Source organism: Verrucosispora sp. NA02020 (assembly GCF_013364215.1).
Taxonomy (GTDB): domain Bacteria; phylum Actinomycetota; class Actinomycetes; order Mycobacteriales; family Micromonosporaceae; genus Micromonospora.
In genome coordinates, this window is sequence record NZ_CP054923.1 from 6,584,744 (window position 1) to 6,641,356 (window position 56,613).

General features: G+C 71.8%; 56 protein-coding genes, 1 rRNA gene and 1 pseudogene (2 of these 58 only partly in view). 29 read left to right on the forward strand and 29 right to left on the reverse strand.

The window, feature by feature from the left end; genetic code table 11:
* Together HUT12_RS29415 and HUT12_RS29420 are read right to left on the reverse strand one after the other, a co-directional pair.
* Positions 1–347, reverse strand: a 16S ribosomal RNA gene (locus HUT12_RS29415); it reaches 1,169 nt to the left of the window's first position.
* Positions 348–509: 162 nt separating this feature from the next.
* Positions 510–1,871 carry an IS4 family transposase gene (locus tag HUT12_RS29420; protein WP_176092250.1) on the reverse strand — a complete coding sequence of 454 codons (1,362 nt, stop codon included), beginning with the start codon at positions 1,869–1,871 and terminating at the stop codon, positions 510–512.
* Positions 1,872–2,082: 211 nt separating this feature from the next.
* Here HUT12_RS29420 and HUT12_RS29425 point away from each other — a divergent pair, with 211 nt between their 5' ends.
* The 3 genes from HUT12_RS29425 to HUT12_RS29435 are packed head-to-tail and all read left to right on the forward strand — an operon-like array spanning position 2,083 to position 4,115.
* Positions 2,083–2,370 (forward strand): hypothetical protein, encoded by a 288-nt coding sequence (locus HUT12_RS29425; protein ID WP_254876989.1) that lies wholly within the window; start codon positions 2,083–2,085, stop codon positions 2,368–2,370.
* Between the two features lie 2 nt (positions 2,371–2,372).
* Positions 2,373–3,539 carry a glutathionylspermidine synthase family protein gene (locus tag HUT12_RS29430; RefSeq protein WP_131054777.1) on the forward strand — a complete coding sequence of 389 codons (1,167 nt, stop codon included), beginning with the start codon at positions 2,373–2,375 and terminating at the stop codon, positions 3,537–3,539.
* Positions 3,540–3,557: 18 nt separating this feature from the next.
* Positions 3,558–4,115 (forward strand): CGNR zinc finger domain-containing protein, encoded by a 558-nt coding sequence (locus HUT12_RS29435; protein ID WP_131054778.1) that lies wholly within the window; start codon positions 3,558–3,560, stop codon positions 4,113–4,115.
* A gap of 87 nt (positions 4,116–4,202) precedes the next feature.
* On the opposite strand, the gene HUT12_RS29440 is transcribed toward HUT12_RS29435, so the two are convergent.
* Positions 4,203–5,012, reverse strand: coding sequence for a sugar phosphate isomerase/epimerase (locus HUT12_RS29440; protein ID WP_176095328.1), 810 nt, complete (start codon positions 5,010–5,012; stop codon positions 4,203–4,205).
* A gap of 98 nt (positions 5,013–5,110) precedes the next feature.
* A complete protein-coding gene (locus HUT12_RS29445) occupies positions 5,111–6,055 on the reverse strand; it encodes a Ppx/GppA phosphatase family protein (protein ID WP_176095329.1) in 945 nt (314 codons plus the stop codon).
* Positions 6,056–6,126: 71 nt separating this feature from the next.
* Here HUT12_RS29445 and HUT12_RS29450 point away from each other — a divergent pair, with 71 nt between their 5' ends.
* Positions 6,127–6,936 carry a hypothetical protein gene (locus tag HUT12_RS29450; RefSeq protein ID WP_131054813.1) on the forward strand — a complete coding sequence of 270 codons (810 nt, stop codon included), beginning with the start codon at positions 6,127–6,129 and terminating at the stop codon, positions 6,934–6,936.
* Between the two features lie 22 nt (positions 6,937–6,958).
* Here the strand turns inward: HUT12_RS29450 and HUT12_RS29455 are convergent, their stop codons facing one another.
* A complete protein-coding gene (locus tag HUT12_RS29455; RefSeq protein ID WP_131054814.1) occupies positions 6,959–7,642 on the reverse strand; it encodes a response regulator transcription factor in 684 nt (227 codons plus the stop codon).
* Positions 7,643–7,701: 59 nt separating this feature from the next.
* Complete coding sequence (locus HUT12_RS29460) at positions 7,702–8,991, reverse strand: ATP-binding protein (RefSeq protein ID WP_254876990.1); 1,290 nt, start codon at positions 8,989–8,991, stop codon at positions 7,702–7,704.
* Between the two features lie 200 nt (positions 8,992–9,191).
* Between HUT12_RS29460 and phoU the strand changes: the two genes are divergently transcribed.
* The gene (phoU, locus tag HUT12_RS29465) at positions 9,192–9,842 is read left to right on the forward strand and encodes a phosphate signaling complex protein PhoU (protein WP_131054815.1); all 651 of its coding nucleotides are present in this window, start codon (positions 9,192–9,194) and stop codon (positions 9,840–9,842) included.
* An 86-nt stretch (positions 9,843–9,928) separates the two neighbouring features.
* Here phoU and HUT12_RS29470 read toward each other — a convergent pair whose 3' ends face one another.
* The gene (locus HUT12_RS29470) at positions 9,929–10,696 is read right to left on the reverse strand and encodes a phosphoglyceromutase (protein WP_131054816.1); all 768 of its coding nucleotides are present in this window, start codon (positions 10,694–10,696) and stop codon (positions 9,929–9,931) included.
* A 153-nt stretch (positions 10,697–10,849) separates the two neighbouring features.
* Here HUT12_RS29470 and HUT12_RS29475 point away from each other — a divergent pair, with 153 nt between their 5' ends.
* Both HUT12_RS29475 and HUT12_RS29480 read left to right on the forward strand, forming a co-directional pair.
* Complete coding sequence (locus HUT12_RS29475) at positions 10,850–12,157, forward strand: MFS transporter (protein ID WP_176095330.1); 1,308 nt, start codon at positions 10,850–10,852, stop codon at positions 12,155–12,157.
* Positions 12,158–12,232: 75 nt separating this feature from the next.
* On the forward strand, positions 12,233–13,555 hold the full coding sequence (locus HUT12_RS29480) for an MFS transporter (RefSeq protein ID WP_176095331.1): 1,323 nt from the start codon (positions 12,233–12,235) through the stop codon (positions 13,553–13,555).
* Between the two features lie 388 nt (positions 13,556–13,943).
* Here the strand turns inward: HUT12_RS29480 and HUT12_RS33405 are convergent, their stop codons facing one another.
* From HUT12_RS33405 to mshA, 4 genes and pseudogenes are all read right to left on the reverse strand, one after another.
* Positions 13,944–15,041: a hypothetical protein gene (locus HUT12_RS33405; protein WP_176096029.1), complete on the reverse strand. Its 1,098-nt coding sequence runs from the start codon at positions 15,039–15,041 to the stop codon at positions 13,944–13,946.
* 24 nt (positions 15,042–15,065) lie between these two features.
* Positions 15,066–15,335: pseudogene (locus HUT12_RS33040) on the reverse strand (hypothetical protein); the annotation flags it as partial.
* Between the two features lie 79 nt (positions 15,336–15,414).
* Complete coding sequence (locus HUT12_RS29490) at positions 15,415–16,041, reverse strand: YbjN domain-containing protein (RefSeq protein WP_254876991.1); 627 nt, start codon at positions 16,039–16,041, stop codon at positions 15,415–15,417.
* A gap of 163 nt (positions 16,042–16,204) precedes the next feature.
* Positions 16,205–17,557, reverse strand: coding sequence for a D-inositol-3-phosphate glycosyltransferase (mshA, locus tag HUT12_RS29495; RefSeq protein ID WP_176095332.1), 1,353 nt, complete (start codon positions 17,555–17,557; stop codon positions 16,205–16,207).
* 327 nt (positions 17,558–17,884) lie between these two features.
* Here mshA and HUT12_RS29500 point away from each other — a divergent pair, with 327 nt between their 5' ends.
* A complete protein-coding gene (locus HUT12_RS29500) occupies positions 17,885–18,700 on the forward strand; it encodes a class I SAM-dependent methyltransferase (RefSeq protein ID WP_176095333.1) in 816 nt (271 codons plus the stop codon).
* A gap of 113 nt (positions 18,701–18,813) precedes the next feature.
* On the opposite strand, the gene HUT12_RS29505 is transcribed toward HUT12_RS29500, so the two are convergent.
* Positions 18,814–19,896 carry a UDP-N-acetylmuramate dehydrogenase gene (locus HUT12_RS29505; RefSeq protein ID WP_303393506.1) on the reverse strand — a complete coding sequence of 361 codons (1,083 nt, stop codon included), beginning with the start codon at positions 19,894–19,896 and terminating at the stop codon, positions 18,814–18,816.
* 70 nt (positions 19,897–19,966) lie between these two features.
* Here HUT12_RS29505 and HUT12_RS29510 point away from each other — a divergent pair, with 70 nt between their 5' ends.
* The 10 genes from HUT12_RS29510 to HUT12_RS29555 all read left to right on the forward strand — a co-directional run bounded on the left by HUT12_RS29510 (position 19,967) and on the right by HUT12_RS29555 (position 30,797).
* Positions 19,967–20,728 carry a maleylpyruvate isomerase family mycothiol-dependent enzyme gene (locus HUT12_RS29510; RefSeq protein ID WP_131051543.1) on the forward strand — a complete coding sequence of 254 codons (762 nt, stop codon included), beginning with the start codon at positions 19,967–19,969 and terminating at the stop codon, positions 20,726–20,728.
* A 181-nt stretch (positions 20,729–20,909) separates the two neighbouring features.
* A complete protein-coding gene (locus HUT12_RS29515) occupies positions 20,910–22,214 on the forward strand; it encodes an ABC transporter substrate-binding protein (protein ID WP_131051542.1) in 1,305 nt (434 codons plus the stop codon).
* A 114-nt stretch (positions 22,215–22,328) separates the two neighbouring features.
* A complete protein-coding gene (locus tag HUT12_RS29520) occupies positions 22,329–23,336 on the forward strand; it encodes a carbohydrate ABC transporter permease (protein ID WP_131051541.1) in 1,008 nt (335 codons plus the stop codon).
* 156 nt (positions 23,337–23,492) lie between these two features.
* The gene (locus HUT12_RS29525; RefSeq protein WP_131051540.1) at positions 23,493–24,326 is read left to right on the forward strand and encodes a carbohydrate ABC transporter permease; all 834 of its coding nucleotides are present in this window, start codon (positions 23,493–23,495) and stop codon (positions 24,324–24,326) included.
* 221 nt (positions 24,327–24,547) lie between these two features.
* Positions 24,548–25,918, forward strand: coding sequence for a GH1 family beta-glucosidase (locus HUT12_RS29530; RefSeq protein WP_131051539.1), 1,371 nt, complete (start codon positions 24,548–24,550; stop codon positions 25,916–25,918).
* 19 nt (positions 25,919–25,937) lie between these two features.
* Positions 25,938–26,945 (forward strand): LacI family DNA-binding transcriptional regulator, encoded by a 1,008-nt coding sequence (locus HUT12_RS29535; RefSeq protein WP_131051538.1) that lies wholly within the window; start codon positions 25,938–25,940, stop codon positions 26,943–26,945.
* 128 nt (positions 26,946–27,073) lie between these two features.
* On the forward strand, positions 27,074–27,481 hold the full coding sequence (locus tag HUT12_RS29540; RefSeq protein WP_176095334.1) for a RidA family protein: 408 nt from the start codon (positions 27,074–27,076) through the stop codon (positions 27,479–27,481).
* 231 nt (positions 27,482–27,712) lie between these two features.
* Entirely contained in the window at positions 27,713–28,660 is a 948-nt protein-coding gene (locus HUT12_RS29545) for an endonuclease domain-containing protein (RefSeq protein ID WP_176096031.1), read from the forward strand.
* 284 nt (positions 28,661–28,944) lie between these two features.
* Positions 28,945–29,850, forward strand: a complete 906-nt coding sequence (locus HUT12_RS29550; protein ID WP_176095335.1) for a GNAT family N-acetyltransferase — start codon at positions 28,945–28,947, stop codon at positions 29,848–29,850.
* A gap of 200 nt (positions 29,851–30,050) precedes the next feature.
* Positions 30,051–30,797 (forward strand): cyclopropane-fatty-acyl-phospholipid synthase family protein, encoded by a 747-nt coding sequence (locus tag HUT12_RS29555; protein WP_176095336.1) that lies wholly within the window; start codon positions 30,051–30,053, stop codon positions 30,795–30,797.
* A gap of 64 nt (positions 30,798–30,861) precedes the next feature.
* Here HUT12_RS29555 and HUT12_RS29560 read toward each other — a convergent pair whose 3' ends face one another.
* Together HUT12_RS29560 and HUT12_RS29565 are read right to left on the reverse strand one after the other, a co-directional pair.
* Complete coding sequence (locus tag HUT12_RS29560) at positions 30,862–31,377, reverse strand: O-acetyl-ADP-ribose deacetylase (protein ID WP_131051546.1); 516 nt, start codon at positions 31,375–31,377, stop codon at positions 30,862–30,864.
* Positions 31,378–31,379: 2 nt separating this feature from the next.
* Complete coding sequence (locus HUT12_RS29565) at positions 31,380–32,171, reverse strand: EI24 domain-containing protein (protein ID WP_176095337.1); 792 nt, start codon at positions 32,169–32,171, stop codon at positions 31,380–31,382.
* 153 nt (positions 32,172–32,324) lie between these two features.
* Between HUT12_RS29565 and HUT12_RS29570 the strand changes: the two genes are divergently transcribed.
* The 5 genes from HUT12_RS29570 to HUT12_RS29590 are packed head-to-tail and all read left to right on the forward strand — an operon-like array spanning position 32,325 to position 36,907.
* Positions 32,325–33,233, forward strand: coding sequence for an ABC transporter ATP-binding protein (locus tag HUT12_RS29570; protein ID WP_176095338.1), 909 nt, complete (start codon positions 32,325–32,327; stop codon positions 33,231–33,233).
* A 10-nt stretch (positions 33,234–33,243) separates the two neighbouring features.
* Positions 33,244–33,978, forward strand: a complete 735-nt coding sequence (locus tag HUT12_RS29575; RefSeq protein ID WP_176095339.1) for an ABC transporter permease — start codon at positions 33,244–33,246, stop codon at positions 33,976–33,978.
* Between the two features lie 11 nt (positions 33,979–33,989).
* A complete protein-coding gene (locus HUT12_RS29580) occupies positions 33,990–35,246 on the forward strand; it encodes a sensor histidine kinase (protein WP_176095340.1) in 1,257 nt (418 codons plus the stop codon).
* Positions 35,243–35,893 (forward strand): response regulator transcription factor, encoded by a 651-nt coding sequence (locus HUT12_RS29585; RefSeq protein ID WP_176095341.1) that lies wholly within the window; start codon positions 35,243–35,245, stop codon positions 35,891–35,893. Before HUT12_RS29580 ends, HUT12_RS29585 begins: the two co-directional genes overlap by 4 nt.
* Before the next feature lie 3 nt (positions 35,894–35,896).
* Positions 35,897–36,907, forward strand: coding sequence for a YafY family protein (locus tag HUT12_RS29590; protein ID WP_176095342.1), 1,011 nt, complete (start codon positions 35,897–35,899; stop codon positions 36,905–36,907).
* Between the two features lie 39 nt (positions 36,908–36,946).
* Here the strand turns inward: HUT12_RS29590 and HUT12_RS29595 are convergent, their stop codons facing one another.
* From HUT12_RS29595 to HUT12_RS29630, 7 genes are all read right to left on the reverse strand, one after another.
* Positions 36,947–37,861, reverse strand: coding sequence for an SDR family oxidoreductase (locus HUT12_RS29595; RefSeq protein WP_176095343.1), 915 nt, complete (start codon positions 37,859–37,861; stop codon positions 36,947–36,949).
* Positions 37,862–37,974: 113 nt separating this feature from the next.
* On the reverse strand, positions 37,975–39,555 hold the full coding sequence (locus HUT12_RS29600) for a DEAD/DEAH box helicase (protein ID WP_176095344.1): 1,581 nt from the start codon (positions 39,553–39,555) through the stop codon (positions 37,975–37,977).
* Positions 39,556–39,708: 153 nt separating this feature from the next.
* Positions 39,709–39,927, reverse strand: coding sequence for a hypothetical protein (locus tag HUT12_RS29605; RefSeq protein WP_117229133.1), 219 nt, complete (start codon positions 39,925–39,927; stop codon positions 39,709–39,711).
* A 226-nt stretch (positions 39,928–40,153) separates the two neighbouring features.
* Complete coding sequence (locus HUT12_RS29615; protein ID WP_131051526.1) at positions 40,154–41,041, reverse strand: alpha/beta fold hydrolase; 888 nt, start codon at positions 41,039–41,041, stop codon at positions 40,154–40,156.
* Entirely contained in the window at positions 41,038–41,352 is a 315-nt protein-coding gene (locus HUT12_RS29620) for a DUF2516 family protein (protein ID WP_176095345.1), read from the reverse strand. The genes HUT12_RS29615 and HUT12_RS29620 overlap by 4 nt, the downstream gene beginning before the upstream one ends.
* An 82-nt stretch (positions 41,353–41,434) precedes the next feature.
* The gene (locus HUT12_RS29625; protein ID WP_176095346.1) at positions 41,435–42,196 is read right to left on the reverse strand and encodes a hypothetical protein; all 762 of its coding nucleotides are present in this window, start codon (positions 42,194–42,196) and stop codon (positions 41,435–41,437) included.
* Positions 42,193–42,828 (reverse strand): helix-turn-helix domain-containing protein, encoded by a 636-nt coding sequence (locus HUT12_RS29630; RefSeq protein ID WP_176095347.1) that lies wholly within the window; start codon positions 42,826–42,828, stop codon positions 42,193–42,195. Before HUT12_RS29630 ends, HUT12_RS29625 begins: the two co-directional genes overlap by 4 nt.
* Positions 42,829–42,974: 146 nt before the next feature.
* Here HUT12_RS29630 and HUT12_RS29635 point away from each other — a divergent pair, with 146 nt between their 5' ends.
* The gene (locus HUT12_RS29635) at positions 42,975–43,778 is read left to right on the forward strand and encodes an alpha/beta fold hydrolase (protein WP_176095348.1); all 804 of its coding nucleotides are present in this window, start codon (positions 42,975–42,977) and stop codon (positions 43,776–43,778) included.
* 130 nt (positions 43,779–43,908) lie between these two features.
* Here the strand turns inward: HUT12_RS29635 and HUT12_RS29640 are convergent, their stop codons facing one another.
* The 4 genes from HUT12_RS29640 to HUT12_RS29655 form a co-directional block, all read right to left on the reverse strand.
* On the reverse strand, positions 43,909–44,889 hold the full coding sequence (locus HUT12_RS29640; RefSeq protein ID WP_176096032.1) for an asparaginase: 981 nt from the start codon (positions 44,887–44,889) through the stop codon (positions 43,909–43,911).
* A 73-nt stretch (positions 44,890–44,962) separates the two neighbouring features.
* A complete protein-coding gene (locus HUT12_RS29645) occupies positions 44,963–45,790 on the reverse strand; it encodes a 3-keto-5-aminohexanoate cleavage protein (protein ID WP_131051520.1) in 828 nt (275 codons plus the stop codon).
* A gap of 162 nt (positions 45,791–45,952) precedes the next feature.
* A complete protein-coding gene (locus HUT12_RS29650) occupies positions 45,953–47,065 on the reverse strand; it encodes a folate-binding protein YgfZ (RefSeq protein WP_131051519.1) in 1,113 nt (370 codons plus the stop codon).
* Positions 47,062–47,496, reverse strand: coding sequence for a Fur family transcriptional regulator (locus HUT12_RS29655; protein WP_131051518.1), 435 nt, complete (start codon positions 47,494–47,496; stop codon positions 47,062–47,064). The genes HUT12_RS29650 and HUT12_RS29655 overlap by 4 nt, the downstream gene beginning before the upstream one ends.
* A gap of 65 nt (positions 47,497–47,561) precedes the next feature.
* Here HUT12_RS29655 and HUT12_RS29660 point away from each other — a divergent pair, with 65 nt between their 5' ends.
* Complete coding sequence (locus tag HUT12_RS29660; RefSeq protein ID WP_176095349.1) at positions 47,562–48,410, forward strand: aminotransferase class IV; 849 nt, start codon at positions 47,562–47,564, stop codon at positions 48,408–48,410.
* 54 nt (positions 48,411–48,464) lie between these two features.
* Here HUT12_RS29660 and HUT12_RS29665 read toward each other — a convergent pair whose 3' ends face one another.
* Positions 48,465–49,064 (reverse strand): FABP family protein, encoded by a 600-nt coding sequence (locus HUT12_RS29665; RefSeq protein WP_131051516.1) that lies wholly within the window; start codon positions 49,062–49,064, stop codon positions 48,465–48,467.
* The gene (mtfM, locus tag HUT12_RS33290) at positions 49,065–49,166 is read right to left on the reverse strand and encodes a small membrane protein MtfM (RefSeq protein ID WP_303393507.1); all 102 of its coding nucleotides are present in this window, start codon (positions 49,164–49,166) and stop codon (positions 49,065–49,067) included.
* 12 nt (positions 49,167–49,178) lie between these two features.
* Between mtfM and HUT12_RS29670 the strand changes: the two genes are divergently transcribed.
* From HUT12_RS29670 to HUT12_RS29680, 3 genes are all read left to right on the forward strand, one after another.
* Positions 49,179–49,553 carry a DsrE family protein gene (locus HUT12_RS29670; protein WP_131051515.1) on the forward strand — a complete coding sequence of 125 codons (375 nt, stop codon included), beginning with the start codon at positions 49,179–49,181 and terminating at the stop codon, positions 49,551–49,553.
* Between the two features lie 61 nt (positions 49,554–49,614).
* Complete coding sequence (locus HUT12_RS29675) at positions 49,615–49,995, forward strand: SCP2 sterol-binding domain-containing protein (RefSeq protein WP_131051514.1); 381 nt, start codon at positions 49,615–49,617, stop codon at positions 49,993–49,995.
* Complete coding sequence (locus HUT12_RS29680) at positions 49,992–52,049, forward strand: amylo-alpha-1,6-glucosidase (RefSeq protein WP_176095350.1); 2,058 nt, start codon at positions 49,992–49,994, stop codon at positions 52,047–52,049. Before HUT12_RS29675 ends, HUT12_RS29680 begins: the two co-directional genes overlap by 4 nt.
* Positions 52,050–52,053: 4 nt before the next feature.
* On the opposite strand, the gene HUT12_RS29685 is transcribed toward HUT12_RS29680, so the two are convergent.
* Together HUT12_RS29685 and HUT12_RS29690 are read right to left on the reverse strand one after the other, a co-directional pair.
* Positions 52,054–52,914: a hypothetical protein gene (locus HUT12_RS29685; protein ID WP_176095351.1), complete on the reverse strand. Its 861-nt coding sequence runs from the start codon at positions 52,912–52,914 to the stop codon at positions 52,054–52,056.
* Positions 52,915–52,926: 12 nt separating this feature from the next.
* Positions 52,927–53,454, reverse strand: a complete 528-nt coding sequence (locus tag HUT12_RS29690) for a winged helix-turn-helix domain-containing protein (RefSeq protein WP_131052725.1) — start codon at positions 53,452–53,454, stop codon at positions 52,927–52,929.
* A gap of 296 nt (positions 53,455–53,750) precedes the next feature.
* Here HUT12_RS29690 and HUT12_RS29695 point away from each other — a divergent pair, with 296 nt between their 5' ends.
* A protein-coding gene (locus HUT12_RS29695; RefSeq protein WP_176095352.1) for a S8 family serine peptidase crosses the window boundary here: on the forward strand, positions 53,751–56,613 show its 5' portion. 1,511 nt of this gene lie beyond the right edge of the window; the window shows 2,863 of its 4,374 coding nt (coding positions 1–2,863); its start codon is at positions 53,751–53,753; its stop codon lies off the right edge, out of view.

Sequence of the window (56,613 nt, forward strand, 5' to 3'; positions counted from 1 at the left end):
GCTGCCTCCCGTAGGAGTCTGGGCCGTGTCTCAGTCCCAGTGTGGCCGGTCGCCCTCTCAGGCCGGCTACCCGTCGTCGCCTTGGTAGGCCATTACCCCACCAACAAGCTGATAGGCCGCGAGCCCATCCCAAGCCGAAAAACTTTCCACCCACAAACATGCGCCCATGAGTGAATATTCGGTATTAGCCCCCGTTTCCGAGGGTTATCCCAAAGCCTAGGGCAGGTTGCTCACGTGTTACTCACCCGTTCGCCGCTCGAGTACCCCGAAGGGCCTTTCCGCTCGACTTGCATGTGTTAAGCACGCCGCCAGCGTTCGTCCTGAGCCAGGATCAAACTCTCCAACAAAAACCTATTGGAAAAGCAAACCCCAGCAACAAAATGTTGTTGCCAAAGGAATCCCCACCAACCCGAAAGTTGGCACGGGGCATCATAAAACAATTTGGCACTGGCTTATCAAGCACCCTGTTGAGTTCTCAAAGAACAACCACACACCACAATGCCGCTCAGTTAGGGCGGTGGGCGGGTTGTCAATGCTGCTGTTTCGAGGATGTTGATGTTGATGGTGGCGTGGTAGTTGGTGCGGTCGATGGTGCCTTTGGCGCGGTGTTTGGAGATCGCGCGTTTGACCACGCGGGGGCTGATTCGGGTGCGGCGTGGGGGTAGCAGGTCGGCCAGGATTGCGCGGCCGATGGTGCCGACGAGGTCGATGACGGTGCCGGCGATGACACCAGCGGCTTGGGTGATCTGGTCTCGGGCGGCGTGGACGGCGATGGTGAAGCTGGCCCGGTCGGGGTTGGTCGTGGGCCGGCTGGCGGTGGCGTCAGCCATTGCCAGCCGGACCGCTTGGTAGGTGGTGAGCAGGGCGTGGACCTCTTGACTGATCCCGTTCGGGGTTCGGGCTCGTAGGACCCGTCCGCCCCGCAGGGTGGACTTCAACTCCAGATATGTCGTCTCGATCTCCCAGCGGTGGTGGTAGAGGGTGACCAGGTCCATGGCCGGGAAGCGGCGCTGGTCGGTGAGGGTGGTGATCAGCCGGTACCGGCCGACGTGGCGTTTACCGTTCATGCTCACGACGATCTCGGCGTCAACGACCCGGACCGTCATCGTGCCGATGACAGACAGCCAGGACCCGTCGCGATGGCGGCGGATGACGGGCAGCCGCCGGTCGTCCTTGTCGCGGATGAGCAGGTCAGCGCCGGTGCTGGCGAACTGTTCGATCATCTGACGGGCGGCGAACCCACGGTCGGCCAGCAGCAGCATGCCTGGGCGCAGGCAGCCCAACAGACGCCCCGCACACGTGAGTTCGCCAGTGCTGATGGGGGTGAACACCGCGTCGATGACAGCGCGGGTGCCGCACGCCACGACGGCGACCAGCCGCAGCATCGGATACCCCGACCCACCGTGGCTGCCCGCCTGACGCGGATAGACCGTCAGGTTAGCCGCCGTATCGGGCACGAACATGCTGGTGCCGTCGATCGCGCACACCAGCAGACCCCGCCACCGGGCGGCCCCCGCCGGCGGACCCGACAGCAACCGGAACAACGCCACCAGCGGCTTGTCCCCGACCCGACGGCGAGCCTGCGACAACGCCGAAGACGTCGGCAGCGCCACCGTCAACCCGTCCAGCCCAGCGACCAACCGAGCCCACACCTGCCGGTAACCGACCTCAGCGAACAGCCCCGCCGCGAGCAGCAGATACACCACCACCCGCGACGGCAGATCCCGCACCCGCGACTGCACACCACCGGCCTCAGCCAGAACGGCATCGACCATCTCGAACGGCACCTGCTGCGTCAACTCACCCAGATGGCCCGGCGCGAACCGCCCCGCAGCCACCCTGATCGTGGACGTGATGGCAGACTGTTCCAACGGCGGGGCTCCCGGTCCAGAGGCTGTCTTGGAGTGACAAACCTCTATACCGAGACCCCGCCGTCCACGTCTACACCCCGCTTGACATCCACCACACCGCCCTAACTGAGCGGCATTGGCGTTAACAGGGGACCCTTCCTTACACAAATCCGTACTACGGACTGCGTACCAGTACCCCGGGCGGCGGGCGTGGCGTGCATCGGTTACAACGATGGACGTGGAAAACCGCCCCCGCCGCCGGCTCCGGTCGGCCTCCGTGCAGCTCGGCGCGCTAACCGCCCTCGCGCTCGCCCTCTCCGGCTGCAACATGTCTTCCGACGACGACGATGACGACTGCGCCATGGGCCCGACCGGGGGCGGTGAGACAGTCGCCCTGGCCCTGCACACCCCGGCACCGTCGGTCGGCACGGCTGTCACGCGGGGCGCCCCGGAGCCGGTCGGCGCGTCCGTGCCGGACCGTGGCGGCTTCGGCACCCATCTCGCCTCCTGCGGCGGCTGAGCGTGCGTCGGGAGCAGGTCACCCCGCGACCCGACTGGGACGCGACGATCCGCGCGCAGGGGCTTGTGTACGTCGACACCGAGCTGCCCGACGGCGGGGTCATGTCGTACTGGGACGAGACCGCCGCGTACGCCTTCGACCTGGACGAGGTGCTGCGTCTGGAGGAGGCCACCGAGGAGTTGCACCGGATGTCGGTGGCCGCCGCCGAGCACGTGGTGGCCCGTGACCGGTACGAAGAGTTCGGGATCCCGCAGTGGGCGGCCGAGGCGGTGGCCCGGTCGCTGCGGGAGTCGCCGCCGACCCTCTACGGCCGGTTCGACCTCTGGTATGACGGCAGTTGGCCGCCGAAGCTGCTGGAGTACAACGCGGACACCCCGACCGCGCTGGTCGAGGCGAGCATCATCCAGTGGTACTGGCTGGAGCAGACCCGCCCGGAGCTGGACCAGTGGAACAGCCTGCACGAGCGGCTGGTGGGCGCCTGGGCGAAGATCGGCGCCGGCCTGCACGACCGCCGGGTGCACGTGGTCTGGTCGAACGAGGAGGAGAGCGGCGAGGACCACATGACGGCCGGTTACCTGGCCGAGACCGCCCGCCAGGCCGGGCTGGACGTGGAGCTGCTGCCGATCCAGGAGATCGGTTGGGACGGCCGTCGCTTCGTCGACACCGCCGACCGACCGGTCACCACCTGCTTCAAGCTCTACCCGTGGGAGTGGATGCTGGCTGAGCCGTACGGGCCGCTGGCGCTGGATCCGGGTACGCCGACCACCTGGATCGAGCCGGCCTGGAAGCTGCTGCTGTCGAACAAGGCGTTGTTGGCTGTGCTCTGGGAGCTGTACCCGGGGCACGAGCTGCTGCTGCCGGCGTACCTGGACTCGCCGCGCGGCATGACCGAGTACGTCGCCAAGCCCCTGCTCGGTCGGGAGGGCGCCGCCGTGCGGATCGTCACGGAAAGTGAGGAGATCACGAATCCGGGCGATTATGGCAGTGAGGGGTTCTGCTATCAGGAGTTCCGTGCACTGCCCCAATTCGACGGGAGTCACCTGGTCCTGGGCGCATGGGTGGTGGACGGCGAATCGGCCGGGGTGGGGTTGCGAGAGAGCGCCAGCCTGATCACTGATGGTTACGCCAGATTCCTTCCGCACTACATCGACGCGCCACGTCCGGGGTGAGTCGTCTACCGTTGGAGTGTGAACTTCGACGCGTACGCCCGGACCGGAGTTGACCTTGTCAACGCCCGCCTGGACGACCTCGACGACCTGCGGGCCATCTTCTGCGACGACCACGAGTGGATGCGCGACGAGGTCGCGGAACGGGATCTTGCCACCTTCCGGCGCGCACAGAAGCGGCTGCGGGACGTCTTCGAGTACGGCACCACCGGGCGGGACGGCCAGGCGGTCGCCGAGCTGAACTCGCTGCTGGAGGTCCACCCGGTGCAGCCCCGCATCTCGGGGCACGACTCCAGCGACTGGCACATGCACGCCACCGGCCGGGGCGCCTCGGTCAGCTCGGAGTACCTGGCCGGCGCGGTCTGGGGCCTGTCGGTCTGGCTCTGCGAGTACGGCAGTGCCCGTTTCGGGGTCTGCGCCGACGACCGCTGCGGCAACGTCTACCTGGACACCTCGTCGAACTGCTGCCGCCGGTTCTGCTCGGAACGCTGCGCCACCCGCTCGCACGTGGCCGCCCACCGTGCCCGTAAGCGGGCCGCCGTGCCGGCCCAGAGCGATCCGCTGACGTCGGTCTCCTGACCGGTCCCGCGTCGTCGGACGCGACCTCCGGCGCCGTCCGGGCCGGACGCGGCCGAAGCCGGTCCTTCCCGACGAGACGCGACCGAGTCAGGCCGCCTCGACCGGGGACGGGGTGTTCAGGTGCTGGCGGGCGAAGGCCAGCGCCTCCCGCAGGTCCGCCTCGCGCACCTGTCGACTCTTCGCGCCCCGGGTGGTCACCTCGACCGCCACCGAGCCGGTGAAGCCCCGACCGGCCAGCGAGCGCAGCAGCTCGGCGCAGGGCTGGGTGCCGCGCCCGGGCACCAGGTGCTCGTCGCGACCCTCACCGGTGCCGTCACCGAGGTGCACGTGCGCCAGCCCGGCACCCATCCGGTCGGCCATCTCCAGGGCGTCGGTGTGCGAGGCGGCGCAGTGCGACAGGTCGAGCGTGTACGAGCGGTGACCCGTCTCGGTCGGATCCCAACCGGGCGCGTACGGCACGAACTGCCGTCCGGCCATCCGCACCGGGTACATGTTCTCCACCGCGAACCGCAGCCCGCCGAACTCGTCGGCCACCGTGTCCAGCCCCTCGGCGAAGCTGCGGGCGTAGTCCCGCTGCCAGGTGAACGGCGGGTGCACCACCACGGTCGGTGCCTGGATCGTCTCGGCCAGCATCGCCGCCCGGCGCAGCCGCTCCCACGGGTCGGTGCTCCACACCCGCTGGGTCACCAGCAGGCAGGGGGCGTGCACGCTGAGCACCGGCACGCCGTAGTGGTCGGACAACCCGCGCAGCGCGCCGGCGTCCTGGCTGACGGCGTCGGTCCAGACCATCACCTCGATCCCGTCGTAGCCGAGCTCCGCGGCGAGTTGGAACGCCGCCGCGGTCCGCTCAGGGAAGACCGAGGAACTGGACAGGAGCACCGGGACGCGGGAAGTCACACCACCGAGGGTAGCCCCCGGCCATTGCACTAATCCGATGTTAATCCGTGAATCGGATTCTACGGACACCTGGTGTCACATCGGGTCGCGGCCCGGTCTCACACCGGCGCGAGCCGATCCAACCGGTCCAGGATCACGCCCTCGCGCAGCGCCCAGGGGCAGATGTCCAGCGAGTCGACTCCGAGTCGGCGCATGACCGCCTCGGCCACCACGGCACCGGCCAGGAGCTGGTGCGACCGGCCGGCGCTCACCCCCTCCAACTCGACGAGCTGGGCCGGTGGGATGTGCCGGATGAAGCCGAGCACCTGCCGCAGCCCCGAGCGGGTCAGCCGACGCCGGGCCCAGAGCCCGGCACCGCTGGGCGCGGCGCCGGCGAGCCGGGCCAGCGTGCGGAACGTCTTGGAGGTGGCCACCGACCGGTCCCAGCCCACCCCGGTCATCCGCTCGACCACCGGCTCCAACAGGCCGTCGACGTACTCGCGCAGCTCGTCCACGGTCTCCGGCGCGGGCGGACGGCCGCTCTGCGGGTCCACACCGAGCCGGTCCCGGGTCAGCCGACCGGCACCCAGCGGCAGCGAGACCGCCAGGTCCGGGTTCTCGTCGATGCCGGCCGCGATCTCCAGCGAGCCGCCGCCGATGTCCAGCACCAGCAGCCGACCGGCGGACCAGCCGAACCACCGCCGCACGGCGAGGAACGTCATCCGCGCCTCGTCCGCGCCGGGCAGGACCTCCAGGCGTACGCCGGTCGCCTCCCGGACCCGCGCCAGCACCTCGGCGGCGTTGGTGGCCTCGCGTACCGCCGAGGTGGCGAAGGCGAGCAGCTCGTCCACGCCCAGGGCATCGGCTGAGGCGCGGGCCGCGCCGACGGCCTCCACCAGGGCGTCCGCACCGGTGTCGCGGAGTGCGCCGTCCGGGCCGATCTGCTCGGCGAGCCGCAGCACCACCTTCTCCGAGTGCGCCGGCCACGGGTGCGCGCCGCGATGGGCGTCCACCACCAGCAGGTGCACCGTGTTCGAACCGACATCGAGGACACCCAGTCGCATGGGGAAACACTAGGGCCAAGGTTCGCGTCACTCACCGGCCATCCCCCTGCACCACGCGTACGCTGGGCCGAGTGACAGGGCAGATCGAACTCCGCGTGCTGGTGGACGACCCGGCGGACCCGCGCAGCCGTGAGGTGCCGCTGGACTTCCCTCGGGAGTGGATCGAGTTCGTCGACCCGGCCGACGAGCGGCACCTGATCCGGGCCGACCTCACCTGGCTGCTGTCCCGGTGGACCTGCGTCTTCGGGCAGGGCTGCCACGGCATCATCGCCGGCCGCTCCGCCGACGGCTGCTGCTCGCACGGCGCGTTCTTCACCGACTCCGACGACGAGAAGCGGGTACGCGGCGCGGTGAAGCGGCTGACCCCGCAGACCTGGCAGCACTACCGGCGCGGCACCAAGAACTGGACCGAGAACGACACCGTGGACGGCAAGAACCCGGCGCGGCGTACCGCCACCCAGGGTCCGGACGCACCGTGCGTCTTTCTCAACGACGCCGACTTCCCCGGCGGCGGCGGATGCGCGCTGCACGCCCAGGCGCTGCGCGACGGGGTGCACCCGCTGGAGTACAAGCCGGACGTCTGCTGGCAGTTGCCGGTCCGGCGGGACCAGGAGTGGGTGAAGCGGCCGGACAACACCAAGGTGCTGGTCTCCACGTTGGCCGAGTTCGACCGGCGGGGCTGGGGCGCGGGCGGGCACGACCTCGACTGGTGGTGCACGTCCTCCACCGACGCCCACGTCGGCAGCGAACCGATGTACCTCTCCTACGGGCCTGAGCTGACCGCCCTGGTCGGCGCCGCCGCGTACGCCCGGCTGGCCGAGCTGTGCGCGGCGCGGGTCCGGCAGGGCCTGGTCGCCCCGCACCCGGCCGACCCGGCCTGACGACCGGTCGCCGGTCGGTGGATCACGGCTCGAACTTGTAGCCCAGACCACGCACCGTCACGATGTGGCGCGGCGTGGACGGCTCCGGCTCGATCTTGGAGCGCAGGCGCTTGACGTGGACGTCCAGCGTCTTGGTGTCGCCCACGTAGTCGGCGCCCCAGACGCGGTCGATCAACTGTCCCCGGGTCAGCACCCGGCCGGCGTTGCGCAGCAGCAGTTCGAGCAGCTCGAACTCCTTGAGCGGCAACTGCACCGCGCCCCCGTCGACGGTCACCACGTGCCGTTCGATGTCCATCCGGACCGGGCCGGCGGCCAAGGTCGGCAGGCCCGACTCGGTCGTCTCGACGGTCTGCCGGCGCAGCACCGCCCGGATCCGGGCGACCAGTTCGCGGGGAGAGTACGGCTTGGTGACGTAGTCGTCGGCACCGATCTCCAGGCCGACCACCTTGTCGATCTCGCTGTCCCGGGCGGTGACCATGATGATCGGCACGTGCGACCGCTGCCGGAGCTGCCGGCAGACCTCGGTCCCGGACATCTCGGGCAGCATCAGGTCGAGCAGGACGATGTCGGCCCCGGTCCGGTCGAACTCGGTCAGCGCCGACGTGCCCGTGGCGGCCACGGAGACCTCGAACCCCTCCTTGCGGAGCATGTACGACAGGGCGTCGGAGAAGGACTCCTCGTCCTCGACCACCAGTACGCGGCTCAACGGTGTTTCCCTTCGATCCGGGTCGGACCGGGCGGTGCCCGGCCTGATCCATGTGTGGTTCAGACCTGCCGGAGGTCGGCCGGGCCGGCCTCGATCCCACCGGCCGGCAGTGCCGCCAGCAGGTCGTCCGGCGGTCGGGCCGGCAGCCGGAGGGTGAACGTCGACCCACCACCAAGAGTGCTCGTCACGTACACCCGGCCGCCATGGTTGCTCGCGATGTGTTTGACGATGGCCAGCCCCAGGCCGGTACCGCCGGTGGAGCGGGACCGGGCCTGGTCGGCCCGGTAGAACCGTTCGAAGATCCGGTCCACGTCGGTGGGCGCGATCCCGATGCCCTGGTCCGCCACGGCGATCTCCACGTGATCGTCGGTGGCGCGCGTGGTGATCCGTACCGTGGTGTCCTCGCCCGAGTAGTTCACGGCGTTCTCCACCAGGTTCGCCACCGCCGTGGCCAGTTGGCTGTCGCTGCCGTACACGGTCAGCCCCCGGCCGGAGTCGGCCGTCACCCGGACCCGGCGGGCGGCGGCCGTGGTCCGGGTCCGGTCCACCACCTCGGAGATGACCCAGTCCACCGCGACCGGTTCGGGGGCCGGCTGCGGCTCGGCGCCCTGGAGGCGGGTCAGCTCCAGCAGTTCCTGCACCAGCCGCCCCAAGCGGGTCGACTCGTGCTGGATCCGCTCGGCGAACCGCCGGGCCGCCACCATGTCCTCGGAGAGGTCCGGCCGGTCACCGCCGGCCGGTTCGGTGGCGTCGAGCAGCGCCTCGGCGAGCAGTTGCAGCGCGCCGATCGGGGTCTTCAGCTCGTGGCTGACGTTGGCCACGAAGTCGCGTCGCACCCGGGCCAGCCGGTGCGACTCGGTCACGTCGGTCGCCTCCACGGCGATGTAACCGCCGCCCAGGCCCATCGCCCGCAGGTGCACGCCGAGCGGATTGTCCCCGGCGTTGTCGCGGCCCCGGGGCAGGTCCAGCTCGATCTCGCGGCGTACGCCGGTGCGGCGTACCTGCCCGGCCAGCGTACGGACCAGCGGGTGGGCGATGATCGAGCCCGGCCGGCCACCGGTCCGTAGCAGGCCCAGGGCCCGGGCCGCCGGATTGACGAGCACGGGTACGTCCTCGGGGTCGAGCACCACCACTCCGGCACGCAGCGAGTCGATCGCGCGGCGGCCGAGCCCGACCTGCACCTCGTCGACGATCGTGTGCCTCCCCCTACCGAGCCGGAGACCGGCCCACCCACGTCCGGCGGAGCCCGCCGACCGGCGCGCCGCCGGGACGAACCGGGACAGCGACAGTCCGGCGACCAGCCCGACCACCAGGGCCGAGGCCACTCCCACCGTCACCGCCCACGTCACCCGGCGATCGTAGGGTCATTCTCGACCCGGCTACCGTACGGAACGGGACGAAGCACTCTCACTTCCGGGAAAGTTCACCTGCGCGTCCGGCTCAGTTCACCGGCGTTCACCTGAGGTCCTCCCGGTGCTCCTAGCTTGGGCGGCGTACCTGCACGAACCCTCGCCGGCGCGGTGCCGGCGCCGACCGACAGGACGTGAGCATGCGCGACGAGTTCCGGGCCGATCTCGAGACGGTCAGCCAGATGCTGGTGGAGATGGCCGAGGGGGTGCGGGCGGCGCTGCGCCAGGCCACCCGGGCCCTGCTCACCGCCGACCGGCAGGCGGCCGAATCGGTGATCGCGGGGGACGCCGGGATCGACGCGCTCTACCGGCAGGTGGAGGAGCGGGTCTGTGACCTGCTGGCCCGCCAGGCACCGGTCGCGTCGGACCTGCGCGCCATGATCACCGCCCTGCACGTCGCCGCCGACCTGGAACGGATGGGCGACCTGGCCGACCACGTCGCCAAGACCGCGCTGCGCCGGCACCCGTCGCCGGCCGTGCCGGCGGAGCTGCGGCCGGTCTTCACCGACATGGCCGGCATCGCCGACCGGATGGCCGAGAAGATCGCCTCGGTGCTGGCGCGTCCCGACGCCACCGTCGCCGCCGAGCTGGACAGCGACGACGACGCGATGGACGAGCTGCACAAGGGGTTGTTCGGGGTGCTGCTCGGCGAGGACTGGCCGTACGGCGTGGAGACGGCCATCGACGCCACCCTGCTCGGACGCTTCTACGAGCGGTTCGCCGACCACGCGGTGAACAGCGGCGAGCACGTGGTCTACCTGATCACCGGCGAGCCCGTCACCCCGGCCTGAGAGCGAAGGAAGGGCCCCCTGCTAACGCCTCGCGTATAGCAGGGGGCCCTTCCTAACGTCCGAGCCCGACGGGCCGGGTGCGGGCGTCAGCGGCCCTGGTTGGCCACCGCGGCGGCGGCAGCCTTGGCGGCCTCCGGGTCGAGGTAGGTGCCGCCCAGCGTCTGCGGACGCAGCTGCGGGTCCAGGTCGTAGCGCAGCGGGATCCCGGTCGGGATGTTGAGCTTGGCGATCGCCTCGTCGCTGATCTGGTCCAGGTGCTTCACCAGCGCCCGCAGCGAGTTGCCGTGCGCCGCCACCAGCACGGTCCGACCGGCCAGGATGTCCGGCACGATCGAGTCGTACCAGTAGGGCAGCATCCGGTCGACGACGTCCTTGAGGCACTCGGTGCGGGGCATCAACTCGGTCGGCAGCAGCGCGTACCGCGGGTCACCGACCTGCGACCACTCGTCGTCGTCCGCGATCGGCGGCGGCGGGGTGTCGTACGAGCGGCGCCAGAGCATGAACTGCTCCTCGCCGTACTCGTTCAGGGTCTGCTTCTTGTCCTTGCCCTGCAGGGCGCCGTAGTGCCGCTCGTTGAGCCGCCACGACCGGCGCACCGCGATCCAGTGCCGGTCGGCGGCGTTCAACGCCAGTTCGGCGGTGCGGATGGCGCGGCGCATCACGCTCGTGTGCACCACGTCGGGGAGCAGGTCGTGCTCGCGCAGCAGCTCGCCGCCGCGGCGCGCCTCGTTCTCCCCCTTCGCGGTCAGGTCCACGTCGACCCAGCCGGTGAAGAGGTTCTTGGCGTTCCAGTCGCTTTCGCCGTGCCGCAGCAGGACCAGCGTCCCGACGGTGGGTCCCTCGCTAGCTGTCATGCGGATCATCCTGCCGCAACCCGCGAGTGGACGCGCGGGAAGGGGGGTGACGACCACCACGTGGAAAACGGCGTGACCGGGCTTCCGGCCGACATCTAAGTTGTAAGGGATCATCTCGATCATTGGTCATTACCGAAACGGGGGTGCGCCCAGGTGCGCGCGATACGGGGCTGGTTCCGGGACACCACAGGCGGTCTACCGACGACCTTCTGGTACCTCTGGACCGGAACGCTGATCAATCGCCTCGGCTCGTTCGTCCTCGTCTTCCTCGCGATCTACCTGACCCAGGAACGCGGCTTCTCGGCCTCCCAGGCGGGCCTGGTGATCGGCGCGTGGGGCGTCGGCGGCGCGGTCGGCACCACCGCCGGCGGTACGCTCACCGACCGGTGGGGACGGCGACCCACCCTGCTCACCGCCCACCTCGGCGCGGCGACCATGATGCTCGCCCTCGGCTTCGCCCGGGACCTGTCGACCCTCGCGGCGGGAGCGCTGCTGCTCGGCCTCTTCGCCGAGGCGGCCCGGCCGGCGTTCGGCGCCATGATGATCGACGTCGTGCCGGAGCGGGACCGGTTGCGCGCGTTCTCGCTCAACTACTGGGCGATCAACCTCGGCTTCGCCTGCGCGGCGGTGCTGGCCGGCTTCGCCGCCCAGGCCGGTTACCTGCTGCTGTTCGTGGTGAACGCGTCGACCACACTGGTCACCGCACTGATCATCTTCATCCGGGTACGGGAGACGCGCACCGTGAGCGTGGGGATGCCCCGCGACGGCAAGCGCCCCGGCGCCCTGCGCACCATCCTCACCGACCGGGTGTACCTGGGCTTCGTGGCACTGAACCTGCTCGGGGCGCTGGTCTTCCTCCAGCACATCTCGATGCTGCCGATCGCGATGGCCGACTCGGGCCTGAGCCCCGCCACGTACGGCTCGGTGATCGCGCTCAACGGGGTCCTCATCGTCGCCGGCCAGCTCTTCGTACCCCGGCTGATCCGGGGCCGCAACCGCTCGCACGTGCTCGCCCTGGCGGCGGTGGTGATGGGCGTCGGCTTCGGGCTGACCGCCTTCGCCGACGTGGCCTGGTTCTTCGGGCTCACCGTGCTGATCTGGACGTTGGGCGAGATGCTCAACTCGCCGTCCAACGCCACCCTCATCGCCGAACTCTCCCCCGGTGAGCTGCGTGGCCGATACCAGGGCGTCTTCTCGCTCTCCTGGCAGCTCGCCGGAGCCGCCGCACCGATCCTCGGCGGCCTGGTGCGGGAGCAGGCCGGCAACGCCACCCTCTGGCTGGGCTGTGCCGCCATCGGTGCCGTGATGGCGGTCGGCCACCTGGTCTCCGGACCGGCCCGGGAGCGGCGTGCGCTGGCGCTGCGGACCGCCGGTGCCGCCCCCGTGGTGACCGTCCAGTCGACCGCACCGCAGCCGGCGGCGCCCCAGGCGGCCGAGCCGGTGGCGACCACCCGGAGCTGAGTCCGCCCCTCGTCCCACCCCTCCGACCGGCTCGGGCAAGATCTGTTAGGTAACCGAACAGATCGGGAGGTCGGGGTGCGGGCCGCAGACCAGCACGAGCGCGGTACGGCCACCGGGCCGCGCCGCTGGCTCGCCGACACGGCAGGTGGACTGCCCGCCACCTTCTGGTACCTCTGGGCCGGGCTGCTGATCAACCGAGCCGGCGCGTTCGCGATGCTCTTCCTGTCGCTCTACCTGACCGCCGCCCGAGGAGCCAGCGCGTCGCTGGCCGGGGTGGTGGTCGGGGCGTACGGGGCCGGTGGGGCGATCGGGGTACTGCTCGGCGGGGTGCTGGCCGACCGCTGGGGCCGCCGGTCGACCCTGGTGGCCGCGCACCTGGTCACCGCCGGGCTGATGGTCGCGTTGGCACTGAGCCAGCACCTCGCGGTCATCGCGGCGCTCGCCCTGCTGGTCGGCGTGACGCACTCGATGCCCAGCCCGGCGTTCGTCGCGGCGATCGTCGACGTGGTGCCGGAACACCGCCGCTCGCGCGCCTTCAACCTCCAGTTCTGGGCGTTCAACCTGGGCATGGCGGTGGCCTCGCTGCTGGCCGGACTGCTGGCCGAGGCGAGCTACGTCGCGCTCTTCCTGGTGGACGCCGCCGCCACGCTGGCCACCGCGCTGCTGATCGCGTGGAAGGTCCCGGAGACGATGCCCGCCAGGTCCACACCACCGGCGGGTACGGCACCACCGCCGCCGACCTCCGTCCGGCGACGTACCCGCCGCCCCGGGCTGCACACCGCGCTCACCGACCGGCACTTCCTGGTCTTCGTCGGGCTGACCTTCGTGCTGGCGGTCCTGACCATGCAGGCGTCGACGATCATGCCGCTGGCGATGCGCGCGGACGGGCTCGGCCCCTCCGCGTACGGCTCGGTGGTGGCTCTCGGCGGGGTGCTGATCGTGCTGGGGCAACTCTTCGTACCCCGGCTCATCGACCGGCACCGCAAGGGCACCGTCCTCGCCGCCTCCACGGCGTTGCTGGCGGTCGGCTTCGGGGCGTTGGCGTTCGCCGACCGCCTCGCCTTCTACCTGGGCGCCTGCGTGGTCTGGACGGTCGGCTCCATGCTCGCCGCGCCGCCGAACGCGCAGATCAACGCCGACCTGGCCCCACCGGCGCTGCGGGCCCGCTACCAGTCGGTGTTCTACCTGGCCTTCCCGGCGGCGTCGTTCGTGGCGCCGACGCTCGGCGGCTTCAGCCTCCAGCAGTGGGGCGACGGGCACTGGCTGATCGTCGGCGCGCTGGGGCTGGCGGCGGCCGGCGGCCACCTGCTCGCCGGACCGGCCCGGGACCGCCGGGTGGCCGCGCTACGGCGGGCCCCGGCCGAGCCGGTCGGCACCTCGGTCGCCGCCGCATCCTGAGACACGGCCGGCCCCGAGAACGCGTGGTGCCCGGTACGCGGGGCGTACCGGGCACTCGCGTCGTACGACCGGCGGCGGCGGGCGGCACTCACCCCCGTAAGCGACGCCCGCTCACGCCGCCGGTCCAAACAGGTGGGGCACCGTCCCCCAACGGTGTTGATCCACCCGTCCCCCGACACCCCACTCGGTGCACGGACCTGATCGATCCGCCGCTCCCCCGAACGTTTCCGAGCGTGGCGCGGTGTAATAAAGCTAGTTCGGCCAGCGGGGGCGATTCAACTCGAACGGCTGTCTCGCCCGTCACAACGCGCAGTTGGAGTCCCCTGAGCTGCGTGTTTGCCCCTGCTTGGCGCCAACAGCGGGTACCCGACCGAGATTCCCGCAAACCTCAGCCGTCCTCCCGATCGGGTGACTCCGTCCGGAAGAAGTTGCTCGGTCGACCGTCCCGCAGCTGCTCCTGGAAGATCAGGTTCAGCCTCCGCAGATCGAAGGTGCGGAACCACTCCTCCCAGGTAATCTCGCGGATCCGGCTGCTCTCCCGGTAACCCGGGATGTTGAACGTCAGCACCCCGGCCCGACCGTCCCGCTCGGTACCGTTGATGGTCGCCGGCTTCGCACCGCGCGCCTGGGCCCACCGCCGGATCACGTCGTGGTCGGTGGTGACCAGGCTGCGACCGGGACGCTCCGGCCGGTCCTGGAGCGAGGAGATAACCTGCGACGACCGGACCGACCGCGCGGTCGACCCACCGGTACGCACCGCCCCGCCCCGCGACGACGTGGCCTTCGCCGCCCCGGTGCGGCCCGACGTGGCCTTCCGGGCCGTGCTCGTGCGGGCCGCACCGGTCGTGTTCCGGCCCGGACCCGCCGTCGTCTTCCGGGCCGCCGTCGTCTTCCGGGCCGCTGTCGTCTTCCGGGCCGCTGTCGTCCTGCCGGCCGTCGTCGCCTTGGCGGCGGTGGCCGTCTTCCGGGCCGTCGTCGCCTTGGCGGCTGCCGTCGCCCTGCTGGCTGCCGTCGCCTTCCGGGTCGACGTCGCCTTGCTGGCCGATGGCGCCTTGCTGGCCGATGGCGCCTTGCGGGCGGTGGTCGCCTTGCGGGCCGACGTCGTCTTGCGGCCTGTCGTCGCCTTGCTGGCCGATGTCGTCTTGCGGGCGGTGGTCGTCTTTCGCGCCGGGCCCGACGTGGTCCTGCGGGCCGTCGTGGTCGTCCGGGCCGTGGTCGCCTTCCGGGCCGGAATCGCCTTCCGGGCGGTCGTCGCCTTGCGGGCCGTGGCCGCCTTCCGGGCGGGCGTGGCCTTGCGGGCCGGAGTCGACCTGCGGGCGGTGGTCGCCTTGCCGGCCACGGTGCTGGTCTTGCGGGCCGAGGTGGTGCTCCGGGCCGCGCTGGTGCTCTTCCGGGCGGTGGCCGCCTTGCGGGTCGTTGCGGTCGTCGCCTTCCGGGCCGACGCTGCGCGCTTAGCCGGTGCCGCCTTCGCCCGGCCCGGAGCGATGCGGGACGACGTGGTCTGCCGCGTACCGGACGCCTTCGTCGCCTTGGCCCGACCGGCCGGACCACTGCTGCGACGGGCGGCACCACCGGACCGCAGGGTCTTCGCCAGCGCCTTCACCAGCTCCGGCTTGCGCAACGCGGAGATGCCCGAGACGCCGTACCGCCGCAACTGGCCCCGGATGTCCTCCGCCCGCATCTGCGAGATATCCGACTCCGACATCCGTCCGCTGCTGCTGCTCCGTCGGGTGGTGCTGGTCGCGGTCCCGCCGCGACCCGAGCTGCTTCGCTGAGCCATGGACGCTCACGCTCCTCGACACTTGGTCTCGGCGCGGCGGGTCCCGAACGCCGCACCGCGCGGTGCGGCGGCTTACCCGTCAGGAGCGCTCCGAATCCCCGAACGTGCCGAACGGCTCGTCCCGCTGCGGAGACGTCTTGCCCCGCGACGCCAACGGCTCGTCGTACGGAGCAGGCTCGTCGTGCGGAACAGGCTCGGCCTGCGGAGACGGCTCGGCCTGCGGAGACGGCTCGACGAGGTGCGCGAAGGCGGCGAGGTTCGCGGTGGATTCGCCCCGCTTGACCCGCCACTCCCACTCCCGCCGGATCGAACTGCCAAAGCCGATCTCCAGCATCGTGTCGAAGGACTCGTCGGCGTAGGTAAGTACCGCGCCGAGCAGCCGGTCGAGTTCGTCGGCGTCGACACCGGCGGGGTTGACCCGACCGGTCAGGTAGACGTCGCCGACCGCGTCGACGGAGAACGACACCCCGTACATCCGGGCGTTGCGCTGCAACAGCCACGCCCACAGTTCCTCGCGCCGCTCGTCCGGCTGGCGCATCACGAACGCCTCGATCCGCAGTGCGTGCTCGCCGACGATCAGGTTGCAGATCGTCTTGAGCTTGTGCGTACCGGGCAGGGTCACCACGTACGACCCCGGGCCGGTGGACTCCCAGTCCAACTCCCGCTCGGCGCAGACCGACTCGATCAGGGCCCCAAGGTCACTCATCGGATCAACTCTACGGCCGGCACTGTCCGTACGCCGTGCTGCCGAGGTGTTAGGAAGGGACCCCTGCTATGCACGAGGCGTTAGTAGGGGGCCCTTCCTTACACGCAGCCCTTACACGCAGCCCTTTCGCGCAGCCCTTCGCGCAGCCGTTACGCGCAGCCCGCTACCAGGCGCGGGACGCGGTCAGCTCGGCGGTGAGGCGGGCACGGTGGGCAGCCATCGCCTCGCCGTAGACCGTCAGCAGGCTGGCGGCGGTGCGGTGCCAGGAGAAGTCGCGAGCGTGTCGAGCCGCCGCCACGGACAGCTCGGCCCGGCGGGCCCGGTCCGGCAGCAGGCGGCCGAGCGTACGCGCCCAGTCGACGGGGTCGTGCCCACGGACCAGTACGCCGCTGACCTGATCGCGTACGGCGGTCACCAGACCGCCCACGGCGGCGGCCACCACCGGCGTACCGCAGGCCTGGGCCTCCAGCGCGACCAGCCCGAAACTCTCGTTGTACGACGGCACCGCGACCAGATCGGCTGCCTGGTAGAGCAGGGGCAGGTCGGCGCCGGTGCGCGGCGGCAGGAAGTGCACCCGGTCGGCGACACCGAGCGTGGCGGCCAGTTCGATCAGCGCGGTGGGCCGGTCCAGTCCGCTGCCGCTGGGGCCGCCGCAGATCACCACCGCCACCTCCTGCGCCAGGACCGGGTCCCGGTCACGTAGCGCTGCGATCGCGCGGATCAGCACGTCCGGGGCCTTGAGTGGCTGGATCCGGCCGACGAAGGCGACCAGGTGGCCCTGGACGGGCAGGCCGAGCCGGGTACGGGCGGCGACGGTGGCGCCCTCCCGGTCGCCGGAGAGCGGCCGGAACCGGTCGAGGTCCACGCCGGGTTCGACGACCGCGACCCGGGTCGGGTCGGCGTCGTACCTGTCGATCAGGTCCCGGGCCTCGACCTCGGTGTTGGCCACCAGCCGGTCGGACTCGGCTACCACCTGTTCCTCGCCGATCACCCGGGCCTTGGGTTCCGGCCGGTCCCCGGCGGCGAGCCGCGCGTTCTTCACCTTGGCCAGGGTGTGCGCGGTGTGCACCAGCGGTACGCCCCAGCGCTCCTTGGCCAGCCAGCCGACCTGGCCGGAGAGCCAGTAGTGGGAATGGATCAGGTCGTAGTGGCCCGGTGGGCGGGCCGCCTCGGCACGCAGCACTCCGGCGGTGAAGGCGCAGAGCTGGCCGGGCAGTTCCTCCTTGGTCAGTCCTTCGAGCGGACCGGCCATCACGTGCCGTACCTGCACGCCCGGGGCGACTTCCACCACCGGGGGCAGGTCGCCGGAGGTGGCGCGGGTGAAGATCTCCACCGCCACGTCCGCCTCGGCGAGCCGCCGGGCGACCTCCAGGATGTAGACGTTCATGCCGCCCGCGTCGCCGGTACCCGGCTGGTGCAGGGGTGAGGTGTGCACCGAGAGCGTCGCGATCCGCCGGGGGCGGGGCCACGGCAGGGCACCGCGCTGACGTCCTACACCGGTGTGCATTTCCGCCACGTCCGCTCCCTTTGCCACGGTTGATGCCGTCGCGCACGACCGGCGCTCCTGCGTCAACCTCCACGCCGGATGTCATCTTCCCGATCGGCGGCCGGAAATACGCCGTCCAGGTGCCCCGGCGTGACCGACCTCATCACCGGGGTGCCGCTTCCGGCGACCACAGGAGAGGCGAGAATGGCCGGATGAGTCGTGTCGCCGTCGTCACCGGAGCCGCCAGCGGGGTCGGCGCGGCCACCGCCCGTCGACCGGCTCACGAGGGCCGCCACCTCCTCGTCGCACCGGCAGCGCGGCCCAGGGTCCACCGGGCGAGCTGAGCCGGTTCGCACGATGGCGACGCGGGCATCCCGGCCGCTCGGTGTGGTGACCCGGGGCACCACGAATCCCAACCGGCTGCGCCGGGTGGACAACTGGATGGTGGAGAACTGCGCGGACGCGCTGCGGGCCGCGCCGGACCCGCTGGTGGTCGACCTCGGGTACGGTGCCACGCCGGTGACGGCGGTGGAGCTGCGCGCCCGGCTGGCCGCGCGGGTCCGTACCGACGTGCGGGTGGTCGGGCTGGAGATCGATCCGGTACGCGTCGACGCCGCCCAGCCCGCCGCCGACCCGCCCGGACTCACCTTCGCCCGGGGCGGCTTCGAGCTGGCCGGGCTCCGGCCCACCGTGGTCCGCGCCTTCAACGTGCTGCGGCAGTACGACGAGAGCGAGGTGGCCGCCGCCTGGGCCACCGTGCTCGCCGGGCTGGCCCCGGGCGGCCTGCTGGTGGAGGGCACCTGCGACGAGCCGGGCCGACTCGGCAGCTGGATCCTGCTCGACTCCACCGGCCCTCGTACGCTGACCCTGGCCGCCCGGCCGACCACCCTGGAGAGTCCGGCCGAGTTGGCCGAACGGCTGCCCAAGGCGCTGATCCACCGGAACGTGCCAGGCGAGCCGATCCACGACCTGATCCGGGCTCTCGACGACGCCTGGCGGGCTGCCGCCGGCTACGCCCCCTTCGGCCCGCGCCAACGTTGGCTGCGCGCGGTCTCCACGGTCCGCACCCAGGGCTGGCCCGTGCTGCGCCGCCCCCGCGAGTGGCGTCAGGGCCAGCTGACGATCCCCTGGCCCGCCGTCGCCCCGCGAGGCCGCGGGCAGGGACGCGTGTAAGGAGGGGTCCCCTACTAACGCCTCGTGTATAGGAAGGGTCCCTTCCTTACATCTCGGCCGCACCCACCGACGACCGCGCGGCGCGGCGGGCGGGTGCGGGTGCGGGTGCGGGGTCAGATGGTGCAGTTGACGAGGACGGGTTCGGGGTGGAGCGTCACGGCGAAGCGGGCCTCGACCGTGTCGCGGATCTCGCGGGCCAGCGTGATCAGGGCGTCGGTGCTGGCGGTGCCGGACTGGTTGGTCAGCGCCAGGGTGTGCTTGCTGGAGATGGCGACGCCCTCGGGGCCGGGGTGGCCCTTGCCGAAGCCCGCCTTGTCGATCAGCCAGGCCGCACTGATCTTGACCCGGTCCCCGGCGCCCGGCCAGGCCGGTGGCTCACCGATGTCGGCGGCCCGCTGCCGCAGCAGTTCGTAGCCGGCGGTGTCCAGCACCGGGTTGGTGAAGAACGAGCCGACCGAGCGGGTGTCCGGGTCGGTCGGGTCCAGCACCATGCCCTTGCCGGCGCGCAGCCGCAGCACGGTGGCGCGTGCCTGGGCCGCCGGCACCCGGTCGCCGACCGAGACACCGAGCGTCCGGGCCAGTTCCGCGTAGCGCACCGGGCCGGACAGCGGCGAGCGGGTCAGTCGGAAGTCGACCGAGAGCACCACCAGCCGTTGGCTGTACTTGAAGACGCTGGCCCGGTACGCGAAGCCACAGTCCACGGTGGGGACGGTCGTCATCTCTCCGGTGACGCGATCGTAGACCTGTACGCCGACGATGGTGTCCGCGACCTCCTGCCCGTACGCTCCGACGTTCTGGATCGGGGTCGCTCCGGTCGAGCCGGGGATGCCGGAGAGGCACTCCAACCCGGACCAGCCGTTGGCCACGGTCGCGGCGACCAGGTCGTCCCACGGCTCGCCGGCCTCGACGCGTACGGTGACGTTCGCCTCGTCTTCGGCGAGCACGCGCAGTCCCCGGGACCGGACGAGGACCACGGTGCCGGGGAAGCCGGCATCGCCGACCACCACGTTGCTACCGCCCGCGAGCAGGAGAACGTCGTCCTGCGCCTCGCGTACCCGGGCGACGATCTCGTCCTCGGTGGTGGCGGTGACGATCCGGCGAGCCGGGCCACCCAAGCGTAATGTCGTGTATTGCGCCAGATCGCCGGTGCTGGCGGGTTCAGTGGCGACTGTCGGCTGGGCGTAGGCGTCGAACACGCCTTTCACCCTAGGCTGGTGGGTAGCCGCGGCACCCATTGGTGGCCGGGTCACCCCCGGGAGGATGGCGATGAGCAGATTGCAGGGCAGCAAGGACTTCTGGATCGGCGCGCTTCGGACGGAGGGGCCGGCGTTCGCCGCTGCGGTGGCCGAGGCCCCGCCTGAGACACCCGTGCTCTCCTGCCCCGGCTGGACGGTCGCCGACCTGGCCCTGCATCTCGCCGGCGTCTACCGCTGGGCGCACGCGATCGTGGGTTCGGGCGGGACGACCGCACCGGAGCGCCGGGCACAGCCGGTCGAGCCGGTGCCGGGTGTGACCGCGGCGGCGCAGTGGCAGCAGGCGTACGACGAGCTGATGACCCTCTTCGACGCCCTCGACCCCGAGGCTCCGGCGTGGAACTGGGCACCGCAGCCGAAGAAGGCGGGCTTCTGGCCGCGTCGGATGGCCCACGAGACCGCGGTGCACCGCTGGGACGCCCAGCTCGCCATCGCCGCCGGCGAACCGGTCGAGGCCAAGCTCGCGGCCGACGGGGTGAGTGAGGTGCTGGACACCTGGCTGCCGGCGGGTCGGCGGGCGGCGACCGGGGAGTGGCGCGGCGTGGTGCGGTTGAGCGCGAGCGACGCCGCCCAGGAGTGGTATCTGCGGCTGCGTGGCGAGGGGGTGGCCCTGCTCGACACCGGCACCATCCTCGACCACGACGACCACCATGCCCGGGTACACGTCAACGCCACCGCGAGCGACCTGCTGCTGGCGCTCTGGGGACGGGTCAGCTTCGACACCCTGACCGTGGCGGGCGACCGCGCCCTGCTGGAGGGGATCCGCGCCGCCTGAGCCCCACCGCACCGACACGCCACGGGCGGCCCTTCCGATCGGGAGGGCCGCCCGTGGCCATTCTGTGACCTCGCCGAGAGAGCGCTCTCTTGACATCGATCGAGGGCGGACCGCAAGCTTCGTGAGAGCGCTCTCTGGACTTATTCCACCACCACCCCGACCTGAGAGGGGTCACCAGACCATGGGCACCTTCCCGCGCCACCGCCTCGCTGCGGTCGCCCTGGCCGCCGTCGGCGCGTTGCTCGTCACCAGCGGCTGCGGTGGCGGCGACGACGCCGAGGACGGCACGACAACCCTCACCGTCGACGTCTTCGGACAGTTCGGCTACGAGGAGCTGTACAAGCAGTACATGGACGCCAACCCCGGCGTGAAGATCGTCGAGCGGGGCACCGGCGGCAACCTCGACGAGTACTCGCCGAAGCTGACCCAGTGGCTCGCGGCGGGCAAGGGCGCCGGTGACGTGGTCGCCATCGAAGAGGGTCTGATGGTCGAGTACAAGGCCAACCCGGACAACTTCGTCAACCTCCTCGACCACGGTGCCGCCGACCTCAAGGGCAACTTCCTGGAGTGGAAGTGGAACCAGGGGCTCACCGCCGACGGCCAGAAGCTGATCGGCCTCGGCACCGACGTCGGCGGCATGGCCATGTGCTACCGCACCGACCTGTTCGACAAGGCCGGGCTGCCGACCGACCGCGAAGAGGTCTCGAAGCTCTGGCCGACCTGGCAGGAGTACATCGCCACCGGTGAGAAGTTCAAGGCGGCGAACACCGGTGCCGCGTTCCTGGACGCGGCGACCAACACGTTCAACACGATCGTGCTCCAGACCGCCGGCAACGCGCAGGGCTACCACTACTACGACACCAGCGACAACCTCGTGGTGGACAGCAACCCGGCGGTGAAGCAGGCCTGGGACACCACCATGGCGATCATCAACGCCGGGTTGTCCGGCAAGTACGGCTCCTGGTCCGACGAGTGGGTCTCCGCCTTCAAGCAGTCCAAGTTCGCCACCATCGCCTGCCCCGCCTGGATGACCGGGGTGATCGAGGGCAACGCCGGGCCGGAGGCCAACGGCAAGTGGGACATCGCCCGGGTGCCCGGTGACGGCGGCAACTGGGGCGGCTCGCACCTCGCCGTGCCGCGCCAGAGCAAGAACCAGGAAGAGGCGATCAAGCTGGTCAAGTTCCTGACCAGCGCCGAGGGCCACATCGGCGCCTTCAAGGCCAAGGGCCCGCTGCCGTCGTCGCCACAGGCGCTGGAGGACTCGGCCATCACCGAGGCCACCAACGCGTACTTCTCCGGCGCGCCGGTCGGCCGGATCTTCGGCGAGGGCGCCAAGACCCTCAAGCCGGTCTACATGGGCCCGAAGAACCAGGCCGTACGCACCGAGGTCGAGAACGCCGTGCGCACCGTCGAGCTGGGACAGCGCAACCCCGAGCAGGGGTGGCAGGACGCGATCGCCAACGCCAAGAAGGCCGCCGCCAAGTAGCCGGCCCGACGGTCCCCACCCCGTCGCCGATCCACCGGACCCGACGCGTCCACGTCGACGCGACGGCGAACCTGGATCGGCGCGGGGCGGGGGCGTGGAAAGGAGTCACGGGTCATGGCGTTGCAGCTCGACGCGCACCCGCCGGCCACCCCGGCACCGCGGAAAACCCGCCCGCCCCGGTCCGGCCGGCTGAGCCGGATCGACGCGAAGTACTCGCCCTACCTCTACATCGCCCCGTTCTTCGTGATCTTCGCGATCTTCGGGGCGTGGCCCCTGGCGTACACCTTCTGGGTCTCGCTGCACGACTGGGACCTGCTCGGCACCGATCCCACCTTCATCGGCGCGGACAACTACACCCAGCTGCTGGTCGACAGCGACTTCTGGCACTCGGTGGTGAACACGCTCGGCATCTTCGTGATCAGCACCGTGCCGCAGCTGCTCCTGGCGCTCTGGCTGGCCAACCTGCTCAACCGGCACCTGCGCTTCCGGACCGGGTGGCGGATGGCGGTGCTGGTCCCCAACGTCACCTCCACGGCCGCCGTGGCGATCGTCTTCGGGGTGCTGTTCGGTCGCGAGTTCGGCATGGTCAACTGGATGCTCGACCTGGTGGGCCTCGACCCGATCGGGTGGAAGTCCGACCGGTTCGCCTCCTGGGTGGCCATCTCCGCCATGGTCGACTGGCGCTGGACCGGCTACAACGCGCTGATCTTCCTGGCCGCCATGCAGGCCATCCCCCGCGACCTGTATGAGGCGGCGGCGATCGACGGCGCGAACCGGGCCCGCCAGTTCTGGGCCGTCACCGTGCCGCTGCTCAAGCCCACGATCATCTTCTGCGTCATCATCTCCACCATCGGCGGGCTCCAACTCTTCACCGAGCCACGGCTGTTCCACTCCGGCACCAACGCGATCCGGGGCGGCCCGATGCGCGAGTCGCAGACGCTGACCATGTACATGTTCGAGAACGCGTTCGCGCCCTACTACAACTTCGGCTACGGCTCTGCGGTGGCGTGGCTGCTTTTCGCCCTGATCGCCATCGTCGCGGCGATCAACGTACTGATCATCCGCCGGCTCGGGGCCGGTGCCCGCCCGAAAATCGGCGGGCGGAAGGGAGGCCCGCAATGAGCGAGCGCAGCGAGCGAATCATTCGGTGCAGCGCGTTGGGGCCTCGTCGGGACGCCGAGCGAAGCGAGGTGGCGCGATGAGCGAGCGCAGCGAGCGAATCATTCGGTGCAGCGCGTCGGTAGCTCGTCGCGACGCCGAGCGAAGCGAGGTGGCGCGATGAGCCGGCTCTGGCGGGCCAGCCCGCTCACGTACTGCGCGCTGATCGCCGCCACCGTGATGTCGCTCTTCCCGATCTACTGGATGTTCGTGGTCGCCAGCCGCAGCAGCGACGCGATGGGGCAGTTGCCGCCACCGATGACGCCCGGCGGCAACCTCGGCGCCAACATCGCCCGGCTCTTCGACAACACCGATGCCTACTTCCTGACCGGTCTGATCAACTCCGCGATCGTGGCGACCACGGTCACCGTCTCGGTGGTGTTCTTCTGCAGCCTGGCCGGGTTCGCCTTCGCCAAGCTGCGGTTCCGGGGCCGCAACGCGATGCTGATGGTCATCATCGCCACCATGATGGTGCCCACCCAGCTCGGCGTCATTCCGCTGTACATCCTGATGACGAAGCTGAACCTGAACGACCGGCTGCCCGCCGTGATCCTGCCCGCCCTGGTCACCGGTTTCGGCGTGTTCATGATGCGTCAGTACGCCGGTCAGGCGGTCAGCACCGAGCTGATCGAGGCGGCCCGGGTGGACGGATGCGGCACCGCCCGGATCTACTGGAACGTGGTGGTACCGGCACTGCGGCCGGCCGCCGCCGTGCTCGGCCTGCTCACCTTCATGACCACGTGGAACGATTTCCTCTGGCCGTACGCGGTGCTCAACGACCCGGAGAATCCCACCGTGCAGTTGTCGCTGCGGGCCCTGTCCGACGGCTACTACCAGGACATGTCCCAGGTGTTCACCGGTACGGCCATCGCCACGCTGCCGTTGCTGCTGGTGTTCGTCCTGTTCGGCCGCCAGATCATCGGCGGAATCATGGAAGGTGCGGTGAAGGCGTGAGCGAGCGTCAGCGAGCGAGCCATCAACACAGGGTGGCTCAGGCAGGCACGCAGCGAAGCGGAGTGCCGGCATGAGCGAGCGTCAGCGAGCGAACCATCAACACAGGGTGGCTCAGGCAGGCACGCAGCGAAGCGGAGTGCCGGCATGAGCGAGCGTCAGCGAGCGAACCATCAACACAGGGCCGTGCCTCGTGGCGGCACGCAGCGAAGCGGAGTGCCGGCATGAGCGAGTTGAGTTTTCCGGACAATTTCCTGTGGGGTGCGGCCACGGCGGCGTACCAGATCGAGGGGGCGGCCCGCGACGACGGGCGCGGCGACTCGATCTGGGACACGTTCAGCCGTACGCCGGGCAAGGTCCACGCCGGGCACACCGGTGACGTCGCCTGCGACCACTACCACCGGTACGCCGACGACGTGGCGATGATGGCCGAGCTGGGCCTCCAGGCGTACCGCTTCTCGGTGTCCTGGCCCCGCATCCAGCCCGACGGCAGCGGGCCGGTCAACCCGCGCGGCCTGGACTTCTACGACCGGCTGACCGATGCGCTGCTCGGTCGGGGCATCGACCCGATCGTCACCCTGTACCACTGGGACCTGCCGCAGACGTTGCAGGACCGGGGCGGCTGGACGGACCGGGACACCGCCGAGCACTTCGCCACCTACGCCAGTGCCGTGCACACCCGGCTCGGCGACCGGATCGACACCTGGACGACGCTCAACGAGCCGTGGTGCTCCGCCTACCTCGGGTACGGCAACGGGGTGCACGCGCCCGGGGTGCAGGACGCCGGGGCGGCCTTCTCCGCCGTACACCATCTGCTGCTCGCGCACGGCCTGGCCGCCCAGGCGCTGCGGACCGGCGGGGCGGCCCGGGTCGGCATCACGCTCAACCCCGCCGACGTGCAGCCCGCCGACGCGGACAGCGCGGCCGACGCCGCCGCCGTACGCCTGGTCGACGGCCTGCACAACCGGATCTTCCTCGATCCACTGCTGGTCGGCGGGTACCCGGACGACGTCCGTGAGCACGTGGCACGGCTGGTCGAGCCGACCTTCGTCCGGGACGGCGACGAGAAGATCATCGCGGCGCCGATCGACCTGCTCGGCATCAACTACTACTCGCCCACGTACGTGGCGGGCCGTCCGGACGGCGGCGGGGGCGGCGGCGCGTACCCGGGCACCGAGGGCGCGGTGGAGTTCCTACCGGCGGTCGGTCCGCTGACCGACATGGGGTGGATGATCGAGCCCGCCGGGTTGACCCGGCTGCTGACGCGGATCGCCGCAGACTACCCCGGTGTGCCGTTGCTGATCACCGAGAACGGTGCGGCTTTTCCGGACAAGAACGCCGACCCGACGAGCCCGCTCCAGGACTCCGACCGCGTCGCCTATCTCGACGGCCACCTGCGTGCCGCGCACGAGGCCATCGCCCGGGGCGTCGACCTGCGGGGCTATCTCGTATGGTCATTGCTGGACAACTTCGAGTGGGCCGAGGGGTACCGGAAGCGGTTCGGCATCGTGCACGTCGACTACCTCACCCAGCGGCGTACACCGAAGGCGAGTGCCCGGTGGTACCAGGAGGTGATCTCCCGGAACGGGCTGTGACGAGATGGTGGTTTCTCCTATGACGGGGGCGCAGCGGCCCACTCTGGAAGCGGTGGCACGACGGGCCGGGGTGTCCCGGGCCACCGTCTCCCGGGTGGTCAACGGCTCGACCACGGTCGCCGAGCCGATCCAGGAGGCGGTCCGCCAGGCGGTGGCCGAGTTGGGGTACGTGCCGAACCTGGCCGCCCGCACCCTCGTCACCCAACGCACCGACTCGATCGCCCTGGTCATGCCGGAGGAGGCCACCCGGGTCTTCTCCGACGACCAGGTGTTCCCCGGCATCATCCGGGGCGCCGCGCAGGAGTTGGAGGCCGCCGACAAGCAGCTCGTGCTGATGCTGGCCGGCTCACCGGCCGGTCACGAGCGGGTGGAGCGGTACACCACCGGTCGGCACGTCGACGGGGTGCTGTTCGCCTCCCTGCACGGTGCCGACCCGCTCCCGGCCAAGCTGGCCGCGCTCGGCATCCCGGTGGTGTGCAGCGGCCGGCCCCTCGACGGGGCGGACATCCCGTACGTCGACGTCGACCAGGTGGCCGGCGTGACCCGCGCGGTACGGCACCTGATCGACGGGGGCCGCCGCCGGATCGCCACCATCGCCGGCCCACAGGACATGGTCGCCGGGATCGAGCGGTTGACCGGATACCGGGAGACCGTGGCCGCCGCCGGACTGACGGAGATGGTGGCCGTCGGTGACTTCACCCGCGAGTCCGGGGCGGCGGCGATGCGGCAACTGCTCGACGCCCACCCCGACCTGGACGCCGTCTTCGCCGCGTCGGACCTGATGGCACACGCCGCCATGCGTACGCTCCGCGAGACGGGACGGCGGGTGCCGGACGACGTGGCGGTGATCGGCTTCGACGACATCGAGACCGCCGCCTACACCGATCCGCCGCTGACCACCGTGCGGCAGCCGATAGTCGAGCTGGGCCGGCAGGGCACCCGCCTGCTGCTGCGCCTGGCCGCCGGGGAGGACGTCGAGCCGGCGCTGATCCTCCCCACCGAGCTGATCATCCGCGAGTCCGCCTGACGGCTTCGTGCTTCGCGCTCTTGGTGCAAGGAAGGGCACCTTATTAACGCCTCGTGTATAGAAAGGGTCCCTTCCTAACATCGAAACCAGGTGGCAAGCAGCTCGCCGGACTGGCTAGCCTGCCGCGCATGTCCAGTTCCATCCGATTGCTGCCCGTACCCGCTCTCAGCGCCGCCCCCTACGCCTACCTGACCACCGTGGAACCCTCCACCCGGCTGGTCTACACCGCAGGAGCCTGCCCGCTGGACGCCGACGGGAACACCGTCGCCCCCGGTGACTACGCGGCCCAGGCCCGGCAGGTCATGGCCAACCTGGAGACCGCCCTGCGCGCCGCCGGTGCCACCCTCGCCGACGTGGTCAAGAGCACCGTCTACGTGGCGTCGTCCCAGCAGGCCGACCTGGTCGCGACGTGGGAGGTGGTACGCGACGCCTTCGGCGACCACGACGCACCGAGCACGCTGCTCGGCGTGGCGGTGCTCGGCTACGACGACCAGCTCGTCGAGGTCGAGGCGATCGCCGCCGTGCCGGCCGGCTGACCTCGCAGCCGGCAGACGTCGTAGCCGGTGACCGTCTCCGGCCTACGCCCAGGAACCGGTTCGTGCGCTGCTCCGCCGCACCCGGCTGGCGCCCACCCTGAACGCCGCCTGTTGCCGCACCCCGGCTCTCCCCGGGTATGCGAAGGCGGGGCGACCACGAAGGTGGGGAGATTTATTGTCGTTCCAGCGACAACAGATCTACCCACCTCGGGGTTCAATCGATTCGTGCGGATGCCCCGAGACGACGCCGACCCGTTGCAGTGGCTGCTGTTCGAGCAGTCGGGGATCCTCACCTGGGCGCAGGCCACGGCCGCGCTGAGCCCTGCCAAGGTGCGCCACCTGCTGGCGTCCGGGCGATGGGGTCGGGTGTGCCGGGGCATCCTGCGGGCGGAGCCGCCCGGTGGGCCGTACCCGGTGACGCAGGCATGGTGGGTGGCGGTGCTCGCGGCCGGGGAGGGCGCGATCCTCGCCGGGTTGGCAGCAGCGACAGCCGGCGGGCTGCGCGGCACCTATCGCTACGACATCGTCGACGTGCTGATCCCGCACGATCGGCAGCGCGCCGACCTGCTGCGCCGGCTTCCGCTGGGCCTGCCTGCGGTCCGGGTACGCCGTGCTCGACACCTGCCCGACACCGACCGCCAGCGGGGCCGCCCCGACCGTACGTCGATGGCACGATCCCTGGTCGACGCGGCGCAGTGGGTGCGTACCGACGACGAGGCGCAACTGATCCTCGCGGCCGGCTGCCAACAGCGGCGGGTGACCTCGGCGGAGATCGGGGCGGTGTTGGACCGGATGCCCCAGGCCCGCCGGGGCGCGCTGATCCGGGAGACGCTGCACGACATCGCGGGCGGCGCGGAGGCGCTCTCCGAGATCGACCTGACCCGGCTGTGCCGTCGCCACGGGCTGCCGCCGCCGCAGGGACAACATCGGCGGCGGGACACCGACGGGCGGGTGCGCTATCTGGACGCCTACTGGCCGCGCTGGCGGCTGCATGTGGAGATCGACGGCGGGCACCACATGGACGTCCGACACTGGGCTGCTGACCTGCGCCGACAGAACCGGATCTGGATCGAGGGCGACCGCATCCTCCGCTTCACCGCCTTCGACGTCCGACACCGCCCGGCCGAGGTGGTGGCCCAGCTCCGCGCGGCCCTGGAGGCCGCCGGCTGGCAGGGCTGAGGGTGTGGGTACGGCCGAAGTCCGATCGGCGAAGCCTGAGGTGTTAGGAAGGGTCCCTTCCTAACACCTCAATGGGCTAAGGATCAGGGCCGTCAAGTCGCATCCAGCTCTCTGGGTCCACCGATTGGCAAGCCCCACGTCGCGGGCACCGCCCGGCCGCAGCCCGACATCGAGGCTGACGGGTGAGGTGGGGAGAGTTGTTGTCGCTGGAACGACAACAACTCTCCCCACCTCCCGCGATAACCCGAGGCGGAGCCGGCGGTGGACCCGCTAGCCTCCGCCGGATGCCTGAAGCACCGTTCCTCATCCGCCCGGCCCGCCCCGACGACGCCCCGGCGGTGGTCGCGCTGCGGAGACTCGTGTTCCCCTTCCTGCTGCGGGGCGTCGCGTCCACCCGGCAACTGATCGCCACACCGCCCCCGGGTCTGCACTGGACCGGCTTCGTGGCCGAGGTCGACGGGCAGATCGTGGGCTGGGTGTGCGCGTCCCGCAACGAGCACACGGCCGAGGCGGTCGGCGAGGTGTCACTGCTGCACGTACACCCTGACCAGCGGCGGCGCGGGATCGGCAGGGCGCTGCTGGCCGAGGCGGAGAGGCACCTCGCCCCGCTCGGTCTGACTAGGCTGCACGGGCGTGCGCTGCCGGAGGCGCTGCCGTTCGCCCGCCGGCACCATTTCACGCCGAGCCGCCAGGAGCACTTCTCGGCCCTGGACCTGCACACGTTGCCGCCCTTGCCGACGCCTCCCGACGGCGTCCGGCTGGTCCCGCTGGCGGACGTCGACCCGCGCCACGTGCACCGGGTGGACGTGCTGGCCAGTGCCGACGAGCCGGGCGACGTCGTGTCCGGCGCGATCGGCTACGCCGACTGGCTCGCCACGACCTGGGACAACGTCGGCCTGGACCGGGAGGCCAGCGCCGGGGCCGAGGTCGACGGCGAGCTGGCCGCGATCAGCCTGGTGAAGCGGGACGGTACGCGGATGTGGTCGGATTACACCGGCACGGTGCCGCAGCACCGGGGACGTGGACTGGCCCGGCTGGTCAAGTTGGCTGCGCTGCACCGCGCGGCGCAGGACGGGGTCACCACCGCGTACACCGGGAACGATGCGGCGAACGCGCCGATGTTGGCGGTCAACACCCGGCTCGGTTATCGGCAGGTCGCCACCCAGTGGTCCTGCGTACGGGAGCTGTGAACAGTGGCCGAGCCGGATGCGGGGCGGACGGCTCCGGCGCAAATCGGTGGAAGCGTCGGGGACAGCACGCCTACGCTGGCCGGATTCCAGAGGACGTTCCGAGTGAGGTGCATTGATGACGGTCCGAGCAGCGGCGACCGGCTCCGGTCGACCGCCCTTCCCAGGCGCCCTGACCTCATCGAACCCGAGGAGCAATTCCCGTGGACCTGCCACGTATCTTCACCATTCGCGAGAGTAACCATCGCATTCACAACCCGTTCACTCCCGGCAAGCTAGCCGCCCTGGGGCAGGCGCTGCGCCTCGCCCCCGGCACCCGCGTGCTCGACCTCGCCAGCGGTTCGGGCGAGATGCTGTGCACCTGGGCCCGCGACCATCGGATCACCGGGACCGGGGTGGACATCAGCACGGTATTCACCAGGCAGGCCCGTGCCCGCGCCACTGAACTCGGCGTCGCCGACCGGGTCTCCTTCGTGCACGACGACGCCTCCGGGTACGTCGCGGACGAGCCGGTCGACCTGGTGGCCTGCGTCGGCGCCACGTGGATCGGTGGCGGCGTCACCGGCACCGTCGAGTTGCTGGGCAACAGTCTCCGCCCCGGCGGTCTGATGCTCGTCGGCGAGCCGTACTGGCGTCGGGAGGTGCCGGACCAGGAGACCGCCAGAGCGTGTCTGGCGCAGGACGTGGAGGACTTCCTGCTGCTGCCGGAGCTGGTCCAACGGTTCGGCGACCTCGGGTACGACGTCGTGGAGATGGTGCTCGCCGACCAGGACAGCTGGGACCGTTACCAGGCGGCACAGTGGCTCAACCTTCGCCGCTGGCTCGACGACAACCCCGATGACGAGCTGACCGCCACGGTACGGGCGGAGCTCACCACCGAGCCTGTCCGCTACACGCGGTACCAGCGTGAGTACCTGGGCTGGGGGGTCTTCGCACTGATGGCCCGGTGAGGCGGATCCGCAACGGTCGAGAAGGGGCGGGGCGGCATGGCCGTCCCGCCCCTGCCGGCAGGCGTCAGCCGGTCGCCTGGACGCGCTCGGCGACAGCCAACGTGTCCGCACCGAACAGCACCAGTCGGGCCTCGGTGATCGTCGTCGGGCTGGCCGCGCGCAGCACCGAGAGTGCCTGGCGGACCGCGTCGTCGACCGGCCAGCCGTAGATCCCGGCGGAGATCAGCGGGAAGGCGACGGTGGTCGCGCCCAGGTCGTCGGCGACCGCCAGGCTGTTGGCGTAGCAGGCGCGCAGCAGCGGCGAGCGGTCCTCGGTGTCCGTCCACACCGGGCCGACGGTGTGCACCACCCAGCGGGCCGGCAGGTCACCGGCGGTGGTGGCCACGGCCTGCCCGGTCGGCAGGCCCCGGCCGTACCGGGACGCGCGCAACGCACGGCACTCGGCGAGGATGGCCGGTCCGCCCCGGCGGTGGATTGCGCCGTCGACTCCCCCGCCGCCGAGCAGCGACGAGTTGGCGGCGTTGACGATCGCGTCCACCCGCTCGGCGGTGATGTCCCCCTCGACCAGCGTGACGTCCACCGTCACGCCTCCGTGATGGGTTGGCCGAGCGAGCGGCGGGCCAGCAGGGCCGCACCGGCGACCGCCGCCGGCATCAGCAGGACGGCACCGAGCGGGATCAGGAAGCAGACGAAGACGGCCACGCCGAAGCCGAGCGCGGTGGGGCGGTCCGCCTTCAGCACGGCCCGACGGTCCCGCAGCCCCTTGCCCCGACGATAGAAGGGCGCGCCGACCAGCTCCACGGCGAGCAGCCAGCCGCCGACCGCCGCGCCGACCACAGGTACGACGGTCTGGCCGAGCAGCGGGATGAACCCGGCGGCGAACAGCGGGATGCCGACCAGGACGGCCAGCGCCACCAGCCGGAGCGAGTCGGCGACGCTGCGCCGCAGCGACGACCAGAACGGCACCTCGACCGCGTCGGGGGTGCCGCCGTACCGCTGCTCCACCCGCTCGGAGATCTTCTCGTAGAACGGGTCGCCGATGACCAGCGTGACCGCCGTGAAGGTGAGCACCGTGAGCAGGCCGCCGAGGCCGAGGATCGCCAGGCCGGCGATCACCCGGACCGCGTTGCGTCCGGTCGTCGCCCAGTCGTCGGCGAACGGCGTCACGAATCGGGCCAGGTCGCCGACGAAGTACACCAGCGTGGCGTACACGGCGAGGAAGATCGTCCCGGAGATCAGCGCGGGCACGATGCCGAGCAGCATCAGGCCGGGGCTGCGGACGTACAGGGCGAGACCGCGCAGCAGCAGCGTGGCGCCGCCGACGAACCGGCGGGCGCTGCCCACGGCGGCGCCGGGGATCGCGGATGCGTTCACGTCGCAGAGCCTAGTCACCGCCGCCACATCAACCAGTTGACGGATCGCCGGGATCAACCGGGGCCGTCGCCGAGCATCGCCCGTTGGTCGATCCGCCGCCGGGCCGCCGCCACGACGCTTGAGGGGTACGCGAACACGGCGGCGGGAGGCGGCATGTCGGTCATCGAGGTGACCAGTCTGCACAAGCGGTACGGCGAGACGGTGGCGGTGGCGGACGTCTCCTTCACCGTGGCGGCCGGGGAGATCTTCGGCGTACTCGGGCCGAACGGCGCCGGCAAGAGCACCACGGTGGAGTGCGTCGCCGGGCTGCGCGTCCCTGACGGGGGCGGGGTGTCGGTCCTCGGGCTCGACCCCCGCCGGGACGGGGCCCGGCTGCGCCAGCAGGTCGGGGTGCAACTCCAGGAGAGCCAACTGCCGGACCGGTTGCGGGTCACGGAGGCGCTGGAGTTGTACGCGGCGTTCTACCGCGAGCCGGACGACCCGGCCCGGCTGATCGACGAACTCGGCCTCGGCGAGAAGCGGCACACCCCGTACGCGAAGCTCTCCGGCGGGCAGAAGCAGCGGCTGTCGATCGCGCTGGCCCTGGTCGGCAGGCCCCGGATCGCCATCCTCGACGAGCTGACCACCGGCCTGGACCCGCAGGCGCGGCGGGACACCTGGGGCCTGATCGAGCGGGTACGCGACCGGGGCGTGACGATCGTGCTGGTCACCCATTTCATGGCGGAGGCCGAACGGCTCTGCGACCGGGTGGCGGTGATCGACCGGGGCCGGGTGGCGGCGCTGGACACGCCGGCCGGGCTGGTCGCGACGGTGGCACCGGAGCAGCGGGTACGGTTCCGGCCCTCGGCGCCGCTGGACGACCGGCTGCTCACCGACCTCCCGCAGGTCAGCGCCGTGACGCGGACCGGCACGCAGGTGGTGGTCAGCGGCACCGGCGACCTGCTGCACGCGGTCACCTCGATACTCGCCCGCCACCGGATCACCGCCGCCGACCTGCGGCTGGAGCAGGCGACGCTCGACGACGCGTTCGTCGAGCTGACCGGGCACCGGCTCACCGACTGAAGGGACGACCATGCATGCCTTCGGCCAGATCCTCAGGACCGAGACCAGGCTCTATCTGCGGGACCTCCCGACTCTCCTGCTCACCGTCCTGCTGCCCACCGGGATCCTGACGGTGCTCGGGCTGGTCCCGTCGTTCCGCGAACCGGACCCGAACCTCGGTGGGCAGTCCTTCCTCACGTACTTCACTCCGTCGCTGCTGGTCGCCTCGGTGGCGATGGTCGGGGTGAACGTACTCCCGTCGGTGCTGGCCACCTATCGCGAGCGCGGCATCCTGCGGCGGTTGGCGACCACCCCGGCCAGCCCGGCGGCGCTGCTGGTCGCCCAGCTCGTCCTCGCCCTCGCCGGGATCCTGACCAGCGCGGTGCTGCTCGCCCTGGTCGCCCGGTTCGCGTTCGGTTCACCGTTGCCGCAGCATCCGGTGGGGTTCGCCGCCGCCCTGGTCCTGGGTACGGCGGCCCTGCTGGCGTTGGGCCTGGTGATCGCGGCGGTGGCCGGCTCCGGCCGGTCGGCGCAGGCGATGTCGGTGCCGCTGTTCATGGTGGTGATGTTCTTCGGCGGGGTCTACCTGCCCCGCTTCCTGCTGCCCGACGTGCTGGCCGACCTCGGTGCCTATCTGCCGCCCGGCGTGCAGGCCCTGCTGGACGCCTGGACCGGCACCGCACCGGACCCGCTGCACCTGGGGATAATGGCGACGATCGCCCTGACGGCCGGCACCGTCGCGGCGAAACTGTTCCGCTGGCAGTGAGCGGGGGCCGGATGACCAGCAGCAGCGAGACCGGGCATCGGCCGGAGGTCTGGCAGGAGCGGCTCTACCGGATGCTGCCCTTCGGCGGGCTCGCCGTGGGCACCCTGCTGACCGTTCTCGCACCGACCCCGCACAGTCTCCCGCTCACGATCATCCTGCCCGTCGTCACAGCCGCCGCCTGCTGGATCGCCTGGTTCGTCACCCTGCACCCGCACTGGTACGAGCGACGCGGCCCGATGACCTTCTTCTACGTGGGGCTGCTGGGGTTCGCCACCACGCTGGTGATCGCCAGCCCGTGGTACGGCTTCTTCGCCTGGGTCGGCTTCGTGTACGCGTTCGTCCTGCCGGGCCGCTGGCCGATGGCCGGGGTGGTCGTCACCGCCGCGCTGCTCGGCACGTCGCAGAGCGGCGGGCTGCCGGTGCTCGCCTCGCACTGGTTGGTCTGGCTGGTGATGGTGCTGTTCAACCTGGTGGTCGCCGGGGGCGTGAGCTGGTTCGCCTTCGTGGCCGAACGGGAGGGCGAGAAGCGCAAGCGGCTGGTGGCGGAGCTGACCTCGGCCAACGAACAGCTCGCCGAGACCGTACGGGAGAACGAGGGGCTGCACGCGCAGCTCGTCACGCAGGCGCGGGAGGCCGGTGTGCGGGACGAACGCCAGCGGATGGCCCGGGAGATCCACGACACCCTGGCCCAGGGGCTGACCGGCATCATCACCCAGTTGGAGGCGGCCGAGCAGTCCCGGGACCGCTCCACCGACTGGCAGCGGCACGTGGACAACGCGCTGGACCTGGCACGGGAGAGTCTGACCGAGGCGCGCCGGTCGGTGCGGGCGGTGCGCCCGGAGCCGCTGGAGACCGCCCGGCTGCCCGACGTACTCGCCGAGCTGGGTGGGCGCTGGTCGGCCCGGCACGGGGTGGCGGCCAGCGTCAGCACCACCGGTACGCCCCGCCCGCTGCATCCGGAGATCGAGGTGACGCTGCTCCGGGCCGCCCAGGAGGCGCTGGCGAACGTGGCCCGGCACGCCGCCGCGTCCCGGGTCGGGCTCACCCTGTCGTACATGTCGGACGTAGTGACGTTGGACGTCCGCGACGACGGGTCGGGGTTCGACGTCGACGGTGGCGCCGTACCGGACCGGGACGGCGGCTACGGCCTGACCGCGATGCGGCAACGGGTGACGCGGGTCGGCGGGCGGCTCGCCGTCGAGTCCGAACCCGGAACCGGCACCGCTGTCTCCGCGTCCGTGCCGGCTCTGCCCGGAGCCGCCGCATGACCGGCCCGGTACGCCTGCTCATCGTCGACGACCACCCGGTGGTGCGGGACGGGCTGCGGGGCATGTTCACCGGCGACCCCGGCTTCGAGGTGCTCGGCGAGGCGGCGGACGGCGCCGAGGCGCTCGCCCTGGCCGAGGCGCTGCGGCCGGACGTGGTGCTGATGGACCTGCGGATGCCGGGCATGGACGGGGTGACCGCGATCAGGCGGCTGGCCGCCTCCGGAAGCCCGGCGAAGGTGCTGGTGCTGACCACCTACGACACCGACGCCGACGTGCTGCCGGCGATCGAGGCGGGTGCCACCGGCTACCTGCTCAAGGACGCACCCCGGGAGGAACTGGTCCGGGCGGTACGCGCCGCCGCCCGGGGCGAGTCGGTGCTCTCCCCCAGCGTCGCCGGACGGTTGATGGGGCGGCTGCGGTCGCCGCGTACCCCGGCCGAGGAGCCGCTGAGCCAGCGGGAACTCGACGTACTCACGCTGGTGGCCCGAGGTTCGTCGAACCGCGAGGCCGCCGCCCGGCTGTTCATCAGCGAGGCCACCGTCAAGACGCACCTGCTGCACGTGTACGCCAAGCTCGGCGTCAACGACCGGGCGGCGGCGGTGGCCACCGCGTACGACCGGGGCCTGCTCACCCCCGGCGGGCGGTGACCGGTGCGCGCCGCCCGCCTGATCTCGTTGCTGCTGTTGTTGCAGGCCCGGGAGGTGATGACGGCGGCGGAGCTGGCCCGTGAGCTGGAGGTATCCGAACGCACCGTCTACCGGGACGTGGTGGCGCTCTCCGCCGCCGGGGTGCCGGTCTATGCCGACCGGGGGCCGACGGGCGGCTACCGGCTGCTCGGCGGCTACCGGACCCGGTTGACCGGGATGACCCGGGACGAGGCTGAGGCCCTCTTCCTGGCCGGACTGCCCGGCCCGGCCGGTGAGATGGGACTCGCCGACGCGGTGGCGGCGGCGGAACTCAAGGTGCTCGCCGCGCTGCCACCGAGCCTGCGCGACGCCCCGGCCCGCACCGGACAGCGGTTCCACCTGGACGTGCCGGGCTGGTACCACCACCGGACCGCACCGCCGACGTGGCTGACCGAGCTGGCCGGAGCGGTCTGGCGGGACCGTGTGGTGACGCTGCGCTACCGGCGTGGGGAGCACGAGGTGACCCGCCGGATCTGCCCGTACGGCCTCGTGCTCAAGAGCGGGACCTGGTATCTCGTCGGCCGGGTCGGTGCGGACGTCCGCACCTACCGGGTGGACCGGGTCACCGCCGTCGCGGCGGACGAGGAGACCTTCGACCGGGAACCGGACTTCGACCTGGCGGCGTACTGGCAGCGCCAGGCGGCGGCGTTCCTGCGGAGCATGCTGCGGGCCGAGGTGACGCTCCGGCTGAGCCCGGTCGGTCTGCGCGTGCTCCGGCACCTGGTCGACGCCCCCTTCGGGTACGACGAGGCGGTCGCCGCCGCCGACGGACCCGACGACCAGGGCTGGTCGACGATCCGGCTGCCCGTCGAGTCCGTCGACGTGGCCTACGCCCAACTGCTCGGGCTCGGGCCGGAGGTGGAGGTCTGCGACCCGCCCGAGTTGCGGGCCCGACTGGCCGAGGCGGCGGCCCGGACGGTCGCCCTCTACGCCACAGGCCGTCAGTCGCCCACCGATGGAGACAGCGGGCCGTGAGCCGCCGACCGGCGCGCACGGCCGGTCGGCGGTGGACGGTCAGCGGTAGCCGGTGACGTCGGCGGGACGGCCGGCGTCGACCACCTCGCTGATGTATCGGAAGGCGTCCGGCTGGCTGCCGTCGACGTCGGTGAAGCCGTACACCTGGGCCAGCTCACCGGCGGAGACGGACCGGCCGTTCCAGCGGTGCCGGTCGGAGTCGGTGGCGAGTGCGGCGACCGCCCGGCCGACGAAGGCGGGTGTCTCGGAGATGAGGAAGTGCGGGTCGGTGGCGGCACCGTCGCGCCAGTTCTCCTCGGTGACGCCGAAGTGCTCCAGCATCGCCTCCGACCGCAGCCACCCCGGGCTGAGCGCGACGGCCGTGCCGCCGTACTCCTTCAGCTCGTGCGCCCAGATGAAGGCGAGCCGGTTGACCGAGGTCTTGGCCAGGTCGTAGAAGACCGACAACCGGTAGTTGTCGTCGTTGTACGCCTTCGTGCCGTCGCCGATCTCCACGACCAGCCCACCCGGGCTGCGGGTCAGCAGCGCCAACGCGAAGTGGCTGGTGACCACGTGGGTCTCCACCGCCAGCCGCAGCGTCCGGAAACCGGCGTCGAGCGGCTGCTCCCAGACCGGCTTCTCCCAGGTGATCAGCGGGTCGGCGCCCCACACGTCGTTGACCAGCACGTCGAGTCGGCCCTGCTCGGCGTCGATCCGCTCGACCAGGGCCCGCACCTCGTCCGGTACCAGATGATCGGTCCGGACCGCGATCCCGGTGCCCCCGGCGGCGGTCACCAGCTCGGCGGTCTCCTCGATGGTCTCCGGCCGGTTCAGCTCGGAGCGCGCCGCCCGGCTGCTGCGCCCGGTGGCGTACACGGTGGCGCCGGCCGCGCCGAGTTGCACCGCGATCTGCCGGCCGGCTCCCCGGGTGGCCCCGGCGACCAGCGCCACCTTTCCCGTCAACGATGTCGTCATGACGGTCACGTTGCCAGGGATACCTGACAACCGACGTCAGCTTTGCCGACCACATCCCGCCGGTTCTTCGCGACGAGCCGGACCTGGCGGTGCCGCCGTCAACGGTCCTGCCGTCAGCCCTGCCGGCGGCGTCCGCCGGGCCGGGCACGGGCGGAGAAGGCCGCCGCTCCGGTGCGTGTCCCGCCGACCGGGGCCGCACCGGCTCGGGCCGACTGCGACCGCCCGCCCTGGGAACGACCGGAACCGGTCTGCGCCCCCTGGGCCCGGCCCGCACCGGTCTGGGTTTCCGGGGACCGGCCCAGGCTGGTCTGCGCGCCACGGGACCGCCCGGTGCCCGCCTGGCTGCCATGGGACCGGCCGGTGCCGGGCTGTGCCGTCTGGGATCGGGCCCCACCGCTCTTGGCCGGTGCCGACGTGCCGCCGCGACGGCCGCCCCGGTTCGACCGTGGCTCGCGTGCCGACTCGGCGGACTCCACCGGCAGGGCGACCAGCGTCCGCTCCCCCGGGGCGATCTCGCGCAACAGCGCGTCACCCGGACGCAGCCGGGTGGTGGTCGCCCGGATGCCCGCCTTGCGGGTCAGCTCCCGCACCTCGGACGCCTGCTGGTCGGTCATCAACGTGACGACGGTGCCGGCAGCGCCCGCCCGGGCGGTACGCCCCGACCGGTGCAGGTATGCCTTGTGCTCGGCGGGCGGGTCGGCGTGCACCACGAGCGCCACGTCGTCGATGTGGATGCCCCGGGCGGCGATGTCGGTGGCGACGAGCGTCTGCACCTCACCGTCGGAGAACGCCTGGAGATTGCGGGCCCGCGCCCCCTGGGCCAGGTTGCCGTGCAGCTCCACGGACTTCACCCCGGCGGCGACCAGTCGACGGGTGAGCGTCTTGGCTCCCCGCTTGGTCCGGGTGAACACCACGCTGCGCCCCGGCGTGGCGACCAGGTCCACCAGCACGGCGAACCGCTCGTCGGCGAGCACGTGCAGCACGTGGTGCGTCATCGCGGTGACCGGGGACTGCGCCGAGTCGACACTGTGCGTGATCGGGTCGGTGAGGAACCGGCGGACGAGCACGTCCACACCGGCGTCCAGAGTGGCGGAGAAGAGCAGGCGCTGACCGTCGCGTGGGGTCTGGTCCATCAACCGTCGCACGGTGGGCAGGAAGCCGAGGTCGGCCATGTGGTCGGCCTCGTCGAGCACGGTGATCTCGACCGCGTCCAGGTGTGCGTGGCCCGAGTCGACGTGGTCGGCGAGGCGGCCCGGACAGGCCACCACGACGTCGACCCCGGCACGCAGCCCCTTAATCTGCGGGCCGGCGGCCACGCCGCCGAAGACGGTCATCGTGCGCAGCGACAGGGCCTGCGCCAGCGGCGCCATCACGGCGTCGATCTGGGAGGCCAGCTCACGGGTGGGCGCGAGGATCAGCGCCCGGGGACGCCCGGCCCGACGGGGCGCGGGAGTGGCCGCCAGACGGGTCAGCACCGCCAGCACGAAGGCGTAGGTCTTGCCCGAACCGGTGCGGCCACGGCCGAGCACGTCGCGCCCGGCGATCGCGTCGGGCAGCGTCGCCGCCTGGATCGGGAAGGGCCGGTCCACCCCGGTGACGGCGAGGACGCGGGTGAGCGCCTCGGGCACGCCGAGGTCGGCGAAGGTCGAAGTGGTCGAGGAGGTGTTCTGCTGCTGTGGGCGGCGTGCCGCCATGAATGCTCCGAACGTCGAAGAAAGATCCCCGCCCGGCGCTGACCGCTAGTTGGCCGCGGCGCGTGGCCTGGGACATCGAACCGGCCCGCCAGGACAGGGCCGCACGGTCAGTCTACCCCCTGCCGCCCGTCGACGTGTGGGAGCACGATCTGCTCAGGTCGCGACGTCCTGCCACTTGCGCTGGCCGTCCATCCACGCTCCGGCCAGGATTTCCGCCGACCGTAGGCCCGGACAGGGAATGATCTTCGACCCGCCGGCGCCGCCGCCGGCCCGGGCCTCGACCTCCCACGACTCGCCGTCGGTGCGGATGAACACGTCGCGACGACCACGCACGGTGCGGTCGCCGTTCCACCAGTGACGCTCGGTTCTCACCCACAGACCGTACAGCAGAAATCGCCGCGAAAGATGAGATGATCTTGTAACCTGTCGCGACGATCGGGTAAAGGATGCCGAGTCGGCCCAGCGTGCACCGGCTAACGGCTAGTCGGCGAGGAGGATGCGGACCCGGCGGCTGGCCCGGCCCTCGCTCTCGACCATGACCACCCGAACCTGGCCGATCTGTGCCATCGACGCCACGTGGGGCCTTCGGGCCCCCAGGTCACCCGTTCAGGAACTCGGAGATCCGTCCGCGCAGATCGGCGCGGTCCGTCCACAGCACGCCGGGGCGGGCGTACCGGTGCAGGGTGGCATTCGGCAGCACGGCGGCGATTTCCTCGGCCACCTCCACCGGGTGCAGGTCGTCGCCCTCGGCGGCGATCACCAGGGCCGGTGTGGTCACCGCCGCCAGCGCCGTGGCGTCCGGCACCGGCACCTGCCCCGGCAGGTCGGCCAGTCCGGCGGCGAGTCCGTCGCGGAGCAGGTGGTCCAGCCGCTGCCGCAGGTACGCCCAGCCGGCCGGAGTGTTGCGGACGGCCGGCGGCATCTCGGCCGAGACCACCTCGGCCACCGCCGAGGCGTCCCCGACCTCCACCGCCGCGAGCAGCTCGGTCAGCCGGGCGTGGGCCAGCGGCCCACGGGGCCGGTCCAGCGCGGCGGGCAGGAAGAAGACCAACCGGTCGAAGCGGTCCGGGCTCTCCACCAGCAGGCGGCACAGCGCGCCCGCGCCGAGACTGACCCCGAGGGCGCGGGTCGCCGCGCTGAGATCGGCGACGGCGCGCAGGTCACGGGCGAGGTCGAGATAGCTCCACGGGCCGTCCGGCGCGTCCGAGCGACCGTGGCCACGGAACTGGAAGAAGACCTTGCGCCCGTTCACCCCGCTGCCGAACGGGCGGGTGGTGGCGATGCCGCTGCCGAACCCGTGCGCGAACACGGTCACCGGGTCACCGACGCCGGTGACCAGCCGCTCCAGGCGTACGCCGTGCGGGGTGTCGAGCAGTTCGGTCTCCGGGTCCGGCAGCGGCGGGCGACCGGTACGCGGTGCGCCGGGCCCCGGCCCGCAGGTGCGTGGTCCGCCGTCCGGTGGTGGTGGCCAGCGGAAGGCCCTCACCAGGATCCTCTACCGTTGCCCAGTTCACGCAGGCCGACGCGCACGTCGAGCAGGTAGATGAGGGCGGCGGCGACACCGATCAGCCCGAAGATGCTCAGCGTGCTGCGGGTCAGCAGGGTCAGCAGGGTGGTGACCGCCAGGATCGCGATCCACCCGCCCTTCGGCAGGGTGCCGATGGCGGGGAAGGCGTCGGAGCGCTGGGTGACGGAGTGCACGAGTGCCACCCCCTGCACGACCAGTGCGAACACGAACAGGATCAATTCGATCACGTTGCGGACGTCGAAGACGAAGATCGGCGCGGCGTTGGCCATGACGGCAAGCTTATGCTGGCGACCCCGGTTCCGTCCGACAGGACGGTGACCGGGGTCGCGGTGGTCTATGCGTCTGTCGTCGTCACTCGGCGGCGGGGCGGGTCCGCTTCGTGGCCCGGGGCAGCTTCGCCGACGGCGTGGTCCGCTTGGCGGCCGGCTGTCCGGTGCCCGCCTTGGCCCGGGTGGCCTTCTTGGCGACGGCCGGCTTGGCCTCCACGATCTCGGCGACCTCGGCCGGGCTGGGCACCTCGGCCTTCTTGCGCCGCGTCACCGGCGCGGCGTCCGGCGTGATCGCGGTGGGCTCCACCGTGGCCTCGGTGGCGTCGATGTCGGCGTTCACCGTCTCGGCGGCCTCCACCACGCCCGCACCGACAACCCGCTCACCGTGCGCGACCAACGCGCCGTACGCGGCCAGCGCCCGCTCCTGGGCGGCGTGGGCACCGGCGACGACCACGGCGGCGTTGCGGGTCGCCAGCTCGCGCAGCCGGTCGAGGTCGGTGGCCTCACGCAGCTTCTGCACGTCGGCGGCCTCGCGCAGCTTCGCCGGGTCGGCGACCTCGCGCAGCCGGTGGAGGTCGGCGACCGGAGTGGCCTTCTGCCGCAGCGACTCGGCGGTCTGGTTGGCGTTGCGCAGCGCGTCGTTGGCCTTCTGCCGCAGCTCGAACCCGGCGACGACAGCCTTGCCGCCGAGGTCGCTCACGACCCGGCCACCGTCGGTGGCAACCCGGTCACGCAGCTCGCCGACCACCGTCGGCAGTCGGCGCAACTGCTTCAGGGCGAGGTCGCCGGCACCGGCGGCGGCGTAGAGCGGGGCGGGAATGCGGTCGGTCTTCGGCTGGGTCATGACGTCTCCTCCTGAGCCGCGTCGGCGGCCTTGCTGACGACCGTGCGGGCGGTCTTCTTGGCTGGGGTGCGGGTCGGCGCGGGGGCCTGACCGGCCTCCGTCACGGCGACCGATTCGAGGACGGCCTCGGTCGGCGAGCCCTCGGCGGTGGTGGGGCCGGTGGCGGCCAGGTTCGCCAGATCGGGCGAGGTGAGGTCGGGACCGTCGTTCGCGGCGTTCGGCCCGGTGGACACGTCGGTGTCGGCGGTGCCCTCCCGTGCGGCGTCCGCCTCGGCGGTGGCATCGGCGAGCCGGGCGTTCTCCCGGCGGAACGTCTCGTAGATCTGGGTCAGGGACTGCTTCTGGGCCATGGTCAGGTCCTGGTCGACCGCGATGGCCGCCAGCACGCCCTGGCCCTCCTTGTCGTCGAGGAGCCCGGCGCGCAGGTACATCGCCGGGGTGGAGACCCGCAGGGCGCTCGCGAGCTGCTGGAGCACCTCGGCGCTCGGGCGGCGCAGACCCCGCTCTATCTGGCTCAGGTAGGGGTTGCTGACCCCGGCCTGCTCGGCGAGCTGCCGCAGCGAGATCTTCGCGTTCCGCCGCAGGTCACGTATGAACCCGCCGACGTCGGGAAGGTCCTTGGAAGTGGCCATGACCCCACGCTAACCGGCCCTGCTAGCTGCTGCAAGCAAAACGCTAGCCCGAGTTAGCAAGGTCTCAACGGGCAGGTGACCACCGGTCGCACCGTCCCGCCGCGTGCAGGTTTGCGCCCACGCGCGGCCGGTCGTACCGTCTCGCCGTGACCAAGATCGAAGTGAACGGCGCACGGTTGGCGTACGACGAGACGGGCTCCGGATCACCGGTCGTCCTGCTGCACGCCGGCATCGCGGACCGCCGGATGTGGCACGCGCAACTCGACGCGCTCGCCGTCCGGCACCGGGTGATCGCCGTCGACCTGCGTGGCTACGGCGAGTCCGAGTTGCCGGGCACCGCCTTCGCCCACCACCACGACGTGGCCGGCCTGCTCGACGCGCTCGACCTGCCCCGGGCCGCCCTGGTCGGCTGCTCGTTCGGCGGCGCGGTGGCGATCGACACCGCACTGGCATACCCGGCACGGGTCAGCGCACTCGCCCTGCTCGGCACCGCCGTCTCCGGCCACGAGTGGTCCGAGCAGACGAACGACCTGTGGGAGAACCTGGTCGGCGAGGTGGACCCGGAGGACTTCGCCGCCACCGCCGCCGGTGAGGTGCGGTTCTGGGTGGTGGGCCCGGAACGGGACCCGTCGGACGTCGACCCGCACCTGCTGGCGTTCGCCACCGCCATGGACGAACGCGCACTCGCGGCCGAACTGGCGCTCAGCGCGGTGGACATCGCCGAACTGGATCCGCCGGCCACCGGGAGACTCGGCGAGCTGACCATGCCCGTACTGGTCATGGCGGGCGCGGCGGACGTACCCGACATCCGGCATCTGGCCGACCGCATCGCGGCGGAGGCCCCACACGCGGTCCGGCTGCCCGACGTCCCGGACGCCGCCCACCTGCTGCCCCTGGAGCGGCCGACCCCGGTCAACGCCGCCCTGCTCGACTTCCTGCCTTCGCCGTAAGGGTTTGGTGTAAGGAAGGGCCCCCTGCTAACGCCTGCGGTAGAGCACGGGTCCCCTCCTAACATCCACCCCACACATCCACCCCACATCCACCCGGCAGCGGTCGACGGCCGTTGCCGGGGAGCGGGCGTCACCAGAGCGGACGGACGGCACCGACCGGCAGGCCACCACCGAAGAGCGGCACCTCGGCGAACTCCGTCAGCACCGGCGCGTCGACACCGAGCCGACGCAGCGCGGAGACCAGCACCGGCATCCGAGGACGACCAGCGCCGTCGTCGATCTTCAGGGCAACAGCACCGACGCCGGGCAGCGCCGTCGCGATCACGCCCTCCGCGCCCACCTTCGCCAGCAGCCCCGGTACGCCCCGCATCAGCCGGGTGTCGTCGGCCTCCGTACCGCCGACGATCTCCGGGTGCCCGCGCATGGCGTCGGCCACCGTACGCGACGCTGTGCCCTCCTCCGCCGTCACCAGCCGCAGGTACGCCCCGGCCAGCCCGGTCAGCGACGCCGACAGCACCGGCGCGCCGCAGCCGTCCACCCCGACCGCCACGGCCCGCTCGCCGGTCGACTCCTCGACCGCGTCGCGTACCCGCTGCTGGAGCGGGTGCTCCGGACGCCAGTACCCGTCCACCGGCCATCCGGCGGCCCGGCAGGTCAGCACCATCCCGGCGTGCTTGCCGGAACAGTTCATCTGGAGCCGGGTGGGACCGCCGCCGGCCCGCAGCACCGCCTCGCGGGCCTGCTCACCGACTGGCAGGTCCGGCGGGCAGTGCAGCGCGTCCTCGTCCAGACCGGCGGTGGCGAGCAGCCCGGCCACCCGGGCCAGGTGGAACTCCTCCCCCGCGTGGCTGGCCGACACCAGGGCCAGGTCGGCCGACTCGGTCAGCGGCAACCCGGCGCCGATCATCCCGACCGTCTGCATCGGTTTGCTGGCGGAACGCGGGAAGATCGGCGAGGTCACGTCACCTGCGGCGGCGACCACCGCGCCATCGGCGTCGAGCACCACCACCGACCCCCGGTGTACGCCCTCCACGAACCCGGACCGGACCACCTCGGCGAGGGCCACGCAGCCCTCGTACGTCTCTCCCACAACGTGGACGCTACCCACGATGCGGGCAGGACCGACACCGGGGTGAGCAGGTACGCCACCTCCGGGTGTACAGCAACGGTGGGGAGCCTCCCCCTTACATACCGAGCATCTCGCGCGCCTCGGCGGTGGTCATCGGCGGACGCTGCGCGAGCTGGGCGAACCCGACCGCGCGGGCGACGAGCTGCATGTTGGACTCCACCGGCCGCCCCTTGGCGTACGTGACGGTGTCCTCCATGCCGACCCGTAGGTGACCACCGGCCGACAGACTGGCGAGCAGCACCGGAATGCTGGTACGGCCGACGCCGGTCGCCGAGAACGTGGTCCCCTCGGGCAGGTCCCGCAGCATCTGCTGCGCCGCCACCAGGGTCGCCGTGGTGCCCGGCATCCCGCCCGGCACCCCCATCACGAAGTCGACGTGCACATGACCGCCGTGCGGCAGCCCGTACCGGCCGAGCAGCCGCTGCAACGCGGTCAGGTGGCCGAGGTCGAAGATCTCGTACTCGGGCACGACGCCCCGCTCCTGCATCCGGGTGTGCAGGTCGACGATGAACTCCCAGCGGTTGAGGAACACGTCGTCGCCGAAGTTGACCGTGCCCATGGTGCACGAGGCCATGTCCGGTCCCGCCTCCAGCACGGCCAGCCGGTCGGACTCCGGGTCGGTGACCGCCCCACCGGTGGAGAGCTGCACGATCAGGTCGGTGCTCTCCCGCAGCGCCGCCACGGTCTCCCGTAGCCGTCCCGGGTCCAGCGTCGGGCGCGCCTGGCCGTCGCGGATGTGGACGTGGATCACGGAGGCGCCCAGTGCCTCGCACTCCTTGGCGGTGAGCAGCAGCTCGTCCAGGGTCACCGGCAGCGCCGGCACCTCCGTCTTGGCCGACTCCGCGCCGGTGGGGGCAACCGTGATCAACGTCGCTGTCGTCATGCCGGCGATCCTAGAACCCCCGGCCCGACCTCCGGCGCAGGCAGGTGCCGTCAGCGCGAGCGGAGAGCCGCTGGAAGCAGGCAGGTGCCGTCAGCGCGAGCCGGGAGCAGGTGTTAGCAGGGGACCCCTGCTATACCGCAGGCGTTAATAAGGTGCCCTTCCTTACTCCGGGTCGATGGCGGCGGTGCTCTCGCCGACCCGGAGCGTGGCGTCGTCGGCGACCGAGCGCTTCACCACGGCCAGCGCGATCTGGCCCTGCTCGTGGTGGTGCACGGCGGTGCCGACGAAGCCGACCGTCCGGTCGCCCAGCGTGATCGGGGTACCGGCGGCCGGGAGCTGGTCGGTCATCACCCCGTCGAGGTGCAGCAGGACCAGCCGACGCGGCGGGCGCCCCATGTTGTGCACCCGGGCGACCGTCTCCTGCCCCCGGTAGCAGCCCTTGTCCAGGTGTACGGCGGGGGCGATCAGGTCCACCTCGGCGGGGATGGTCCGGTGATCGGTGTCGACGCCGACCCGGGCCCGGTGGGCGGCGACCCGCACCGCCTCGTACGCCCACAGGCCGGCGGGCCGCACACCGCCGTCGCGCAGCCGGTTCACCACCTGCTCCATCGAGGCCCGGGGCACCAGCAGGTCCACCCCGAGCGGCACCCGACGGGCCCATCCGCCGCCGGGCAGCGGCGTGACGTCGTACCGGGCGCTCGGGCGGGCGGGCAGTTCACCGGCGCGGAACTTGGCACCCGGTACGTCGAGCACCTCGGGCTCGGCGAGCGGCGGCACGTCCAGCAGGGCCACCGCGTCGGGTGTCTTCGGCCCGACCAGTGACAGCAGCGCGTACTCGGCGGTGGCGTCGCGGGGCTCGACCCGGCTGAAGAAGCGCATCTTCTCCAGGTAACCCAGCAGGCTCCCGGTGGCGCCGGGCTCGGTGTCCAGCCAGGTGGTGTCGCCGTCCTCGGTCACCATGGCGTGCTGCTCGACGTGCCCGTGCGGGGAGAGCACCAGCAACTCGGTGCCCTGCCAGGGGCCGAGCTGCGCCAGGTGCTGGGTGGTGAGGGTGTGCAGCCAGGAGATCCGCTCCGCGCCCGGCACCGCGACGACGCCCCGGTGCGAGCGGTCCACCAGGCCGACCTCGGTGTCGAGCAGCCGCTGCTCACGCATCGGGTCGCCGTAGTGCGCGGCCACCGACCGTACGCCGGCTGCCGCGTGCGCCGGCTCCGGCTGGTCCCGGCTGGCCTCGTCGATGCTCTCCACGGCCACCGCACCCGCGATGTCGATCATTTCTGGTCCCCGTCCCCGTCTCCGCACCGCTCGCACACGCCGAAGAAGGAGACGTGGCCGATGTCGACCCGGAAGCCCCGCTCGGTCGCCAACTGGTCGGCCAGCGGGCGCAACAGCTCGGGTTCCATCTCGTCGATCGCGCCGCACTCCCGGCAGACCAGGTGGACGTGCTGGTCCTCCCCGGCGGCGTGGTAGGTCGGCGAACCGTGCGACAGATGGGTGTGGGTGACCAGGCCGAGCCGCTCCAGCAGCTCCAGCGTGCGATAGATGGTGGTGATGTTGACACCGGCGGCGACCTCGCGGACCGCCGTGTGCACCTGCTCCGGGGTGGCGTGCCCCAGGTCCAGCACCGCTTGCAGGATCAGCTGCCGCTGCGCCGTCAGCCGCAGCCCACGGGCGCGGAGCAGTTCCGCCAGGGAGGATTCGGACACCCTCCGATCATAGTTCGGAGATGCGCGTGTCTCCGGATGCGGGCGTCGGCACTAGGCTCGGCCGCATGGTGGCGTCGCGGATCGGCGTACTGGGACAGGGCCTGCGACCGCCCGGCGAGCCGCTGCTGCGCGGCGACGATCTCGGGGTCCTGCACGGCGACGGACTGTTCGAGACCATGCATCTGCGCGGCGGTCGGCCGTGGCTACGGCAGGAGCACCTGGCCCGGATGCGGGCCGGCGCGGCCTCCGTCGAGCTGCCCCTGCCTCCCGACGCCGAGCTGGTCGCGCTGCTGGACGACGTCGCCGCCGGTTGGCCGACCGAGGTCGAGGGCGCGCTCCGGCTGGTCTGCACCCGCGGCCCCGAGGGCGGCGGAGGACCCACCGTGTACGCCACCCTCGCCGAGGTGCCGGCGACGGCGCGGCAGGCCCGCCGGGACGGGGTACGGGTGGCCACCCTCCCGCTGGGCGTCCCCGCGCAGGCCCGCCCCGAGCTCGACTGGCTCCCCGCCGGCCTCAAGTCGACCTCGTACCGGGCGAGCACCGCCGCCCGCCGTTGGGCGGCCCGGACCGGCGTCGACGACGTGCTCTGGGTCTCCTCCGACGGGTACGTGCTGGAGGGGCCGACCGCCAACGTGGTCTGGCTGGACGGGGACGTCCTCTGCACGGTGCCGGCCCGCCGGACCGGCATCCTGCCCGGCACCACCGTCGCGTGGCTGCTGGCGCACGCCGCCGAGCTGGGCTGCACGGCCGACGAACGGATGGTCACGCCGGCCGGTCTGCGCACCGCCGACGGCGTCTGGCTCACCTCGTCCGTACGCGGCGCGGTGGCGGTCCGCAGTCTCGACGGCACGCCGCTGCCGGCCGGTACGCGTACCGGGGCGGTGCAGGAACTGCTCGGTTTCCCGCTGCCCTGACGGCTGTCGCCGCAAGCCGACCACCCGACGGCCGACCGCCGAATGCCGGACGGCTCAGCCGGCCACCCGGATCAGGCGTGCCGACAGGTGCGGCGTGAGCGGCTGACCGACCGCCGCCATGTCCTGCGCGTAGAGCAGCGCCCCCTCGACGATGCCGAAGAGCCGGTGCCCGGCCGTCACCTCCTTGGCGGTGGAGGTCCGCACCACGGCGTCGGTGACGAACTCGATCTGCGTACCCTTGCGCCGCCCGACGTGCAGCTCCATCACCCCGGTGGGGACGGTGAGCAGCGCCTCCAGCTCGTCGGTGACCCGGTCACCGTCGAGCACCGGACGCCACCAGCCGACCTCACGCCCGGCCGGGCGCACCGGCTGGCTCTGCTCGTCGAGGATCCACGCCCGCGACTCGTAGTGCAGGAACGGTCGGCCGTCGTGGCTGATCCGGATCTCCTGGGCGAAGTCGAAGTCCTCGATGGTGGGGAAACCGCCCCGGCCGCGTCCCCGCCAGACACCGACGTACGGCAGCAGCCCGTCCAGGCTCGGGTGCAGCTTCGGCCCGACCCGCAGGTCGTGGCTCTCCTCGAAGGGGTACGGCTCGACCGGCGGCGCGTTCAGCCACGGCGGCGGTGCCAGCGGATTGTCGTCCGACGCGCTCAACTATTTTCCTCTCGCTATGAGTACCGCCACGTAGACCAGGCCACCGGCGAGCGCGCCCAGGCCGGCGACCAGCAGGCTGACGAACCCGATCTCGGTGACCATCCGGCTCATCCTATGCTGGGCGGTATGGCCCGCACTCTCGTCGTCAAGGCCACCGCCGGCGCCGACTCGCCGGAGCGTTGCGCCCAGGCGTTCACCGTCGCCGCCACTGCGGCGGCAGCCGGGGTACCCGTCTCGCTCTGGCTCACCGGTGAGTCGACCTGGTTCGCGTTGCCCGGTCACGCACAGAACTTCGAGCTGCCGCACTCGGCGCCCCTGGCCGAGCTGCTGCACGTGATCCTCTCCACCGGCACGGTGACCGCCTGCACCCAGTGCGCCGCCCGCCGGGACATCGGCACGGGTGACGTGATCCCCGGCGTACGGATCGCCGGTGCCGCCGTCTTCGTGGAGGAGACGATGGCCGAGGGTGCACAGGCGCTCGTGTACTGACATCGCCGGCCTGCGCGCCGGAACTGGCCCGACAACTCGGACTAATGCCTACGATTCGGGTGTGACCGAGGCGACCGAGCAGTTCTTCGCGGCCCTGCCGGCCCGGGCCCCGGAGGTACTCCGCGCCCCCGTGGCGGGCACGCTCCGGATCGACCTCTCCGACGGCCACCACACCGAGCACTGGCTGGTCCGGATGCGACCGGGCGCGGCCGAGGTGAGTCAGGGTCCGGAGGCCGCCGACGCCGTCTGGTACTGCGGCGTGCACCTGTTCGACCGGCTGGTCACCGGCCAGTCGCAGAGCATCTCCGCGGTGTTCCGCAACGAGAGCACGTACACCGGGGACGTGGTCCTGTTCCTCGCCTTCCGGCGCTTCTTCCCCCCGCCCCCCGGCACCCGGGACCCGCGCGAGGTGGCCCGCGAGCACGTCAGGCGGACCCGGTGAAAGAACTCGTCAGCATCCTGGACGGCAACACCTTCCTGGTCAGCGACCGGCGCGGCGACATCGAGCCGGCCCTCGACTTCCCCACCGGCCTCTTCTCCTTCGACACCCGGTTCCTCTCCACCTGGCTGCTGCTGCTCGACGGCGAACGGCTGCACGCACTGTCGCTCGACGACTCGGAGTCGCACCGGACCCGCTACTTCCTGGTGCCGGGCGAGCCCACCCACTTCCTGGACGCCAAGGTCTCGGTGATCCGCAGCCGGGCCATCAGCGGCAGCTTCGAGGAGGAGCTGACCGTGCTCAACCACTCCGGGCAGTCGATGATGTTCACCGTCCGGATCGAGATGGGTGCCGACTTCGCGGACCTCTTCGAGATCAAGGACACCCAGCGCAAGCGCGGCGAGCACACCGCCACCCCCGGCGAGAACGCGCTGCGCCTGGACTACCGCCGGGAGGCGTTCCACCGGGAGACGGTGATCAGCAGCAGCGCACCGGCGGAGGTCGACCTGACCGGGATGACCTTCGCGATCGAGATCGGGCCGCACGGCGAGTGGACCACCCGGCTCGCCGTCACCACCACGATCTACGGCGCCCGGGGCGAGGACGTCCGCAGCCAACTCCCCTTCTCCGGTAGCCGGACGACCGCCGTCATCCAGGCCGAGCACGCCGAGTTCATCGCCAAGGCACCGAAGCTGAGCTGCGACTACCAACCGCTGACCGAGGCGTACCGGCGCAGCCTCGACGACCTGGCCGCGCTCCGGTACGAGTCGATCGCGCTCGGCGTTCGACTGCTGGCCACCGGCCTGCCCTGGTTCATGACCCTGTTCGGCCGGGACAGCATCATCACCTCGCTCCAGGTCCTGCCGTTCCAGCCGGAACTGATCCCGCCCACGCTCACGATGCTGGCCGGTCTCCAGGGGCACCGGCTGGACGACTTCCGCGACGAGGAGCCCGGCAAGATCCTGCACGAGCTGCGCTACGGCGAGACCGCCGGCTTCGAGGAGCAGCCGCACTCGCCCTACTACGGCGCCGCCGACTCGACGCCGCTGTTCGTGATCCTGCTCGACGAGTACGAGCGGTGGACCGGCGACGTGGCACTTGTCAAACGGCTGGAACTGGCCGTGAGGGGCGCACTGGCCTGGATCGACACGTACGGCGACCTGCTCGGCACCGGCTACCTCTGGTACCAGACCCGCAACCCGAAGACCGGCCTGGAGAACCAGTGCTGGAAAGACTCGTGGGACGCGATCTCCTACGCCGACGGCCGGCTGCCGAGCTTCCCCCGGGCCACCTGCGAACAGCAGGGCTACGCGTACGACGCCAAGCTGCGCGGCGCCCGGATGGCCCGGCTGTTCTGGAACGACCCGGAGTACGCCGACCGGCTGGAACGGGAGGCCGCCGAGCTGAAGGAACGGTTCAACCGGGACTTCTGGTTGCCCGAGAAGGAGTACTACGCGCTGGCCCTGGACGCCGACGGCACGCCGGTGGATGCGCTCAGTTCCAACATCGGGCACCTGCTCTGGAGCGGCATCGTCGAGGAGTCGAGGGCCCGACGGATCGCCGACCACCTCGTCGGGCCGCGACTCTTCTCCGGCTGGGGTGTCCGCACCCTCGCCGACGACCAGGGGCGGTACAACCCGATCGGCTACCACGTCGGCACGGTCTGGCCCTTCGACAACTCGATCATCGCCTGGGGACTGTGGAAGTACGGCTTCCGCGAGCAGGCCGGGCAGATCTGCGAGTCGATCCTGACGGCGGCGCGCTACTTCGACGGCCGACTGCCGGAGGCGTTCGCCGGGTACGAGCGCGACCTCACCGAGTACCCGGTGCAGTACCCGACCGCGTGCAGCCCGCAGGCCTGGTCGGCGGGGACGCCGTTGATGTTGCTGCGGGTGATGCTCGGGCTCGAACCGCAGGGCGAGCACCTGATCGTCGACCCGCACGTGCCGCAGGGGGTCGGGCGGGTCGAGCTGCTGGACATCCCCGGTCGCTGGGGTCGCGCGGACGCGCTGGGCCGCAGCCGCCGGCGGGACGACGGGAACGGTCAGCCGGTGTAGGAGATCAGCCGGCGCAGCCGGTGGTGGCGGAGAGCACCACCTCGTCCGCGCCGAGGTCGGCGAGGACCGCGACGCCGTCGCGCCGGAAGGCGTACACCTCGTCGGTGTCGACCACCGGCGTGCCGCCGGCCAGCGGCGCGAGCGTGGCCTGCGGCGACGCGGGCAACGCGCCCGCAGCGGACCGGACGGTACGCGCCGACCCCCCGCCCGGACACGGCGCGGCCACCACCTCGTCGGGCTCGGTCGCCGTGCTGCCGAGCGTGCGCAGCGCCTCGGTCAGGGCACCCACCTCGGCTCCGGCGGCGTCCGCTCCCGGCGCGGCGTAGTCGTCGCCGATCATCCGGCACCCGGTGTCCGCGGTCAGCCGGATCCGGCCGTCGGCGACGCCCCGCCCCTGCACGGTGACGAACTCGCCCGCGTCGGCGCGCAACCGGGGTCCCTCGGAGGTGACCCGGACACCGGCCCGCCACGCCGTGGGCAGCCGGTCGGAGATCTCCTGGAGCGCGGCCCGTTCCTCACCCACCGGCACCGCCAGGTCGACGGCGCGGATCAGCTCCGCGCCCTCCGCGAAGGGGGTGATCCGGCAGCCCCGGTCCACCTCGGGAGCGACGAGCGCGGGCACCGCACCCCAGCTCGCCGCCACCAGCTCGCCGATGGCGGCGTCCACCACCGGGCCGGCCTCGGCGAGCGTGCGCTGCTCGCGGACGGTCGGCGGATCGTTCCGGGCGGAGCGCCAGGTGAGACCGGCGAGCAGCACCGCCCAGGCCACGGTCGCCACGATCAGCCAGCGCGGCCACCGGGTGCCGGGGGCCGGCGGCCGGGGACCTGCGGGCGGGAAATACCCCGTCTGGACAGCACCGCTCACCGGGTCATGGTGTCACGCGTGGTGTACCGCCTCGCCGGGGCGCCCGTCGGCGCCCTCCGGCGGCGTGCTCAGCCGGTAGCCCACCCCACGGACCGTCTGCACCTGCGGGCCGCCGGGCAACGCCCGCAGCTTGCGCCGCAACCGCTTCACCGCCGAGTGCAGGATCGCCGTGTCACCGAGGTACGCGCCACCCCAGACGGAGGCGAAGAGCCGCTCGTAGCTCCAGAGCGCGAGCGGCGGGCTCATCAGCCGGGCCAGCAGCTCCCGCTCGGTACGCGTCAGACCCAACGGCACGCCCCGCCAGGTGACCAGGTGCCCGGCCCGGTCCACCACGAGGTCGCCCCAGTTCGTCGGTCGGCCGTTCGACTCGTCGGGCAGCGCGGCGGGCTCGGCCAGCGGAGCCGGGAACATCGCGCGCAACTGCGCGAGGTCACTACAGATCACCACCGGTCCCACGCCGTCCAACCGCTGCATGACCCGTTGTCGCACCGAGGCGTCGGAGCTGACGCAGACCAGGATCGGTATCTCCTCAACGGACACGTTACCTCCCCCGAGAGCACCGTGCTGACCTGCGACTTTCCATTAATCGCCAACGATAGTCACCGATGGAGCCCCCGCCTGAAGACTAACGGTCAGCAACCCGCCCCGTCACTGACCGAGTACTGACCGACGCCGTCCATTGATCACCGACTGTCGGAGCAAGAGCATGACTCTCAGCGGGCGGGCGCTCACCATCAGCCACCCACATCGCCCCGTCCGCTCCGCGACGTCGTAAGCCGGCGCGCGGGTTGTCCGGGCCCCGAACGGATCGGGACCGACGACGTGGGGGAGGAACCTTGTTCACACGACCATCCGCACGGTCATCACGGTGGCGGGCGGTGACGTTGCTGGCCGCCGCCGTACTCGCCGTCACCGCCCAGCCCGCCGTCGCCGCACCGGCCCCACAGCCGACGGCACACCGGGCCGCCGTCGACCAGGGCCTGATCGACCGGTTCGACACCGCGTCGACCGCGACGTTCCTGGTGTACCTGCGCGAGACCGCCACACTGGCCGACGCCGCCCGGCTGCGTGACGCCGACCGCCGGGCGGACGAGGTGCACCGGCTGCTGACCGGCACCGCCAGCCGTACCCAACACGACCTGCGGGCGATGCTCGACGAGCGCAAGGTGCCGCACACCGCGTACTGGATCGCCAACGCGATCCGGGTCGAGGGCGACAAGGCGCTGCTGGACGAGATCGCCCGGCGGCCCGAGGTGGCCCGGATCTCCCCCAGCCGCAGCTACCCGCTGGTCCGGCCGACCGCCACCGACACCACCCGGGCCCGCACCACGGCCGTCGAGTGGGGCCTGACCAACATCGGCGCGCCCCGGGTCTGGGACGAGTTCGGCGACCGTGGCGAGGGCGTCGTGGTCGCCAACATCGACAGCGGCGTGCGCTACGACCACCCCGCGCTGGTCGGCTCCTACCGGGGCAACCTCGGCGACGGCTTCGACCACGCGTACAACTGGTTCGACCCGACCGGCGTCTGCGCGGGCACCGCGCCCTGCGACAACAACGACCACGGCACGCACACCATGGGCACCATGGTCGGCGACGACGGCGCCGGCAACCAGATCGGCGTGGCCCCGGGAGCCCGGTGGATCGCCGCCAAGGGCTGCGGCACGAACAGCTGCGCGGACGCCTCGTTGCTCGCCGCCGGGCAGTGGGTGCTCGCGCCGACCGACGCCGCCGGGCAGAACCCCCGACCGGACCTGCGCCCCGACATCGTCAACAACTCCTGGGGCGGCGACGGGGGCGACCCGTGGTACCAGCAGACCGTCGCGGCCTGGCGGGCCGCCGGCATGTTCCCGGTCTTCTCCTCCGGTAACGACGGACCGGCCTGCGGCAGCGCCGGCTCTCCCGGCGACAACGCCGACTCGTACGCGGTCGGCGCGTACGACGTGAACAACGCCATCGCCGACTTTTCCGGCCGGGGCTTCGGCACCGACCTGATCAAGCCGAACATCGCCGCACCCGGCAGCAACGTGCGGTCCAGCGTCCGCAACGGCGGGTACGCCTCGTTCAGCGGCACCTCGATGGCCGCCCCGCACGTGGCCGGGACGATCGCGCTGGTCTGGGCGGCGGCACCGAGCCTGCGCGGCGACGTGGCCGGCACCGAGGAACTGCTCGACCGCACCGCCCGGGACGTCGACGCCACCACCTGCGGCGGCACCCCGGCCGACAACAACGTCTTCGGCGAGGGACGTCTGGACGCGTACGCGGCGGTGCGGGACGCCCCGCGCGGCCCGGTGGGCCGGGTCAGCGGCATCGTCACCGACGCGGCCGACGACGACCCGGTGGCCGGAGCCACGGTGACCGACGGCACCCGCAGCGCCACCACCGGCACCGACGGCCGGTACGCGTTGAACGTGCCGGCCGGCGAGACCCGCCTGACCGTCAGCGCCTACGGCTACGCCGGTCAGTCGGCGACCGTCACGGTGGCCGAGGGCGGGGCCGTCACCCGGAACTTCGCGCTGGCGGCCACCCCGACGGTCACGGTCAGCGGCAAGGTCACCGACGGTTCCGGACACGGCTGGCCGCTGTACGCGAAGGTCGAGGTGGCCGGACGGCCCGGCGGGCCGGTCTTCACCGACCCGGTCACCGGTCGCTACTCGTTCACCGCACCGGGCGACACCACGTACCGGCTCACCGTCACGGCCCGCTACCCGAGCTACCGCACGGTGACCCGGGAGGTGCCGGTCGGCGGCGCGGCCACCACGGTCGACGTGGCCGTTCCGGTCGATGCCGGGTGCACCGCCGCCGGTTACACCGGACGGTTCGGGACCCCGCTGCTGACCCAGAGCTTCGACGGCACCGGCACCCCGGCCGGCTGGCGGGTCGACAACCGCACCGCCTCCGGTGGCTGGACCTTCACCGACGCCCGGTCGCGCGGCAACCTGACCGGTGGTGCCGGCGGGTTCGCCATCGTCGACAGTGACGCCCTCGGCAGTGGCAACAGCCAGGACACCGACCTGGTCACCCCGCCGCTGGACTTCTCCGGCACCGCCGCACCGGTGCTGCGTTTCCGCAGCGACTGGCGGGCCGTCGGGATCTCCGACACCGCGGACGTCGACGTCTCCGTCGACTCCGGCGCCACCTGGACCACCGTCTGGCACCAGACCACCAGCCGGCGTGGCCCCCGCGTCGAGGAGGTGGCACTGACCCAGGCCGCGAACGCCGCCTCGGCCCTGGTCCGCTTCCGGTTCAAGGGCACCTTCGCCTGGTGGTGGCAGGTGGACGACGTGGAGGTCGTCAACCGCGAGTGCACGCCGGTGCCCGGTGGACTGGTCGTCGGCACCACCACCGACCGCAACACCGGGGCACCCGTGGACGGGGTGACCGTGGTCAGCGACGACCGGCCGCAGGACCGGGCCGTGTCGGCGGCGACCCCGGAGGACACCGCCGAGCCGGACGGCTTCTACTGGCTCTTCTCCGGTCTGACCGGCGCCCACCCGTTCACCGCCAGTCGTCCGCCGTACCAACCGGCCACCAAGCAGGTCACGGTCGAGGCCGACCGGGTCAAGCGGGCCGACTTCGCCCTCGGCGCCGGGCGGCTCACGGTCAGCCCCGCGTCCGTCGTGGCGCACCAGCCCTACAACAGCACCCGGACCACCAAGCTGACCGTCCGCAACACCGGCAGCGCGCCGGCCGCCGTCGAGC

Bases quoted from the DNA above. Each gene is read 5' to 3' on its own strand.
- HUT12_RS29570 (WP_176095338.1), top strand. From the start codon at position 32,325: ATGTCGGTCATCGAGGTGACCAGTCTGCACAAGCGGTACGGCGAGACG.
- HUT12_RS29595 (WP_176095343.1), bottom strand. From the start codon at position 37,861: ATGACGACATCGTTGACGGGAAAGGTGGCGCTGGTCGCCGGGGCCACC.
- HUT12_RS29645 (WP_131051520.1), bottom strand. From the start codon at position 45,790: ATGACGACAGCGACGTTGATCACGGTTGCCCCCACCGGCGCGGAGTCG.
- HUT12_RS29630 (WP_176095347.1), bottom strand. From the start codon at position 42,828: ATGGCCACTTCCAAGGACCTTCCCGACGTCGGCGGGTTCATACGTGAC.
- HUT12_RS29530 (WP_131051539.1), top strand. From the start codon at position 24,548: ATGAGCGAGTTGAGTTTTCCGGACAATTTCCTGTGGGGTGCGGCCACG.
- HUT12_RS29620 (WP_176095345.1), bottom strand. From the start codon at position 41,352: ATGGCCAACGCCGCGCCGATCTTCGTCTTCGACGTCCGCAACGTGATC.
- HUT12_RS29425 (WP_254876989.1), top strand. From the start codon at position 2,083: ATGGACGTGGAAAACCGCCCCCGCCGCCGGCTCCGGTCGGCCTCCGTG.
- phoU (WP_131054815.1), top strand. From the start codon at position 9,192: ATGCGCGACGAGTTCCGGGCCGATCTCGAGACGGTCAGCCAGATGCTG.
- HUT12_RS29515 (WP_131051542.1), top strand. From the start codon at position 20,910: ATGGGCACCTTCCCGCGCCACCGCCTCGCTGCGGTCGCCCTGGCCGCC.
- HUT12_RS29670 (WP_131051515.1), top strand. From the start codon at position 49,179: ATGCTGGGCGGTATGGCCCGCACTCTCGTCGTCAAGGCCACCGCCGGC.
- HUT12_RS29490 (WP_254876991.1), bottom strand. From the start codon at position 16,041: ATGAGTGACCTTGGGGCCCTGATCGAGTCGGTCTGCGCCGAGCGGGAG.
- HUT12_RS29510 (WP_131051543.1), top strand. From the start codon at position 19,967: ATGAGCAGATTGCAGGGCAGCAAGGACTTCTGGATCGGCGCGCTTCGG.
- HUT12_RS29550 (WP_176095335.1), top strand. From the start codon at position 28,945: ATGCCTGAAGCACCGTTCCTCATCCGCCCGGCCCGCCCCGACGACGCC.
- HUT12_RS29470 (WP_131054816.1), bottom strand. From the start codon at position 10,696: ATGACAGCTAGCGAGGGACCCACCGTCGGGACGCTGGTCCTGCTGCGG.
- HUT12_RS29500 (WP_176095333.1), top strand. From the start codon at position 17,885: ATGGCGACGCGGGCATCCCGGCCGCTCGGTGTGGTGACCCGGGGCACC.
- HUT12_RS29540 (WP_176095334.1), top strand. From the start codon at position 27,074: ATGTCCAGTTCCATCCGATTGCTGCCCGTACCCGCTCTCAGCGCCGCC.
- HUT12_RS29585 (WP_176095341.1), top strand. From the start codon at position 35,243: ATGACCGGCCCGGTACGCCTGCTCATCGTCGACGACCACCCGGTGGTG.
- HUT12_RS29660 (WP_176095349.1), top strand. From the start codon at position 47,562: ATGGTGGCGTCGCGGATCGGCGTACTGGGACAGGGCCTGCGACCGCCC.
- HUT12_RS29625 (WP_176095346.1), bottom strand. From the start codon at position 42,196: ATGACCCAGCCGAAGACCGACCGCATTCCCGCCCCGCTCTACGCCGCC.
- HUT12_RS29650 (WP_131051519.1), bottom strand. From the start codon at position 47,065: ATGATCGACATCGCGGGTGCGGTGGCCGTGGAGAGCATCGACGAGGCC.
- HUT12_RS29545 (WP_176096031.1), top strand. From the start codon at position 27,713: ATGCCCCGAGACGACGCCGACCCGTTGCAGTGGCTGCTGTTCGAGCAG.
- mtfM (WP_303393507.1), bottom strand. From the start codon at position 49,166: ATGGTCACCGAGATCGGGTTCGTCAGCCTGCTGGTCGCCGGCCTGGGC.
- HUT12_RS29445 (WP_176095329.1), bottom strand. From the start codon at position 6,055: ATGCGACTGGGTGTCCTCGATGTCGGTTCGAACACGGTGCACCTGCTG.
- HUT12_RS29575 (WP_176095339.1), top strand. From the start codon at position 33,244: ATGCATGCCTTCGGCCAGATCCTCAGGACCGAGACCAGGCTCTATCTG.
- HUT12_RS29600 (WP_176095344.1), bottom strand. From the start codon at position 39,555: ATGGCGGCACGCCGCCCACAGCAGCAGAACACCTCCTCGACCACTTCG.
- HUT12_RS29520 (WP_131051541.1), top strand. From the start codon at position 22,329: ATGGCGTTGCAGCTCGACGCGCACCCGCCGGCCACCCCGGCACCGCGG.
- HUT12_RS29535 (WP_131051538.1), top strand. From the start codon at position 25,938: ATGACGGGGGCGCAGCGGCCCACTCTGGAAGCGGTGGCACGACGGGCC.
- HUT12_RS29580 (WP_176095340.1), top strand. From the start codon at position 33,990: ATGACCAGCAGCAGCGAGACCGGGCATCGGCCGGAGGTCTGGCAGGAG.
- HUT12_RS29525 (WP_131051540.1), top strand. From the start codon at position 23,493: ATGAGCCGGCTCTGGCGGGCCAGCCCGCTCACGTACTGCGCGCTGATC.